The following is a 54,929-nucleotide window of genomic DNA, read 5'->3' on the forward strand; positions in this document are numbered from 1 at the left end:
CCGCGCTTCGATGATCTGGCTCGGAGATCTCCTGCAAGCAGCCGATTGATCACGACGTCACACAGGCCTTAGCGCTGGTGACGGCAGTCCTGGCGGCGACGCTGCTGCGGCACATCCCGGCGATCGGTGCGGCCGCCCCCGCCGAGACGGGGACGGAGTCCGAGACGGCGGCCGGGGAACCGGTTACGGCAGCCCTCAGGCCATGAGCGTCAGTGGGGGGCGCCGAAGCCGTCCACTGTTCCAGACAACAAAGAACCCCCGGGTCCCTGACCTGGGGGTTTCACATGGAGCGGGTGACGAGAATCGAACTCGCGCTCTCAGCTTGGGAAGCGACGGCGCTTGGGCGGGCGTTATGGCTCTGACCTGCACAGATGCTTTCCGTCGGAGCGGTCGTGTGGGGCCGGATTGCACCGCTGTTGACCGTGGTGGTCCGCCCTTGCGGGCACGCTACGGGCATGGCTCCGGAGTGACGGCTCGGCCGGTCCTCGGCAAAGGGACATGGGGAAGTGCGCGGATACATCAATCCGGTACATGGACTACTCTTGGTACATGTCCATGAAGCGCACCAACGTCTACGCCGACCCCGAGGACCTGGCCATCATCAAGGAGGCCGCCAAGCGCCGGGGTATAAGCGAGGCCGAGATCATCCGCCAGGGCATCCACCTCGCGGCCATGGCGAATCGGGTCTGGGACGAGCCGCTGTTCTCCCGCACCTTCGAGGGGCCGGGGCGCACGCTGTCCAAGCCGGAGGTCCGCGACACGGTCGCCGAGGCCGTCCGGCGTGAGAACGGCCCGGGATCCGGATCCGCCGCGTGATCATTGTCATCGCCGATACGTCCGGCCTTCTGGCAGCCCTGGACTCGGCCCATCCGGAACACCGGGCGGCGAACGAGGCGATCATGGCGGCGGGCCTGCTGATCATGTCCCCGCTCCTGCTGGCCGAACTGGATCACGTGGCGACGCGTGAGCTCGGCAGGGAGGCTGCCCTCAGCGCGGTCGACGACCTGCGGCGCTGGATGAGCCGGGGTCGTGTCGTCATGCCGGAGATCACGGAGGACCACCTGGGAGCCGCCCAGTCTGTCCGTGTCCGCTACCGCGCGCTGGACCTCGACCTAGCCGACGCGGTGAACGTGGCGCTTGCCGCCGACTACGACACGGACGCGATTCTCACCCTCGACCGACGAGACTTCCGGGCCGTACGCCCGTTGGGCCGCTACAAGGCGTTCCGGGTACTCCCCGACGACCTCCCGCTCTGACGCAGGACCCTCGGCCGTCAAGTGCCCGCTCCCGCAAGGGGCTTGTGCGCCGCCCACGACGAAGCACGTGCAGGACAGGCATCCGCCATCGCCCAGGAACAGCGGGCTGAGGGCTCGTCTCCGGCTCATCTACGTGAAAGTGCGGTACAGGAGTACTCGCAAAACGCAGCAACGGCTCCAAATGAAACAAACCCCAGGCCACTGACCTGGGGTTTCATCGTGGAGCGGGTGACGAGGATCGAACTCGCGCTCTCAGCTTGGGAAGCGACGGCGCTTGGGCGAGGGCACGGCCTTTGACCTGCGCGTACGTAACTGCCGAAGTGGGTCGTGGGAGGGCGGGCTCGTGCCGCTGTTGACCGCGGTTGTCCGTACTGAAGGGCACGTCTTCGTCACGCAGCTTCGGACCGGAGAGGGAGTCCTGCGGGGGGTGGCAGGTGCAGCCCGCGTCGGCGTACTCCGGCATCTCGTCGGCAGATCCGTTGCGAGTGCCCCCGTCGGTGGTGCCGCACGCTGCGCACCTCATGGGGTTCGTCGGTCCGTGTGCTGGGCCCTGGGGAGCCTGATGGTGAACACACAACCCTTGCCGGGCTCACTGCCGACGGTGACGGTTCCCTCGTGTGCCTCGACGAACTGGCGGACGATGGACAGGCCCAGGCCACTGCCGCCGGTCCGTCTGCTGCGGGACTTCTCGGCCCGCCAGAAGCGCTCGAACACGTGGGGGAGGTCATCGGCGGCGATGCCGCTGCCCGTGTCGACCACGGTGAGGACGGCCAGGTCGCCGACTTGACGGGCGGTGAGTGTGACGGTGCCGCCCGCCGGGGTGTGCCGGAGCGCGTTGGAGGTCAGGTTGCCCAGGACCTGCCGCATCCTCACCGGGTCGGCGTCCAGGACGAGGCCGGGGTCGGTGTGGGTGCACAGGCGGATGTCCGAGGACTCCGCCAGGGCGCGGTGGGACGACACCGTCTGGGCGACGAGGTCGTCCGCGCGTACGGGTTCGCGGTGCAGTGCCAGGGTGCCGGCGTCGGCGGCGGCGAGGTCCTGCAGATCGTCGATGATGTGCTGCAGGAGCAGTGCCTCGTCGTGCAGGGAGGCGATGAGATCCGGGTCCGGCTCGATCAGCCCGTCGCGGGTGACCTCCAGCCAGCCGCGGATGTTGGTCAGCGGGGTCCGCAGTTCGTGGGCGATGTCGCTGACCATGGCCTTGCGCTGTGTCTCCAGCTGCTGGCGGCGTGCGGTGAGGTCGTTGAAGGCGGCGGCCAGGTAGCCGGTCTCGTCCTTGGTGGTGACCGCGACGCGTGTGTGCCGCTGCGGCGGCTGCTGGGCCGCGGCCGTCAGGGCTCGCAGGGGACGGACGAGGCGGATGGCGACCACGGTGGTCATGGCGACGGTGACCACGAGGACCAGCCCCGCGACGCCGACGATCTTGGCCTTGTTGGCGGGGGAGAGGTCGAAGCCCACGGGCTTTTGACCGAGGGCGCCCAGATAGAGCCGCGCTCTGGGGGAGACGTACGGGTCGAGCTGGCTGCGGCGTGCGTCGTCGAAACAGTTCCGCGTCTGCCGGCCGTCGAGCCGGCGTCCGGAGTCCTGGGCCGCGGCGGCGAGGCCGGGTATGACATCGACTCCGATTCCGGCCAGGGGGTTGGCCGCCTGCCCCTTCCCGCCGTCGGGGCCGAGGCAGGGAGCGGCCAGTGCGAAGAGTTCGTCCAATGCCTTCTGCTCGGTGCGGGTGGGAGTGTTGAGCGCCCCGTCCGCGCACTGCGAGGGCACGGCCGCCTCTCCGCCGTCGGCGACGACCACGGTGCGGCCGCTGGGAAGCTCCCGGACGCCGCCGTCGCCCAGGTGCGTGCGCACGCACGCCAGGCGCTTCTCGGCGAGCGCCTTCACCCGTGCCCGTTCCGCCGCCGGAAGCCGGTACGGTCCCACCGCCCGCGGGTCGATACCGGCGAGCTGGGCCCCCGGCTCGGTGGAGGTGTCGGTGTTCAGCGGGTCGACGGTGGCCGAGGCGCGGGCGGGCAGAGCGGTGCCGGGAGCGGCGGAGTCGGCGATGATGCGTCCGGCTTCCGTCGTCAGGGCGATACGCCGTCCCGTGGTGCGGGAGAGATCGCGCACCGACGACTGCACGCCGTCCCAGTCGGCGTGGGTCGCGGCGAAGCCGCTGAGCCGCCGCAGGATGTCGGTGTCGTCGGAGAGCACCTGACCGCGTTCTTCCTGGATAGCCCGCGTGGTGGTCTGCACGGCCAGCCACGCGGTGGCGCCCACGGAGACCACGGCGATGGCGACGGACGTGAGAAGCAGCCGCACCAGCAGGCTCTTACGCCAGGGGATGCAGGGACCGGGCGTCACGAAGGCTGCCCGGTGAGCTTGTAGCCGACGCCGAAGACGGTCAGCAGCCGGACGGGCCTGCGCGGGTCGGCCTCGATCTTCTTGCGCAGGTTCATGATGTGTACGTCGATGGCGCGCTCGGTGGAGGCGCGGTCGAGTCCCCGGGTGTGCTGCAACAGCTGACGGCGCGAGAAGACCCGCTCGGGTTCCGCGGCCATCGCGTGGAGGATGGCACGTCGGTGACGTGGTCGTGGTGAAGAACTCCGACGACAGGACGATCGCCCCCGACAACGGCCTCAACGGCTGGAACATGCCATGGGGCCGGTGGAAGGCGGGCTCCGCACGCTGAGCCGGGCCTCGCCGCAAACCGTCGTCGTCCGGCAAAACCCGGTCCGACTTCGGGAGTCGGAGCTGATCAGTTCCTCACATGTCTCGTCCAGGCTGACGGTCATGGCTTCCTCAACCCCTCGTCCGTCCCAACGGCGTTCCCCGCGCATGCCGTTCGGGACCCGAGCGACCACTTTCACCCGCCCGGACTCGTACCGTCCGGTGATACCGGCCGCCGTCCTGGCCCTGTCCGTCGTACTCGCCGGATGCGCGGGCACGGCGGGCGGCGTCAGGCCGGCCGACGCCGCCCGGCCGGCGGCGGGCGGTGCGGGCGCCGCATCGGCCGCCGCATCCGCCGCCCCCGGCACGACACAGGCCAGGCCCCCACGGACATCCGCCGATCCCCGGGCGTCCGCCGACCCCGGAGCGTCCACCCCGCCCACCCCCGCGCGGCTACCGGGCCTGGGACCGCGGACGCTGGCGGAGATCCCCGCCGAGGCGCGCCAGGTTGTTCTGGTCACCGGCCGGGACAAGAACTCCTCGGCATCACAGGTGGTGCTGTACCGGCGCACCGGGGCGGGCTGGGAACCGGGGGCCACCTGGTCGGCCCACAACGCCCTCAAGGGCTGGACGGACGACCACCGCGCCGGCGATCTCCGCTCGCCCATCGGCGTGTTCACCCTCACCGACGCCGGCGGACTGCTCGCCGACCCCGGCACGAAACTGCCGTACGACCAGGGGCCGGCCTTCACCATCGGCGGCACCGGCTTCGAGGGCGAGCCCCTCGCGGGCTCCTTCGACTACGTCGTCGCGATCAACTACAACCGCAAGCCCGGCACCTCCCCCCTCGACTGGACCCGCCCGCAGGGCGCGAACAAGGGCGGCGGCATCTGGCTGCACGTCGACCACGGCGGGCCCGCGCAGGGCTGCGTGAGCCTGACGAAGAAGCACATGAGAGAACTCCTGCTCGCACTCGACCCGGCCCGGCACCCGGTGATCGTCATGGGGGACGCCGCATCCCTCAGACGCTGACCGAACGGTGCGGGACGACAGCGCCGAGCCGGTCGGTTGAGCACCGAGGTGACCATACCCACGATCACCGACGGGGTGACCGAGCCGGAGGAGACAGTGCGGATCCAGCTGGTCGGTTTCGAGGAGCCACCGGTCGGCCCGGTCTTCACCGGCAGGATCGAGGACAAGTCCTGAGGGGCGCCGTGCGGGACTTTGGGCGCACGATGCGTCCCCACCCGCCGAAGTGACCGAAGCGGTGGGTGGCGGCCGAGGCGATCGGCCACCACCCACCGTTGCGTCACCATGGGGACATGAAGCACCACAGGGGGCGGCGCGCACGGTCACGGCCGTGTCCCGACCGGTGGCCCGGACCGGCTACCGCCTCGGTCCCGCGAAGGCGTAGACCGTGGTGCCGGTGACCGCGAGGACCAGGGCCGTCCAGGTGCCCGCCGCCGTGCCGGGCGGCAGCAGCATCCAGGTCGCCACCCGCATCGGCGCACTCGTCGGGGGCGGGGCGAAGAACGAGAACGAGAGCCAGGCGAACGGCAGCGTCCACCCGAATTGCCCGCCGGAGAGCGCCGCGCCCAGAGCGGCCAGTCCCATCAGGCCCGCGCTGTCCCGGACGACGAACGCGGCGGTGGTCATGTCCTCGCCCATCGTCTGCACTGCCAGCAGCACCGCGGTGACGACCGCGCCGGCGAACAGCACGTGCGCCGCTCTGCGGGGCGCCCAGCGGATCGCGGCCGTCCGGTCCAGCGCGAGGTCCTGCCCGCCGAGCCCGATCGAGACCGCCATCGCCCCCGTAGCGAGAACGAGCGCGGCCGGCCGCGGATCCCCGGACCCCGCACTGCCGTCCCGGGCGAGTGCCCACACCGCCACCGCGCTGATCACCACCATGGCGAGCGACGCGGGCACCTGACGCGAGCGCGCGTACAGCGCCAGCCACCTCACCGGGACGCACCGCCGGACAGCACATCGAACGGGTCGCCCTCGCAGGAGAGCGCGGCGGCGCGCATCGCGTTGATCCGCGAGAGCTGCCCGGCCCGCTCAAGCGCCTTGAGTTCTTTCCATACCGGGCGGGTCGCGGCGTCGACCTCGCGGCGCACACCTGCTGACTGTGTGCCGGGAAGCGGCCTGAGGTCCCCGAGGACCCAGCCCGCCGCGACGGTCTGCGCGAATTCGTCTCCCCCGAAGCCGCTCCAGCCGACGGGGGTGCACCCCGGCACCATGCCCTTGGCGATCAGGGCCCGGGTCAGCTCCTCGCCCTTCGCAGCGGCGATGACGCCGTCGTCGAAGTCGAAGAGCACGGTCTTGCGGGACCACTGCGGCATGGCGCCGTCCGGCAGCACGGCGGTGTTCTCCCGGACCGACACCGGCGCTTGGCCGCCCAGGGCGCCGTGCAGCAGGCGCAGTGCCTCCCTACCGGGGCCCGCCAGGTCGGCGAGTCGCGCCTGGTGCGTCTTCGTCACGCACACCGGGCCGTCGCACACCAGCTCCGCGGCGGCCTCGTCGACGACGTACATCCGGCGCGGGTCGGAAGGGAGGACGAGCAGGGCGATCACCGCGCCCGCCAGGACGGGCGTCAGGGCGAACAGCCGGGCGCGCCAGGTCGCGGCGACCAGCAGCGCGAAGCCGGTCGTGGCCATGCCGAGCAGCCAGATCGTCTGCCCGACGTGCACGGAGGCGGAGAGCGTGACGAGCACATCGCGCACCTCCTGCACCGCCGGTGACAGCAGGGAGACCCGGTTCGGCTCCGTCCTCGTGATCCCAGTCGCCGTGGTCGTCTCCGTCCGGCCCAACGACATGTGCATGAGGGCCGTGAACACGAAGGCGCTCATGGCCAGCGCGGGAGGGGTGAGCGCGGACGGCAGGGCCCGCCCGGCCCCCATGCCCAGCACGGCACCCGCGACGAGGAAGAGTGCCCCCACCAGCGAGACCGGCAGCCACCCGAGGTGCGTGTACTCGGTGTCGGCGAGCACTTGGACCCCGCCCACGAGGACGAGGAGCGCGAAGGCCGAGGCCAGCGTGATCGCCGTCGTGCCCGCGAGCGTGGCCGCGCGGTGCCAGGCGGGCCGCGGCGTGCTCGTGAGCAGCTCGGACATCTTCGAGCGGTGGTCGCGCAGGCCCTGCAGCGCCCCGAGCCCCACGGCCAGCGGCCACAGGTAGAACAGCAGGGAACGGGTCCACATCGCCAGGGGCGTCCACTGCGCCGTCCACGCCGTGGTGCCCCTCCACCACTCGGCATCCACCAGGTACAGGAACGCCAGCGCGCTCGTCAGGACCACGACGCCGGCCCACGGGGCGACGGAGCGTCTCAGCTCGATGCGCAGGACACGGACGTTCACCACATGCCCCTTTCCCGCGCGGGGTCGAGCAGCAGCGCCGAGTAGCCGCGCTCCAGCGGACTGTCGCCCACGTGCTCGGGGCCGCCCGCCGCGGCCAGAGCGTCCGGGGTGCCCTGGAAGACCAGCCGGCCCTCGGCGAAGAGCACCACGTCGGTGCAGGCGGCGGCGACGTCCTCCACCAGGTGGGTCGAGACGAGCACGCAGGTGTCCGTACCCAACTCCTGAAGCAGCTCACGAAAACGCAGCCGCTGTGCCGGGTCCAGGCCGACCGTCGGCTCGTCCAGCAGCAGGATCGACGGATCGTTGACGATGGCCTGGGCGATGCCGACCCGCCGCACCATGCCGCCCGACAGGGCCTTCATCCGCTCGTCGGCGCGGTCCGCCAGACCGACCCGCTCCACGGCGCGCTGGACCGCCCCGGGGATGTCGGCCTTGGGCACCTCCTTCAGCCACGCCATGTACTCGACGAACTCGCGCACCGTGAAGCGCTTGTAGTAGCCGAACTCCTGCGGCAGATAGCCGATCCGGCGGCGCAGCGCACGGTGCTCGCCCATGCCGCCCGCGGACTCGCCGAGCAGGTCCAGAGTGCCCTCGGTGGGGCGCAGTACGGTGGCCAGCGTCCGGATGAGGGTGGTCTTGCCCGCCCCGTTGGGGCCGAGCAGACCGTGCACGCCGGTGCCCAGCGACAGGTCGAGCCCGTCGACCGCCATCCGTTTCCTGCCGACCCTGACCTTCAGCCCGGTGGCCTTGATCTGCCAGGCGTAGGCCGTCGGCGCGATGTCGGCCGCGCTCACCGCGGTCCTCATGTGATGTTCCTTTCCGATGGTCATTCATGGGCTCCCAGCACCGAGTACGCGCCCCTGCGGGCGATCAGGACTCCGATGCCGAGCGTGAGGACCAGCCCCCACACGGGCAGGCCGCCCGTCTGCAGGGCGAAGGCCGTACGGCTGGTGGCCAGCGTCGGCGCCACGATGACGGCGGCCCACACGGCCACCAGTGCGACGGCGGCACGGGTCACGCCGATGACACCGCCGAGCGCCAGAGTCGTCGAGGTGAAGGCCAGACAGGGCAGCAGCCACTGCGCGGCCGTCACCCCCGTCACCCATCCGCCCACCAGCAGCGCGGGGACGATCAAGGTGAGCACGGACGCGGTCCGCCGCAGCACCAGGTACAGCCCCGCCCTCGGCACGGAGGCCGTCAGCTCGTACGCCGGGTCCAGGCCGCGTGACCAGGACGCCGCGACGCCGAGCACGGGCAGGACCGGGGCGAGCAGCAGCACCAGCGACACGTCACCGGAGCCGGTGCCGGCCAGGTCGAGCAGCAGCGCGAGCAGTGTCACGCTCACGACCATGGCCAGCCACGGCATCATCGTGGGCGTCAGCCACCTCGACAGCCACGCCGACCGGCGCCGTCGGCGCGGCACCGAGGTGGTGGCCGCCAGCCGGGGTTCGAGATCGGACCACACCGTGCCGACCAGATCCGCCACGGCCGGCGCCTGCGCCGTGACGGCGGCCGACAGCCGGTCACGGCACACCCGGCACGCCTCCAGATGGGCCTCCAGGGCCCACACCTCGTCGGCGGCGATGTCCGTGTCGCCGCGTGCGTAACCGTCGATGATCCGCATCGACGCGTGTTCCACGCTCATGCCAGCGCCTTCCGCATCGCGATCCGGGCCCGGCGGGCACGGGTCTTGACCGTCCCCTCGGGCAGCCCGAGCAGGACCGCGGTCTCCCGGACGGACAGTCCGTCGAGCACCATGGCCTGCAGTACCTGTCTGAGCTCCGGCGCGAGGCGCCGCAGTGCGTCCCCGACGTCACCGCCGACGGTCGCCGCGAGCGCCTCCTCCTCGGCGGCGGGCGCCACGGGCTGCGCGGCGGCCGCGGGCGGCGGCTGCGCGTGGTGGGCCCGGCGCCGGAACGCGTCGACGAGACGGCGTGCCGCGATCGTCCACAGCCAGCCGACGGCCGTACCTCCCACCGCGGTTCCGGCGAACGCCCCCGCCGCGCGCCACACCGCCAGATACGTCTCCTGCATGACCTCGGCGACGATCTGCTCGTCCGCGCAGCGGCGGCGCAGCCGCACCGCCATCCACGGCGACGTACGCCGGTACAGCTCCTCGAACGCCGCCCGGTCACCCCTGGCCACCAGCCGGACGAGACCCTCCTCGTCCATGTCCCCCGGTGCCTTCCTGCCTGATCTCACACCCACTAGACGCCCGGCCCGTACGGCAGGTTTTCCCCTCGGTGTGATCCCCGTCATACGCGGCGACTCCGGTTGCCTCGGCACGACGGCGTCCCACCGGAATGTGTTTCGATCACCGCCGAACACGGCAACGAAGTGATCACGGCCTTCCCGGGGAGCTGGAACCGAAGGACAAGATCGCCCGTGCGAACAAGGCCCGGACCACCGACACGGAACGCACGAACGGCCGCCGTGCCTCCCGGCGAGACCGAACCCGAAGCCGCCGGTGCCCCTTCATCGGAATGAACGGAACCGAACCTGCCAGAAGCGTTGACGTGATCGTGCCTCGAACCTACCTTTTGGTCGAAGTGCCGCACGCTGTCCAGCATTTCGAACAATCCGTGGCTTCCGTCCAGCGAGCCCCGGCCCCGCCGCGAGAAACGAGGAACGGCATGGCACGCGCCCTCTCCAGACGGACCCTCCTCCAGGCCGCGCTGCTCGCCACGGCGGCGCCGGCGATCACGTACGCCGCGGGCGGCCGGACAGTGGCCGCCACGCTGCCGGTGCCCTCCGCCTGGGCCCTGAGGCCGTTCGAGCTCAAGGACGTCAGACTCGGGCAGGGCGTCTTCGCCACCAAGCGCCAGCTGATGCTCGACCACGGCCGCGGCTACGACGTGAACCGGCTGCTCCAGGTCTTCCGCGCCAACGCCGGGCTCTCCACCGGCGGCGCCGTCGCGCCCGGCGGCTGGGAGGGCCTGGACGGCGAGGCCAACGGCAACCTGCGCGGCCACTACACCGGCCACTTCCTGACCATGCTGGCGCAGGCGTACGCGAGCACCGGCGACCAGGCGTACGCCGACAAGATCCGGACCATGGTCGGTGCGCTCACCGAGGTCCGCGCGGCGCTGCGCACCGACCCGCGCATGCTCGCCGTCACCGGCAAGTGGGGCGGCGCGCACGAGAACGTCCGGGGCTCGTACCAGTACATCGACCTGCCGGCCGCCGTGCTCGGCGGTGCCCCGGCGATCACCCTGTCGGTCTGGGTGAAGCCCACGCACGACGCCAACTGGCAGCGGGTCTTCGACTTCGGCAACAACACCAGCCGGTACATGTACCTGGCCTCCCGCAACGGCAGCGGGGTACCGCGCTTCGCCATCACCACCGGCGGGCCGGGCGGGGAACAGGGCCTCAACGGCACCGCCGCCCTGCCGCTCAACCAGCGGAGCCACCTGGCGGTCACGATCAGCGGCACCACCGGCACCCTCTACGTCAACGGCACCGCCGTCGCCCGGAACACCTCGATGACGCTCAACCCGGCGGCCCTGGGCACCCTGACGAACAACTGGCTGGGCCGCTCGAACTTCGACGACCCGGTGTTCGCGGGCGCCTTCGACGAGTTCAACGTCTGGTCACGGGCCCTGACCGCGGCCGAGATCACCTCACTGCAGACCAACGAGGCCAAGACCTCCTCCGCGGGCCTGGGCAACCTCGCGTCGTACTACTTCTCCACCACCACCGGCGGCACCTGGGGCGACGCCTCCGGGCGCGGCCTGACCGCCACCCTGCGCCGCACCTGGGGCGGGCCCAGCCACCCCGGCTTCCTCGCCGCGTACCCGGAGACGCAGTTCATCCAGCTGGAGTCGATGACCAGCGGTGACTACACGAAGGTGTGGGCGCCGTACTACACCGCGCACAAGATCCTCAAGGGCCTGCTGGACGCCTACCTCGCCACCGACGACGCCCGGGCGCTCGACCTCGCGTCCGGCATGTGCGACTGGATGTACTCCCGGCTGTCCAAGCTGCCCGACTCCACGCTGCAGCGGATGTGGGGCATCTTCTCCAGCGGCGAGTTCGGCGGCATCGTCGAGACGATCGTCGACCTGTACTCGATCACCAACAAGGCCGGCCACCTCGCCCTGGCCAAGCTGTTCGACCTGGACAGGCTCATCGACGCCTGTGCCGCGAACACGGACACGCTCGACGGCCTGCACGCCAACCAGCACATCCCGATCATGACCGGCTACGTCCGCCTGTACGACGCGACGGGCGAGACTCGCTACCTCACCGCCGCCAAGAACTTCTGGAACATGGTCGTCCCGAACCGCATGTACGGCATCGGCGGCACCAGCACGGGCGAGTTCTGGAAGGCCCGCGGGGTCATCGCGGGCACGATCAGCGACACCAACGCCGAGACCTGCTGCGCCTACAACCTGCTCAAGCTGGGCCGCATGCTGTTCTTCCACGACCAGGACCCCAAGTACATGGAGTACTACGAGCGGGCCCTGTACAACCAGGTCCTCGGCTCCAAGCAGGACAAGGCCGACGCGGAGAAGCCGCTCGTCACCTACTTCATCGGCCTAAAGCCCGGTCACGTGCGCGACTACACCCCCAAGCAGGGCACGACCTGCTGCGAGGGCACCGGCATGGAGAGCGCCACCAAGTACCAGGACTCGGTGTACTTCAAGAAGGCGGACGGCAGCGCGCTGTACGTCAACCTGTACAGCCCCACCACCCTCACCTGGGCCGAGAAGGGCGTCACCGTCACCCAGACCACGAACTATCCGAGGGAGCAGGGATCGACGCTCACCTTCAGCGGGAGCAGCGCCGCCTTCGAGCTGAAGCTCCGCGTGCCGTCCTGGGCGACCAGCGGCTTCCAGGTGACCGTGAACGGCAGCGCGGTCAGCGGCACTCCGACCGCCGGCAGCTACTTCACCGTGTCCCGTACCTGGCGCAGCGGGGACGTCGTCCGTGTGACGATCCCGTTCCGCCTCCGAGTGGAGAAGACGCTCGACGACCCGTCCCTGCAGACGCTCTTCTACGGTCCGGTCAACCTGGTCGGCCGCAACACGAGCACCAGCTACCTCCAGGTCGGGTTGTACGCCAACACGGCGCTCTCCGGTGACCTGCTGCCGTCTCTGACACCGGTGACGGGTAAGCCGCTCCACTACACGCTGAACGGCACCGAGTTCGCCCCCTTCTACGAGGGGACCGAGGACCCGACCCATGCCTACGTCCGACGTTCCGAGCCCAAGGTCGTCTTCGGGAAGACCGACTCCGGTGTCGCCAACCCGGCGAAGGCCGACGGCACCACGCTCCTGGACGAGATCTGGGCCGGTGCGCCGTTCAGCAGCAAGAGCGCGCTGGTGATGAGGGTGCAGTCGACGGTGAACTCATGGGTGTCCGCGGGCCGACTCACCCAGGCCGACGGACAGAAGGTGGTCACCACGGCGCAGAACGCGACCTACGCGGCCTGACGGCGGCCGGATCCGCCTGCGGACGCACCACTGGAGGCGGCCGGATCCTCGGCGCGGCGCGCTCGGACACGCGAGCGCGCCCAGTCGTCGTACGCCCTGACCGGGTCGCGCGGCCGACACCCCCCGCCCCCGGTGGGCCGACCTGATCCGGAGGGAAGAGCCTCGGCTGTGTAGTGGCGCGCGGCAGGGCACGCGGAGGGCACGAAGAGCTCCCAAGGGTCTGGATCAACCAACAAACGCCTGGCCACTGACCTGGGATTCTCTCTGGAGCGGGTGACGAGAATCGAACTCGCGCTCTCAGCTTGGGAAGCGACGGCGCTTGCGGAGCCGGACACCCTCTGAACTGGTCATATGCCGTCGGATGCGATGCCTCGCAGTGCAGGATCGCACCGCTGTTGACCGTGGTTGTCCGCTCTTACGGGCACGGATTGGGCACGGCCTCGGCATGTGCCCTTCGGGAGCACCGTCGTGCTTGTCGAGAAGCGCGGCGGATGCCGGTTCGTCGTGGGGCGTGCGGGGAACGTTGCATGCGCAATCCGTTGGGCGCAGTCGGCGGCAGGAGTGGGCGAGAGCCGGCGTCGCTGACAGAGGGCCGCCGCGCCAATGGTCACGCATGGGCGTTGTGAGTGGTCGAGAAGGGTTCTCGCGGTTTCAGGGCCGGTGGCTTGTGTGGGTGGATGGCAGAAGCGGGCCATGGGGAGCTCAACTGCGATGCAGCGCGACTACCTGGTCAACAGTGCCCTCCCGGACAGCAGTTGGGCCCAACCCTCAGCGGGTTCCCGCTCTTTACTGTGACGTGAATCACGGGAAGAGTGCTGAGTGTCGGACGGGGGGCGTTTGCGTACCCCCGCATGACGGCGGAGCCAGGGATGCGAGGATGAGCCGCCATGACCGCTGGGTGGTGTTTCCGCACGATACGGGCCGCGGTGTTCGCGGCCGTCTGCGTGCTGCTCGCCGCCCTGGGCCACGTCCTGATGTCAGGCACCGCGGTGCCCGCATGGGCGCTCGCCGCGGCGGTAGCGGTCACCGGCGGTGCGGCCTGGTGCCTGGCCGGCCGGGAGCGCGGACTCCTCCTTGTCTCCTCCGTCGTGGTGGCAGCCCAGACCGCACTGCACGTGTGGTTCTCGTCCGTGCAGGAACGGCCGGCACTGCCCACTCGCTCGATGGCGCCGATGTCCATGGACGGTATGGATACGGGTGGGGAAGGGTCCTCCATGGACCACATGGCCTCGGTGGCTCACATGGGGCACGCCATGGACTCCATGACCCATGGCGCTCACTCCATGAGGTCGATGGACGCGATGGGCGCCATGAGTTCCATGGACTCCATGCCGGCGACGGGGCACACCATGGTCGGGATGTCCTCCACGGGCATGCTCGCCGCCCACCTGCTGGCCGCGCTGCTGTGCGGCCTGTGGCTCGCGCACGGCGAACGCGCCGCCTTCCGCATCCTGCGGGCCGTCGGCGGATGGCTGGCCGCACCGCTGCGGCTGCCGCTCACTCTGCCCGCGCCACCGCACCGCCCGCGTATCCGCGTACGCCGCAGCAGCGCGGCCCGGACACCGCGCCGGCTGCTCCTCGTATACACGATCACTTCTCGGGGCCCGCCCGCGGGAACCGCTGTCCTCTGAGACAGCCGGCTTCCCGACCACCGCCCTGGGTGCCCAGCGCCCGGACGGCTCGGGCAGCGGGTGCACGCCGCCGAGCGCGCGTACGCCCGCCACTCCCACGCCATCACCGGATCCGCCGCGCGCATCGCGGCCCGGTCCGCATGCCGGATTCCAGTACGCCGAATCCCCGCATGCGGATCTCCGGACTCCCGAGAAGGACACCAGGTGATCAGTCCTGCCCTGTCTGTCGCACACGACGAGACGCCACACGCTGCGAGAACACGTGACGAGAAGACGTCCGCGGACGAGTCGATAACGGCCTGGGCGCTCGCCGCCCGCGGTGGCGATCCCGAGGCCGTCGAGAACTTCGTCCGGGCCCTGCACCGAGACATCCGCCACTACGTCACCTACCTCAGTGCCGACCCTCAGGCCGCCGACGACCTGGCCCAGGACACTTTCCTGCGGGCCCTTGGCAGCCTGCACCGTTTCGAGGGCCGCTCCTCGGCCCGCACCTGGCTGTTGTCCATCGCCCGCCGCGCGGTGATCGACAGCTACCGGCACGCGTCGACCCGGCCTCGCCTGGCCGACACCGACGACTGGCAGACCGTCGCCGAGTGCGCCCAGCCCCGCGGCCTGCCCGGCTTCGACGACGGCATCGCCCTCGCCGAACTGCTGGAGGCGCTGCCCGATGAACGCCGGGAGGCGTTCGTCCTTACCCAACTCGTCGGTCTGCCGTACGCGGAAGCAGCCGAGCTCAGCGACTGCCCGGTCGGTACGGTCCGTTCCCGGGTCGCCCGTGCCCGCTCCTCACTGATGCAGTCCCTGCATGACGCCGAGCGAGCCGAACCGGTGAGCGCGGCGGCCTGACGGGCCCCTGAAGCCACCCGGTGAGGGTTTTGACTCAGCTACGGAAGCTCCGGACGGGACATGCTCCGGAGCTTCCGTGGATGACAGGGGAGGCGCGACCCTCGGGTGAGGCGGCCGTCACAGCCTCCAGCAGAGTGCGGCCGGGCCGGTGCCGGGGGTGGCGGGGCGGGCCGAGCGTCCGTTGATCTTGCGTGCCCCGCACAGCGACTCCGCCGTGCGCTGGGATCCGAGACCATCAGCGGCCTGCGGACAGCAGCGGTCAGTTGGAAACGGCATTCGGGTGGCCCAGGTAACCGCGAAGCCGGCTACTTGTCGTTCAGGGAGGGGCGCACAAGGCGTCGGAGAACCTCTTGCAACAGGTCCTACGGGGTCGGCGTTCTGCGGTGCTTGAACCACCACACGCCGCCGCCGAGGGCGAGCAGCACGGCAGCACCGATACCGGCCCACGCGGCCGGAGACATCCCGCCGTCACTCTTGCCGTCGGCCTCATCGTCGGCCTGCTGTGCGGAGGGCGTCCCCGGCGGATCCGACTGCTCGCTCGGTGAAACACTGGACGGCGCCGCGGTGGTGGCTTCCTCTGCAGGGCTCGGGCTGACCGGTTTCGCGCCGGGTTCGGCGGGTCCGAGCTTCAGCGTCGGCGCGGGGTGTCCGTGCCCGTGTCCGTCGTCTCCCGAGTCGTCCAGGTCGATCCAGCGGTCGATGCGGCCGTCGCTGTAGGTCTGGAGCGTCTTGAATACAAGCTCCTTGACGTCCGGCAGCTGACGGACGGTCACGGAGAACTCGGCATCCTCGCCGACGGCGAGCTTGGCGCCCGACACGGTGTAACCGCGGCTGGTGGTGTCGAACTTCCAGCCCTTGGGCCCCTGTTCGTAGGTGACGTCGGCGGGAGTGATGCCCTTGGGGAGGACCACCTCCAGCTTGGTGATGCCGGCGGAGGAGGACTCGGATGCGGCGTGGAAGTCCAGGGTGACGTTCTGCGCGAGGGCGCGCGCGTCGTCCGCCTCGACCTCCGTGTGCGCGTACGCAGGGCCAGCGGTGGCAACGACGCCGGCCACAAGGACCGCGCTGACGGAGGTGAGACGGCGCGAGGTGCACGCCTTGCCGTGACGGGACACAACGGACTCCGGGTGGTCGTCGGTGAATGACGTCTTACGCGGCCGGCGCAGAGATTCTTGGAGCACGCGGGCCATGGGGGGCCGAGCGGTGGATCGTTCAGGGAGTCGGACCGCGGCCCCGGCGAGTTCCATCCAGAGTATGTGCTCTGCGTCACAGGGCCCGCCCGGGGTTCACGCCGTGGGGTGCTGGCAGCAGGCCAGGCCGCCTCGGCATTCCGAGCTCTCGCCGGGCGGACGATGGATCACCGTCCGCCCGGCGGGCGGGTCGGCGGTCGGCGCGGGACCTCTCCGGCTGCCGATCTGTCGTCTGCGATCGTCCTGGATTGGTTGAGGGAAACCGGCTGGGGAGCGGCACCTCGTGGGCGGTCGATTGGTTCCCCGTGGTTCCCCGCAGATCTGGCACGCGTCTGGCACGTCTCTCGTCGACGGCGGCCACTGCCACAACAAGGCCGTTATCAGTGACGGTCGTTGGCATCCGGGGCAGTGATGGGCCAGTTCGATGTTCTCGTCGAGGAACACGGCGGCCAACGGGGGTGGCCGGATCGGGCTCCCGGGTCCGTTGGGACTCCGGGAGCCCGAATGGCTCCGCACTCAGCCCCCTCACGACTTTCGGATCCGTAGCTCTATATGGATCGGTCGCTGGCGGTCATGCCGGTGGCTACGAAACTGTTGGGGGGGACGCTGCTGGTCTGGGACGGTTGGAGGACAGCGCGTCCCAGATCCCCTGCTGCCCTGTAGGCACCGGCGAGGCTGTTGCGGCTAACCTCTCGGCGTCCGGCGTCCGGCGTCCAGGAGGAGATGGTGCTGTCGGCGAGGTGCTCGTCGGGATGGCGGTGGACCGGGGCGCCCGGTGCCGCGCTCTGGGCTGGCGTTGCGCTCGTGCCAGGTGAGGGCAAAGCAGCTCAGCGCCGCAACTTCACCTTGCTGACCGCCGCCACACCGAGGGCGGCGAGGGCGATCTGGAAGAGCCACTCGATCCAGTCGACACCGTCGGTGTCGGCGACACCGAAGCCGGAGGCTATGGCCGTGCCGATGAACGCGGCGACGATGCCGATCAGGATCGTCCAGAGCACGCCGATGCGCTGGCGCCCGGGGACAACGAGTCGGCCGAGGACTCCGATCACGATGCCGATGACGATCGCGCTGATGATGCCTGAGATCTCCATGATCGGTCCGCCACCCCTCAGTCGTTGGTGACATACGAGTGCCCGTTCGAAAGTGAATCAGTCCGTTGTGCACTCGGGCGACGCCCGCCTCGGTCTGCGTTGTGTCCAGGGCCTACGGCCTGCTGTCCTGCGGCGGCGTACCGCCCGTGCGCTCGGTCCGTTCGGGTGCGGGGGCCGACGGCCGTTCCGCGCCGGAGGCGGTCGCGCCGGTGTCCGGTACGGCGGTCTCACTCGGGATGATCCGGGGAGGTGTGTCTGCCGCCGCCTCGTTCTCCTCCTTCTTCATGGCACGGGCCTCGGCCTTGAGGATGCGGGCCGACTTGCCTGCGGAGCGGGCCAGTTCGGGGCCCTTCTTGGCGAGGATCACGGCTATGACGACGATGAGGATGACGGCGAGTTCGCTCAGTCCGAACATGGTGTCCTGCTCTCTCTTCTCCGGGACCCGGGCCTGGACGGCGCGAGCGTAGCGGCGGTGGCGCTCAGAGGTGCGGCGTGATGGCCGGGAGCAGGTCCTGGAACGTACGGCCGGTGGCGGGTGCGCCGATGGCCTTCATCTGCCAGCCGCCGCCGGAGCGGTGGACCTTCGCCATGATCTGGGCGGTGTGGTCGCCACCCCCGGTGAGTGTGTAGCGGGCCAGTTCGGCGCCGGTCGTCTCGTCGACCAGGCGGCAGAAGGCGTTCTGCACCTCGGCGAAGGTCTGGCCGGTGAAGGAGTTGACGGTGAAGACGATCTGGTCGATGTGGCTGGGCACGCGGGCCAGGTCGACCAGGATGGCCTCGTCGTCGCCTCCCGTGCCCGCGCCGCCGGTGAGGTTGTCGCCGGTGTGCCGGACCGAGCCGTCGTCGCTGACCAGGTGCTGGAAGAAGACGACGTCGGCGATCTGCCCGGCGGCGAAGAGGACGGCGGAGGCGTCCAGATCGATCTCCCGCGCCCCGGTGAGCTTGGCGAGGAAGCCCTTGCGGGGTGCGGCCTGCCAGCCGAGGCCCATGCGGACGGACGTCAAGGCGGTGCCGTCGGACTTACTGAGGCTGATCTGCTGGCCCTTGCTCAGGTTGACCGACATGGGAGGGGTGCTCCTTCGGGTTGGTGGCGTTGCGAGAGTCGTGGGGGTCGGCGGTGCGGACGCCCAGGGGTGGGGTGGGACGGAGGACCGGATCCTCGCGCAGGCACCGCCGCAGGTGGGGCAGCAGACCCCGGTCCAGCAGGGCCCGCTGCCAGTTCTGCCGCGCCTGCTGCACGCGCGCCGCGCGTGCGGTCCCGTCACCGCCGCGTATCGCCGTTCTCAGCGTCGCGGCGAAGGCGAGGAGGGCGCTGGTGCCCGCGATCAGCGTCAGCACCCATCCGGCGGTGACCAGTGAGCCTGGGAGCGTGCCTTCGGTGTCGGTCAGTTGGAGTACGTAGCCGAGGACGAGCAGGACGGCAGCGGATGTGGCGGCGATGAGCGGGGTGAGTACCGCCAGGGCGGGCAGCAGGCTGCCGGCGGCGGGGTGTGGCGGCTGGTCGGGCTCTGCCGACGTACGCAGGGCGAGGTACGTGCCGTATTCCGCGCGTGCCGCGGCGGCTGTCTCGTCGGCGTCCCCGAGTGCGCGGAGGCGCAGTCGCGCGGTGGCCCGGCCGGTGGGGTCGGCGCCCAGTGCCGCCTGTATGTCCGTGGAGGTGAGCGCCAGGTGCAGCACCGCTTCGAAGTCCGGCCTGTCCTCCGGGCGAAGGCGCAGTGGGTCGGCCACATGGTCTCCTGACGGGTGGAAGGCTTCGCTGTGCTCTCGGAGCAGCGCGGAAACGGTGCCGGACCAGCCCCGAGGGGAGTCGGCCCGGCGCCGTCTCTGCGGGGTGTCAGACGCCCACGCCGAAGTCGGAGACGATCCCGGCCAGGCCCGAGGCGTATCCCTGGCCCACAGCGCGGAACTTCCACTCGGCGCCGTTGCGGTAGAGCTCTCCGAAGACCATCGCGGTCTCGGTGGAGGCGTCCTCGGACAGGTCGTAGCGGGCGATCTCGGCACCGCCGGCCTGGTTGACGATGCGGATGAAGGCGTTGCGGACCTGGCCGAAGCTCTGGCCTCGGTTCTCGGCGTCGTGGATGGACACCGGGAACACGATCCTGTCGACCTCGGCGGGTACGGCCGCGAGGTCCACCTTGACGACCTCGTCGTCGCCCTCGCCTTCACCGGTGAGGTTGTCACCGGTGTGCTCCACCGAACCGTCGGGACTCTTGAGGTTGTTGTAGAAGACGAAGTGCTGATCCGACAGGACCTTGCCGGACGCGTCCAGGAGCAACGCGGAGGCGTCGAGGTCGAAGTCGGTGCCGGTGGTCGTCCGGATGTCCCAGCCGAGACCGACCAGGACGGCGGTCAGGCCCGGTGCCTCCTTGCTGAGCGAGACGTTGCCGCCCTTGGACAGGGATACTCCCACTGCGTACTCCTTCTCGGCAGGTGCGGTCGAGGTCCGCGGCACGGACCCAGGCTCAAGAATCTACATCACTGTAGAGAAAGTGGGAGGGTGGCACGGCCGTGCCTCGGGCTCAGCGCGGTCGAGTGATGGCCCGTGTCAGTCCCGTGAGTTGCCGAACAGCAGGCGATAGGCGATCAGTAGCGCGAGTGCGCCCGCGATGGCTGAGCCCCGGGTCGCGGCGTCGAAGATCTCCCGCTGGACCGGCCGGTCGAGGAAGTGCGCCGACAGCCAGCCGCCCACGAAGGCGCCGGCGATGCCGATGAACGTCGTGCCGACGCAGCCGCCCGGATCGCGGCCGGGCAGGATGGCCTTGGCGATCGCTTCGGCGAGAAGTCCCAGCATCAGCCACGCGATGACACCCATTTCCCCAGCGCTCCGTTCGAAGGTCCTTTTTGTATGCGGGCATGCCCTGGGGCGGCATAGCTTCTACAATTTCGTAGAGGGTGTGGCAGGTGGCTGTCGAGGCTCGTCGGGCGGTGTGATGGTCTTGGGGGCGTCTATACGATGTCCGCGCGGGAAACGGACGGCGGCGGAAGGGAGACCGGGCGTGGCTGAGCAGCGGCAGCGTCCCCGGCGGCGGGGGCAGGGCGAACTGGAGGCGTTGGTCCTGTCGGCGCTCAGGGAGGCGGACGGACCGGCGACGGCCGGCTGGGTGCAGGAGCGCCTGGGCGGAGACCTGGCCAATACGACCGTCATCACCATCCTGACCCGGCTGTTGGCCAAGGGGGCGGTCACGCGGGAGCGCGCGGGCCGTTCCTTCGCCTGGACGTCCGCGTCGGACCAGGCGGGGCTGGCCGCCCACCGGATGCGCAAGGTGCTGGACTCCGAAAGCGACCGGGAGGCGGTGCTGGCCAGCTTCGTGACGGGCCTGGGTCCGGACGAGGAGCGGCTGTTGCGGGAGCTGCTGGGGCAGTCGAGGAACGAAGGGGAAGACTGAAGCCTCATGGGGGAGTTCGTCTTTCTGCCGCTGGTGCTGCCCTTGACCGCGTGGCCGATCGCGCGCCTGGCCGAGCAGCATCTGCATCCACGGACCGCGACGCGGCTGTTGACCGGGGTGGCCGCGGTGATGGCTGCTTGCAGCACGCTGTGCCTCGGCCTGGTGATGGTGGTCGGCACCGCCCAGCTTCCCGGAAACCCGCTGCCCGACGGCTGGTCGGACCCCGAGGTGCGGGCGGCGGTCCCGTACGACGAGGTCGTCGGCAAGGCGGCGATTCCCGCGCTCGTCGTGGTGCTGGCGGTGTGTGGTCGGACATTGTGGCGGCACGGGCGGGTGCGCCGTAGGGCTCATCGGGCGCTGGCCGGGTTGCGGGAGACGGGGGTGGCCGTGCTTCCGGATGACGTGCCCTACGCGTACGCGCTGCCGGGCGGTCGGAGGGATCGCGTGGTGGTGACCACTGCGATGCTGGACTGCCTCGAACCGGCCGAGCGCCGGGCGCTGTTCGCTCACGAGCGGGCCCATCTGACCGCTCGCCACCACCGCTTCCTCCTCGCGGCTCAGCTGGCCGCGCGGGCCAATCCCTTCCTGCGTCCGCTGCGGACGGCGGTGGCGTACACGGCGGAACGGTGGGCGGACGAGGACGCGGCCGAGGCGGTCGGCAGTCGCCGGGCAGTGGCCTGTGCGATCGGCAAGGCGGCCCTGGTGTCTCGCGGCACTCCGGTGGCGACCCTGGCCGGCTTGGCTGGGGCGGGACCGGTGCCGCGCCGGGTGGCGGCACTGCTCGGACCCGCTCCGGCGGTGCGCAGCTGGCCGCCGCTGTTCACGTCTGTGGGCGTGGCGACATGGGGCGCGGCGGTGGGAGCGGCCGTGTCGGCGATGTCCTCGGCGAACTCCGCCGTGACGATGATCTTCATCCTGCACGCGGCAACGCCTCTTTGACCGGGCGGGGTGGGGCGTCAGGCGTGCTCGGTGAGCACAGCGAGTCCGGCGACGAGCCCCACGAAGGCCAGGAGCGCGAGCAAGCAGACGACCAACACCAGTTAGCCCGTCAGGATGCCGGCCAAGGCCAGCCCGCGGCCTTCCCTGTCTACCCGGCGTCCCCGGAAGCGGCCCACGTGCCCGGCGGGTAGGCGATCAGAGCGCACAGCATGGCCAGGCCGACGAAGATGCCGGGGTTGATCCAGGCGATGCCGGTGGCGAAGTTCGCGAGGAACGCGACTCCGCCCAGCGCGAAGAACGCACTGACCTTCGCCGCCCGGTTCCGTCCCCCGAGCGGCCGCGCCGGCTCGCCGATCGCCGTCCGCGCGTCGTTGGTGCTGCTCATGCCTAGTCCCTCAAGGCTTCCGTGTCCTGCATGCGTGCGGAGCAAGGGTGTTACGTCCACGCAGAGCCCGGTCGAGGTGTGGCCCACCCTTTCCGGTCGTATCTCTACATGGATGTAGAGTTCAGCCGTTCGGCGGACACGGGGCTGGCCGCCCGAGGGTGACGGACGACAAACCCAGGCGGAGGAGTGGGCGTCAGTGAGCGGTACGGGAAAGCGGCGCGATCCAGCCGGATCAGGGAAGGTCCGGCTGACGCGGCGAGGGCGGTTCCTGATGTGGAGCGCGGGCGTGTGCTCGGCGCTCGTCCTCGGCATCGCGGGTGTCGGCGCGTGGCTCTACCAGGATCTGAACGGCAACATCCAGGGCGCCGACCTCGACAACAAGCTCGGCGGCAACCGACCGGTCAACCTAAGCCCCGGCTCCAAGAACATCCTGGTCGTCGGCTCCGACAGTCGCGACGGCGACAACGCGGAGTACGGCAAGGGTCTGACCACCATGCAGTCGGACACGCTGATGGTGCTGCACATCCCGGCGAACCGGGAGTGGGCCACCGTCGTGTCCTTCCCCCGCGACTCGTGGGTGGAGATACCGGCCTGCGACAAGGGTGACGGCACCAAGTCCGCGCCCCACCACTTCAAGATCAACGAGGCGTTCGCGATCGGTGGCACCAGCGGCGAGGTCGCCGAGGCCGCCGCCTGCACCATCAGGACGGTCGAAGCCAACACCGGCCTGCGCATCGACCATTTCATGTCCGTCGACTTTCAGGGCTTCAAGGGCATGGTCAACGCCCTCGGCGGCATATCGGTCTGCCCGGAGCAGGCCATCCACGACGAGAAGGCACACCTGGACCTGGAGGCCGGCTGCCAGACCGTCAGGGACGAGGAGGCGCTCGGCTACGTCCGTGCCCGCTACAGCATCGGCGACGGCTCCGACACCGGGCGCATCGGCCGTCAGCAGGAGTTCATGCAGGCCCTGGCCGAGAAGGCGCAGTCCAAGCTGACCAGCCCGAACGCGCTGTACGGCTTCCTGCAGTCCGCCACCAAGTCCCTGTCCACGGACGAGGACTTGGCGGGCGTCAAGCCGCTGTACGGCCTCGCCTCCGAGCTCAAGGGCATCCCGGGCGACCGCCTGACGTTCCTCACCGTGCCCAACTACCCGCGCGAGGCCGATGTGCCCACCGACAAGGCCAACCTCGTGTGGCAGTATCCGCAAGCCGCCGACCTGTTCACCTCCCTGGCCAAGGACGAGGAGGTCGACAAGAAGCAGCTCCAGGTGGACGCCAAGAATCCCGTTCACGCGTCCTCCGTGCGCGTCCAGGTCCTCAACGGCACCGGCATCTCCGGCCGTGCCGCCGCTGTTGCCGAGAAGCTCCGCGAGGCCGGCTTCGCCGTCGTCGGCACGGGCAACGCCCCGGAGACCACGCGCGCCACCACGGTCAGCCATCCGCAGGGCCTGGACGCCGAGGCCGAGGTGCTCGCCGCCCGGTTGCCCGATGCGCGGGCCGAGCAGGACACGGGTGTTGCAGCTGACGTCGTGACTCTGGTCGCGGGAGCCGACCTCGATCCCGAGGACATCCGGTGAGGCGCGAGTGTGCGACGGTGTTCCTGGCCTGACTGGACGTCGTGGCCTGTTCCTCTGGTTCGCCTGGCAGTGCAGGAATCGCTCAGCCCAGGTGAGCGGGTCGAGATGGAGGTAAAAGCGCACGCCCGCGTCGAGCAGCACCGGCGGTACGGCCTGAGATCCGGTGTGATCGCTCATGGCGGCCGCTCCAGCCAGTCCGGCATCCCAGTTCTGGGCCGTAGGCCCTGCGACGTACCTGGTTGGAGCGAGAGCCGAACGAGGGCCCACTAGGCGTCCGCCGTGTTCCTTTCCGTGGCCGGCCGGGCTATCTCGATGGCGTCCTCGAGTGCTGCGGCATAGGCGTCGGCCGCGCTCTCCGTCAGGTACGGGGACAGGCGCGACAGAACCCGCCCTTTTAGGTAGGCGTGCTCGGCGTGGGCCGGTGAGTGGGACGCGGAGGTCTGCAGGCGCTCGGTGCGGGTGCGGGCGGCTTCCGCGCCGGGGAACGTTTCGATCGCACCGCCAAGGTGGACGCTGCCGGGATCGGGCGCGGTGACCGCGCCGCTGTCGATCCGCCGGTCCTCGAATGTCAGCGTGCTGCGGTAGTTGTTCTGCGCCCCCAGGAGCCCGTCGGGATCCACCTCGCGGTGGGCGTAGAGGACCGCGTTCGCGACGGGGAGTCCCGCCCCCTCCACGAGACGGAAGACGGTTTTGGCCTCATCGGTGACGGTTGCGGTGCTCGTGTGCCGGTCCTGGTGCTAGCCGGCGCTGAACGGCAGCGGGACCTTTTCGTGGGGCAGGGCTGAGAGCACGATGCTGACCAGCATCACGGCACTGGCCAGGACCGCGGCCGTGCGCGGATGCCGCAGGGAGCTCCACCTCGTGGGTCGGCCGACGTCCGGCATTTCCACTCCGGTTGTCGCCGTGTTCGCGGCGGGCCGACACCGAAGGGCCGTCGGCCGGCCGCACGATCAGGGTCGGTCAGAGATCGAACTCGTGGGGCGGCAGCCCAAGGGTGTAGCACGCCTCGCGGACCACGGCCTGCTCGTCCTTGTCGAAGTCGCCGTCGGCGCCGCCGATGACGATGCCGATCTGGATGACGGCCCGTGCTTCGGCGGGCTTCTTCTTCGCCTTGGCGATCTCCTGCATGACGCTCACCTTGCCGAAGTCGAAGTCGGTGGTGAGCTTGTTGAGGTTCTCCTCGAAGCGGCGGCGCAGGTCGTCGGCGTCGAAGTTCTGCAACACCTCGTTGGTGGCGATGAGCTGGGCCACCCGCTGCCGCTCGGACGGGTCGACCGTGCCGTCGGCGGCGGCGACGAGCGCGCACATCGCCATGCTGGCGTCGCGGAAAGCGCCGCTCTTCAGGTCGTTCTTCTTCGCCATGAGTTGGGTCTGCATCGTCGATGCGGACTCCTTGAGGCGGTCCCACAGGGCCATGAATGAGGACTCCATACGCGTCGGGGGATGCCCGGACCGGGGGGCTCCGGACAACGCTTCTTCTACAACGTAGTAGAAGTTATCAGCAGGGGGCGGGGAGGTGCGTCTACCCGCCCTCTGCTTGTGCATCCTTTACCGTCTGCCGGGCCCTGCTATCAGCCCTCGTCCTCCTCGTCGCCTTCGAAGAAGTCCCCGACCTCGTCCACGACTTCGGCCGCGACCATGCCGCCGACGACACCGACCGCGAGCCCGGCGGCACCCGCGGCGACGACGGTGCCCATGCCGGGGCCGGAACGGTGGTGGTGGTCGCCGTGCCCGTGGTGCCCGCCGTGTCCGTGCCCGGCGTACGGGTCACCGTGACCGTAGGTGCCGTGAGAGCCGTGCGACGCCCGATGCTCGACCAACTGCCGGATCCAGCCCTCGACTTCCGAGTTCCAGTCACGGGAGTCGTGGTGGCCGACGGTGAAGCGGGTGAGCGCGTCATGGCCGCCGGAGAAGAAGCCGCCGCGCTTGTCGGCCTCCAGAACGACATCCACGCCGCCCGGGTTGGCCAGGAAGGTCACCTCGATCTCGTTGACCTGGTGCGCGTACTGCGGCGCCGGGGTCAGCTCGATCTCCTGGTAGAAGGGCAGCTGCTGGCCGGTGCCACCGATGCGCCCGTACTCCAGGTCGGCGGACTTGAAGCCGAAGCCGAGCCGGCCGAGGGCTTCGAGGATCGCTTCCTGGGCGGGCAGCGGGCCTACGGTCAGCGGGTCGAGGTCGCCCTTGTCCTTGGCGCCCGCCACCGACAGTTCGGTGCGCACGCCCAGCACGATGCCCAAGGGCTGGCCGTGCAGTTCGGTGATCGGGGTCTCCCACGGCAGCGTCACACTGAAGGGCACACTGCGCTGCTCGCCCTCGGCGAGCCTGAAGCCGCCTCCGACGGTGAACCGGTCGAAGGCGACGGTGCCCTCGCTCTCGCCTTCGGCGTGCTCGGCCTCGACCCGCGCGACGAGTTCGAGGGTGATGTGCTCGATGTCGAAGTCGGCGCTGCCGCCCTTCAGGTGGACCTGTCCGGTGAGCGTGTCGCCGGGCCGGACGGGACCCGGGTCGAGGACCGTGTCGACGGTGGGGCCGCCCACACCGAGTGAGCCGAGCAGTCGTTTGAACACCATGGTGGCGTCCACTCCTTAAACGTGCGTGTCTTCCGCGGGGCCGGTGCCGCCCGAGGGTGCGCGACTCCCTGCCCGCGCGAGCGTTCTACAAGCGAGTAGAAGCATAGGCTGATCGGAGGTGATGAGGAGCACGGTCCACGCAGGCCCGCCGGGAACGGCCGAAATCGGGTTCTGCGCCGGACAGATGATGGCTCTGGGCACCCCCTGGCAGGACCGCAGCCTGCCGATGCTGCGCAGGACCCTGGGCCTGTGAGGGATTTTGCGGCTCCTTTACAGTTGTTGTAGAAGCAGGCCATCCTGCTGCCACACCTTGTTTTCCTACGTGTTCGAGAAGGAGCGACGGTCTCCCGATGGGTGATCCTCCTAGTAGCAGCCGTGCCATTGCCCGCCGTCCGCGCCATGCGGCCACTGAGGGAGCGGGGGTGGCACGGTGACCGAAATACTGCTGCTCCTGCTCGCTCTGCTGCTGACGCTGGCCTGCGCGGTGTTCGTCGCGGCCGAGTTTTCACTGACCACCGTGGAGCGCGGTGAACTGGAGCGGGCCGCCGAGGCGGGCGAGCCTGGCGCCGAGGGTGCGCTGAAGGCCGTACGACGTCTCACGCTCCAGCTGTCCGGCGCACAGCTGGGCATCACCGTCACCTCCCTGGTGATCGGCATGCTCGCCGAGCCGTCCCTCGCGGCGCTGCTCCGTGGCCCGCTGCGTGCGATGGGTCTGGGCGGTGCCGCCTCCTCGGTGGCGACCGTGCTGGGCGTGATGGTGTCCACCGTCGTGCTGATGGTGGTCGGCGAACTGGTGCCGAAGAACTGGGCGATCTCCCGGCCGCTGGCGGTCGCGAAGGTGGTCGCGTGCCCGCAGCGCGCGTTCACGGCCGCGTTCGGCCCGTTCATCGGGCACCTGAACAACACCGCGAACCGCTTCGTACGCCGCTTCGGTCTGGAGCCGGCCGAGGAGCTGGCCTCCGCCCGCACCGCCGACGAGCTGGGCGCGCTGGCCAGGCGCTCGGCTGCCGAGGGCGCTCTGGAGGCGGACTCGGCGGAGCTGTTCGTGCGGACCCTGCATCTGGGCGAGCTGACCGCTGAGAACGTGATGACGCCGCGGGTCGACGTCAAGGCCCTGGAGGTGCACGCGACGGCGGCTGACGCGGCCAATCTCAGCCATGCGACCGGCCTGTCCCGCTTCCCGGTCTACCGCGACAGCCTGGACGAGGTGGTCGGCACGGTCCACATCCGGGACGTGCTCGCCCTGGAGCCGGAGAAGCGGGCCGTCACACAGGTCACCGAGCTGACGACGGAGCCCCTGCTGGTCCCCGACAGCCTCACCGCGGACCGGCTGCTGGAGCGGCTGCGTGAGCACCGCACCATGGCCGTGATCATCGACGAGTACGGCGGTACGGCGGGCGTGGCCACGGTGGAGGACATCGTCGAGGAGGTCGTCGGCGAGGTGCGCGACGAGCACGACCCCGTCGAGGTGCCCGACCTTGTGCCCGCTCCGGCGACGCAGGACGGGCGAGCGGTGTGGGAGGCGGACGGCAGCGTCCGCATCGACCGGCTCACGGACATAGGACTCACCGCGCCGGAGGGCCCGTACGAGACCGTGGCCGGCCTGGTCGCCACCCGCCTGGCCCGCATCCCCGTCAAGGGGGACGTCGTGGACCTCGACGGATGGCACTTCGACGTACTGGAGGTCGATCACCACCGCGCCGACCGCATACGGATCACCGAACCGGCCGCCTCCTTGGCCGTCCAGATCCTGGAGGAGGCCCGATGACCGTGCTGCAACTCGCCATCGGCGTCCTCACCCTGCTGACCAACGCGTTCTTCGTCGGTGCGGAATTCGCCCTGGTCTCCGTGCGCCGCAGCCAGATCGAACCGCGCGCCCAGGCGGGCAACAAGCGCGCCCGGATGACGTTGTGGGCGCTGGAGCACCTGTCCGCGATGATGGCCACCGCTCAACTCGGCATCACCGTCTCCTCCCTGGTGCTCGGCGCGGTCGCCGAGCCCGCCATCGCCCATCTGATGGAGCCCGCCTTCGAGGCGGTGCACATCCCGCACGGTCTCGTGCACCCGGTCGCCTTCGTCATCGCGCTGACGCTCGCCACCTACCTGCACATGCTGATCGGCGAGATGGTCCCGAAGAACATCGCGCTCGCCGCTCCCGTGCCCAGTGCGCTGCTGCTCGGCCCGCCGCTGGTGGCGCTCACCCGGGCGCTCAAGCCGTTCGTGTTCGGCATCAACGCCTTCGCCAACGCCCTGCTGAAGCTGCTGCGCGTCGAGCCGAAGGACGAGGTGGAGTCGGTCTTCACCGATGACCAGCTCGCCCGTATGGTCGTGGACTCAAGCGAGGCCGGGCTGCTCAGCCCGGCCGACGGCGAGCGGCTGCGCGACGCGCTGGAGCTGGGCACCCGGCCGGTGGGCGAGATCCTGGTCCCGGCCCAGCGGATGCGAACCGTCGACCACACGATCACCCCGGCCCGGCTGGAGCGGCTGGCCGCCGAGGCGGGCTTCTCCCGCTTCCCGGTCACCGGCCCCGACGGCACCGTCCTGGGCTACCTGCACATCAAGGACACCCTTGGCGTCACCGACCGCGATGCCCCCTTCCCGCGCACCACGTTGCACAAGGTCACCCGGGTGCGCATCGACACCCCGCTCGATGACACGCTCACCGCCCTGCGCGCCGAGGGCAGCCACCTCGCCGCCGTTGTCGGGGAAGGTGGCAAGGTCATCGGTTTCGTGACCATGGAGGACGTGCTGTCCGAGCTGGTCGGACCGGCGGCTCCGGCCGCAGCTTGACCGCCGGGCCGCCACGAGCGGGCTCCCGCACGGGGCGGCCCGGCTTCGCAGTGCCGGACCCGCGCAGGTTGAGCGGGGACACAGGGGTGTCGCCATCGCCATGCTGGCCACCCTCTCGCCGTCCATCGGCGACGACCTCGATCTGCTGCGTGCGGTGCTCTCATCGGCCGGGAACATGATTTCGGCCAGAATCGTTGTCTGTCCGTACACCTAGAATGAGGAGCCACCCGTTGTCCGCCAGCTCGACGGACCCCTCGGGGCACAGTCCCCGACCATCCCGCCAGGCATCTCCTGAGCACGGCACGAGGCGGGATGCCCCCTCGCAATCGATGCGCCGATGAGTGCCGCGAACGCCCTCCTGGGCCTGCTGGCCGTGTTCGTGCTGACCGCGGGCACCGGCTACTTCGTCGCCCAGGAGTTCGCCTACGTCTCCGTCGACCGCCTTGCCCTCGCGCGTGAGGCTGAGGCCGGGGACAAGAAGGCCGCCCGTGCCCTGCGGGTGCTGGAGCGGCTGTCGTTCATGCTGTCGGGCGCGCAGCTCGGCATCACCGTGACCGGCCTGGTGGTCGGCTTCATCGCCGAGCCCTCGGTGTCCACGTTGCTCAGGCCGGCCCTGTCGGGCGTGGGTATCCCCGACGCGGCCGTGAGCGGGATCTCGGTCGTGCTGGCCTTCGTGCTGGCCACGGTCGTGCAGATGGTGCTGGGCGAGCTGGCGCCGAAGAACCTCGCGATCGCCGTGCCGGAGCGGCTGGCGAAGGCGCTCGCCGCCTCGACGCTGGCGTATCTGAAGGTCGTCGGTCCGGTCGTGCGTATCTTCGACGGGGCGGCGAACAAGTTGCTGCGCAAGGTCGGCATCGAACCAGTGGAGGAACTGCACCACGGCGCCACGCTGGAGGAGCTGGGCCATCTGATCGGCGAGTCCCACGAGCAGGGTGCGCTGCCCAAGGACACCGCCGCGCTGCTGGACCACGCGCTGGAGTTCTCCGAGCGGACGCTGGACGAGGTGATGGTGCCACGCGTGGACGCGGTTTTCGTCCGCAAGGACGCCACCGCCGCCGAAGCGGTCGGCCTGATCGCCAAGCACGGCCACTCGAACTACCCCGTGCTCGGTGACCACCCCGACGACGTCGGCGGCGTCCTCGGCGTGGCCGAGCTGATGCGCCTGGCCGCAGACCGTCTTACGGACACGTTGGCCGGCGCGGTCGCCCGGCGGCCGCTGCTGCTGCCGGACACTCTCCCGCTGCCGGACGCCGTGACGCAGATGAGGGAGCGGGACGACGAGTTCGCGGTCGTCCTCGACGAGCACGGCGGCGTGGCGGGCATCGTCACGTACGAGGACATCGCCGAGGAACTGGTCGGCGACATCGCCGACGAGTCCGACAAGGTCACCGAGGTCGCCGTCGCGGACGGCGAGGGCTGGCTGGTGGACGCCGGCCGTCGTTTGGACGAGGTCGCCGAGGCGACCGGCATCGAGTTGCCCGAGGAGGAGGACTACGACACCGTGGCCGGCCTGATCGTCGACCGGCTCGGCCGCTTCCCGACCATCGGGGACCGGCTCACGGTCGCGCTGCCCGACGGCGGCGACGCCGTGATCGACGTACGCACCCTCGACCGGCACGTGCCCGAACGCGTGCGGATTCAGCGACCGACCCAGGAGACGGAGGAGCAGGCATGAGTTTCCCGATGGCGCTCTTCGTCACCGTGCTGCTGCTGATCGGCAGCGGATTCTTCGTGGCCGCCGAGTTCGCGCTGGTCGCCGCCAAGCGGCACCGCATGGAGAAGGCCGCGGCCGAGGGCCGGGGCGGGGCCAAGGCGGCCCTGGCCGGCATGCGTGAGCTGTCGCTGATGCTGGCCGGCGCCCAGCTGGGCATCACCGTGTGCACGCTGGGCCTGGGCTCGGTGTCCAAGCCCGCGATCTCGCACGAACTCGACCCGCTGCTGCACAAGCTGGGCCTGCCCAGCGCGCTCAGCTACGGCGTCGCCTTCGCGGTCGCCATGATCGTGGTCGTGTTCCTCCACATGGTGCTCGGCGAGATGGCCCCCAAGTCGTGGGCCATCGCCCATCCCGAGCGCTCCGCGATGCTGCTCTCCCCGCCCTTCCGGGCCGTGGTGAAGGCCGTAAGGCCGCTGATCCGGCTGCTCAACGCGATCAGCAACGGACTCGTACGCCTGTGCCGAGTCAGCCCGCGCGACGAACTCGCCTCCGTTCACAACCGCGAGCAGCTCACCCACCTCGTGGCCGAGTCCGAGCGGCTCGGCCTGATCAGCGAGACGGACTCGGAACTGCTGACACGTTCGCTGACGGAGTCCGAGACCCCGGTGCGGGACCTGCAGGTCCCGGTCACCGACATCACCTCGGTCGACGCCGGCGCCGACGTCGACGTGATCCTGGGTGTGGCCGCGGAGCGCGACCGTACCCGGCTCCTGGTCCGCGAGCAGGACGCCGTCCTCGGCTCGGTGCATGCTCGTGACGCCGTGGTGGCCCGTGCCCAGGGGCGGACGACCACCGCTCGTGCGCTGGCCCGCCCGGTACCCGAGTTGACCGAGGACGCCACGGTCACCGACGCGATCGATCTGTTGCGTCGCCGCCGGTCCTCGCTCGCCGTGGTCCGCGACGACTCCGGCCGACTCACCGGCATGGTGAGCCTGGACGATCTGCTGGCGCGTTTCCTGCAGCCACAGGCGGCGTAACGGCAGCCACTGACCCGAGCGCCCCGGCTTCCCGGGGCGCTCGCGCATCGGTAACTACAGTGCTGTAGAAGTCTCTTCTGGAGCTTGATCGCTCGACGAGCAACCCGCGCCCGGCGGAATGGGCCGGGACGGGCCGTCGCAGGCACGGAGGAGAAAAGGCAGCAGGATGCCGCAGCACCAAGACCAAGTGGCTGAGGCCATTGCCCCATCCCGGCGTCACCGACTCGCGCTGTACTGCCGCGGCGTCACCGAGGCCCGCTGGTTCGCCCTCACTGTCTTCGTCGTGATCCTCACCAACGCCGCACTGCTGGGCCTGGAGACGTACTCGGGAGTCGTCGCGGAGTGGCCCCGCTCGTTACGGCTTGCCGAGCACGCCTGCCTGGCCGCGTTCACCGCCGAGATCCTGCTGCGCATGGCCGCCCACGCCGACCGTCCCCGGGACTTCTGGAAAGACCCGTGGAACGCCTTCGACCTGGCCGTGGTCCTGTGCACCTTCCTGCCTGTCGTCCGTGAGAACACCACGGTGCTCCGGCTGCTCAGGCTGGCCAGGGTCCTGCGCACGGCCCGCTTCCTGCCCCAGCTGCGCATCGTGCTCGTCGCGGTCGCCCGCAGCCTGCCCGGCACCCTGAGCTTCCTGCTCGTCGGCGCCCTGCTGCTCTACGTGTACGCCATGGTCGGTTGGGTCTTCTTCGGCCGCCACGACCCCGAGCACTACGGCTCCATCGGCCGCGCCGTCCTCACCCTCTTCCTGCTGATGACCCTGGACGGCATCGGCGACGCCGTTCGCGCCGGCCTGGAGATCTCCCGCTGGAGCCTCCTCTACTACGCCTCCTACGTCCTGCTCGCCTCCTTCGTCCTCGTCAACGTCCTCATCGGCGTCGTCCTCACCTCCCTCGACGAGGCCCGGGACATGGACGAGGAGCGGGAACCGTCGCGAGCACACCGCCCGACGCCAGAGCCCGAGGACCAGCACCTCCTGCTCCGACGCATCGAGGCGGCCCGCCGCGCCCTGGACGATCTCGAGCGCGACCTCGCCCGGGCCACCGGGGCCGCGCCGCTTCGAACCGGGGATGAGAACGGACAGTAGAGGGGCGTCCCGGCAGCCCAGTAACGGGCGTCCATGCTGATCCACGGTAGAAACCGTGTGATTTCGGTCCACCGGGGTTACCCGGGGGGCATGGCGCGGCTACCGAAACTCGGACACAAAGATCACGAGGCCGGCGACGGCCACCGGCCGGATGCGGCACCTGGCCGGACGGAGCAAAGCACGCCGAACGCGACCGGCGGAGCTGAGGAGAATTTCGGGCCGGGACCGGACGTGGAGCGGCGGGCGCCCGATGCGCTGTCGGAGTTGCCCCGCCGATCGTGGGGTGCGGTGCTGAAAGGCAGCCTGCGGGAGTTCAAGGACGATGAGTTGACCGACCGCGCGGCGGCGCTCACGTATTACGGCGTGTTGTCGCTGTTCCCGGCTCTGCTGGTGTTGGTGTCGCTGCTGGGCCTTGTGGGCAAGTCGGCCACGGACAGTGTGCTGGACAACCTCCAGTAGTTCGCTCCCGGGGCGGCCCGGGACGTCATCACCGGGGCTGTGGAGCAGTTGCAGGGCAACGCCGGTGTCGGCTCGGTCATGGCGATCGTCGGCCTGGTGCTGGCGGTGTGGTCGGCCTCGGGCTACGTGGCGGCGTTCATCCGCTCGGCCAACGCGGTGTACGACATGCCCGAGGGCCGGCCGGTGTGGAAAGTGCTGCCGGTGCGGTTGGGCGTGACGGTCGTGCTGATGGTGGTGGCCGTGATCAGCGCGCTGATCGTGGTGTTCACCGGCGGGCTGGCCCGCCAGGCCGGCACCGCCCTCGGTCTGGGCGACACCGCGCTGACGGTGTGGTCGATCGCGAAGTGGCCCGTCCTGGTCCTCCTGGTCACGATCATGATCGCGATCCTGTACTGGGCGACCCCGAACGCCAGGGTGAAGGGGTTCCGCTGGATCACCCCGGGCAGCTTCCTCGCCCTGGTGATCTGGATGATCGCCTCCGCCGGGTTCGCCCGCACGACGAGGTCGAGGACCGTCCCGAGTCGTCGTCGTTCCCGTCCGGGCACACCTCGGCCGCAGTCGCGTTCACGGCGGCCGTGGCCCCCTCATGGCCGCTGGCCGGTGCCCTGTGCGCGGTGCCGGCCGTGATGGTGGCCGTATTGATGTCAGTGCCCCTGCCGGCCAGGCACGACCGGCTTCTCATACGGGTGGTCACAGCTGTGTCCGCACTGGCCCGTTCGGGGTACTCGCGCCCCCACCAGGCGGACGGGCACCGACGTGGCCCGCCCGGCGCGGGCGGAAGGACGGGAGGTGATCGTCGTGTCGAGTGCACAGTCGCACTCCGCCGGACCCAGCCGACAGACGCGGGACTCCGGTGCGGAGCCGGTCAGCGAGCTGGTGCAACGGGCTTCGCAGCAGCTGACGGAGTTGGTGCGCGGCGAACTGAGGCTGGCGCAGGCGGAGATGAAGGAGAAGGGCAAACGGTACGGCAAGGGCGGCGGCCTCTTCGGCGGTGCCGGCATCGCCGGCTTCCTGACCCTGCAGGCTCTCGTGGCCACCGCCATCGCCGCCCTCGCGGTGCCGCTGCCGGTATGGGCCGCGGCACTGATCATCACCGCGGTACTGGGCGCGATCACCGCGCCCATGGCCCTCATGGGCAAGAAGCAGGTCAGTGAGGGTGCGCCACCAGCACCCCAGCAGACGATCGACAGCGTGAAGGCCGACGTGGCCGAGATCAAGGAGAGTGCACAGCGATGACCCAGCCGCCTCACGACGAACAGACCGCTTCCAGCCCCGAGGAACTGCGCGAGCAGATCGAGGGGACCCGTCAGGGGCTCGGGAAGACGATCGAGTCGCTGGCAGCCAGGACCGATGCCAAGACGACCAAGGCACAGGAGAAGGCCGCTGACGTCAAGCAGCAGGCAGCCGTGAAGGCGGGGGAACTGAAGGCCAAGGCAGCTGAGGCCGCACACCAGGTGCAGGACAAGCTGCCGGATCCGGTGAAGGACAAGGCGGCTCACGCCGCCGAGCAGGCACGGTTCCAGGCTGCCCGGGCCGGTCACCTGCTCCAGGAGAAGGCGCCCGAACCCGTGCGGCAGAAAGCAGCCCAGGGAGCGCGGGCAGCGCGGGACAACCGAACAGTGCTGCTGGCGGCGACCGTGGGTGCCGCGATCGTATGGCTGGCCTGCCGCCGCGGGAAAGGGTGAGCAGAGGTAAGCCCTCGAAGATCGCTTACGAGCCAGGCGGTCTCGCCCCGGAGTGATACCTCGAATCACCTGTCAAGCGCAGTCCGAAGCGCCACGCCGCCTCATCAAGCGGCGTGGCGCCGCCGTGCGCCGGTGTGTGGTTCATGCGCCGGAGCATCACGCTCTCCTCGGATCAGCCGCAGGTGACGGCGGGTGCCGGCGTGACGTGGCGCGTCAGAAGGGCGGAACAACCGCTCCTCCCACCAGGCCATACCGGCCAGCAGCCCCGCGAGCACGGGCAGTAACAACACCGCCACAGCGACGATCACATCCGACCACCCCTCCGTGTGAGTCACCGGACGAGTGCCCCGTCACGACATGACCGATGAAGGGCAGGGTGTGAAGGTCGCGTGACCACGCAAATGTGTGCCTTCTTTGGGGCGGTAACAGTTTCTCGCCAGCTCCACTTCTGTTTTCAGGCTCTCTTGACCTGCAAACGCTCAGTTAACCCCGCAAACGGCTTTGCCAAGTTAACGTGTTCTTGACTGGCCTTTGACCGACCATTGGTACACACAAAAGGTAATGGGCTGCCTGGGGGTGTGCATGTTCCGAGGTGCGAAGTCCCGGACCGTGGTTTCGCCCTCACCGCCGTCCTGGTCGCTTTCCAGTACTGCGAATCGACGACGCCCTTCGTATCCCCGTACACAGTCCGTCACGCCAAGGCCAAAGACCGCTTCCCTGCGCACCGGCGACCGGCACCCCGCCGTCGGCTGTGTCTCCGAAGCGCCGGACCGCCGGCTGATGAAGGCATGCACCTCGGCCGCGTCCAAGCAGGCCATGCTCCGCCTCGCGTACCACGGCATGTCGAGATGGACGACAGCCCACTCGCCGGCCGCTCTGCAGGTCTTCCGCTGCTGAGCCGTAGAGCAGCACCCCACACCCCCGTGCCCGGTAAGTCCGACGCGCACCCCACGGCGCGCCAGGAGGTCCCACGCCATGCAGCCCCGCATCGACAACGCCCGCTTATTCGGACAGCGCCCCAAGGAGTTCACTCGCCTCGTCGGAGGCCACACCCTCCCGCCGTATGCCACCGCCACTTTCGCTGGCGAGAAGGCCACGATCGAGTACGCCGCGCAGGAACTCGGCGTCAAAAACGTCGTGGTGCGTGGTCACTCCCACCGCGGCCCCGACGGCGCGGTGGTGCGGCGCAACGACCTGGCCGCCGAACCGGCCGTGTGCGACCGGCTGTTGCGGGAGCACCACGCAGAGTCCGGCACCTTCGAGATGCGGTAAGGGAGTTGGTGACCATGCTGTCGAAGTTCCCTTACCTGCGGCAGGACTTCCTCGCCTCCGTCGTCGTCTTCCTGGTCGCCGTACCGCTGTGTGTCGGTGTCGCGGTCGCCTCCGGCGTTCCGGCCGAACTCGGCCTGGTCACCGGCATCGTGGGTGGCATCGTCACCGGACTCCTGCCCGGCAGCAGCCTTCAGGTTTCCGGGCCCGCCGCGGGCATGACCGTGCTGGTCTTCGAGGCCGTCAGCGAGTTCGGCGTGGCCGCGCTCGGTGTGATCGTGCTGTTCGCCGGTCTGCTCCAGCTCGCCATGGGCTTTTTGAAGATTGGCCGCTGGTTCCGGGCGATTTCCGTCTCCGTCGTCGAGGGCATGCTCTGCGGTATCGGTCTGGTGATCATCGCCGGGCAGATCTACGCGGCGGCGGGCCTGAAGGCCCCGGAGACCGGCATCGGCAAGATCGTGGGGCTGCCGGGGGCGTTCGCCGACGCCCTGGGCAGCACCGAGGCTCTGGCCTCGTTCGCGATCGGCGCGGGCACCATCGCCGTCATCGTGCTGTGGAAGAAGCTGCCGCAGGCCGTGCGGTCCGTGCCGGGCGCCCTCGCGGCGGTGGTCCTGGCCACGGTCGCCGCCATGGCCCTCGACCTCCCGGTCGCGACCGTCCAGGTGGATGGTCTGCTCGGCGTCATCCAGCCGCCCGGAGCCGAAGCTTTCAGTGAGCTGGCCGGCCCGGCCGTCTGGGGCACGATCATCGCGTTCGCGTTGATCGCCTCGGCGGAGAGCCTGTTCAGCGCGGCGGCCGTGGACCGGCTGCACGACGGTCCGCGCACCGAGTACAACAAGGAGATGATCGCCCAGGGCGCGGGCAACACCGTGTGCGGTGTGCTCGGCGCGCTGCCGATGACCGCGGTGATCGTGCGCAGCTCCGCCAATGTCGCCGCGGGTGCGAAGACCAAGGCGTCCCGTGTGTTGCACGGCGTGTGGCTGCTGCTGTTCGCCGCCGCGATGCCGTGGGCCCTGGCCCTGATCCCGCTGCCCGCCCTCGCCGGCATCCTGGTGCACGCGGGCTGGAAGCTGATCCCGTTCCGCCAGGTCGTGGCGCTGTGGCGCAGCCACAAGGGCGAGGCGCTGATCCTCGTGGTCACGGCCGTGTCGATCGTCGCGGTGAACATGTTCGAGGGCGTCCTGATCGGTCTGGCCCTGGCCGTCGTCAAAGCCGCCTGGGAGGCTTCACACGTGAAGCTGGAGGTCATAGACAAGAGCGCCGGTCCCATCCAGGTCTACCTGTCGGGTAACGCCACTTTCCTGCGGCTGCCGAAGATCCTCGACAGCCTGGAGGCGCTGCCGCAGGACCGCCCGGTCGAGCTGGACCTGTCCGGCCTGCACCACCTCGACCACGCCTGCCGCACGGCCCTGGAGTCCTGGGCGGAGCGGCACAGCGCGGTCGGCACGGAACCGGTGAAGGTCACCGAGCCGGTGAAGGCCACATCCGCCGAGAATGCCCCAGCGAACACCTGGCACCGCTGAGCAGCGGGGGCGGTGCACACGCTGGCCGTGGCGTCCACGAACTCCTCGTGTGCGGCTTCGGCGCTGACCGCGGGCACCTTCGGCAGCAGACGGTGCTCGACGAGCTCGCGGCGACCGCTCCAGTCGTGGCCGTCGATTTGGAAGCGGACCCGCACGCCCGCTACAGCTCGTACAGCACCTTGCCGCCGGCTCACAGGCCCGTGACGGCCTGCCCGGTGAGGGCTTGGGCGATCTGACAGAGCTGGCCGCCGCGCGACGCCCTGACGAGCACAGCGTCACAGGGACGGAGGATGGATTCGAGGTAGGCGGCAGCGGTGGCGTTGTCGCCTACCAGCGCAATGTCCGGCACCCCCGCCGCGCCTGCCGAGAGGGCCAGTTGCTTGGCGAGGTCTCCGCCGACTGCCACGATGAGATTGACGCCGCTCTCGGCCGCGAAGCGGCCGATCTCGCGGTGGGCTTCCACCGCCTCGTCGCCCAGCTCAAGCATCTCTCCGAGGACGGCGATCCGCCGGCCGCCTGCGGCCTCGGTGGTGTCGCCGTCAGCCTCGGTCATCAGCATTCTCCGTTGTGAATCAGGGGCGCGAAGGTGATCGCGCGGCCGGTGTGGGAATGGGACAGACGGCTGAGGGGAACGCGATCGTGCGTCTGGCCCCACGATGACGGGTCTCGGAAGAGGACCACCGGGTCGGGGCCGTCCTCCATCTTCGAGCGTTCAGGAAGCCCGCAAGGCGCTCGGCTGGCGCGGCTCAAGCGCGGAGACGAACCTCGGGTTCGCCGCGTCCGTGCCCGTTTCGGGAAGGCGGCCTGATGGCGGGACGCAAGCCGCAGCGGCGTCGCGAGTTCGGCACGGTACGCAAGCTCGCTTCCGGCCGGTGGCAGGCCCGCTACCTCGGCCCGGACGGACAGCGGTACACCGCACCGGAGACGTTCGACAGCAAGTCGGACGCCCAGGACTGGCTCAACCTCACCCGCGCCGACATCGAACGCACCCACTGGCGTGATCCCGATGCCGGCGCGGTCAACTTCGAGAAGTACGCACTGCGATGGATGGAGGAGCGCGGCCTGGCCCCGCCCACGCTCGACCGCTACGACGGCCTGTTGCGCCTCCACATCCTGCCGACCTTCGGCGGCGAGGACCTGGACGAGATCACCCCGCCCTCCGTCCGCACGTGGCGAGCCGAGCGCCTGAAGGCGACCGGCGCCACCACGGTGGCCAAGTCGTACCGCCTGCTGAAGGCCATCCTGCAGACGGCGGTAGACGACGACCTCCTGCGCAGCAACCCCTGCCGTATCAAGGGCGCTGGCAAGGAGGAGGCCGACGAGCGCCCCACTGCCACCGTCGAGCAGGTCTTCGACCTGGCTGATGCCATGGGCCCGCGCTGGCGGTTGATGGTCCTGCTCGGTGCCTTCGCCTCGCTCCGCCCGGAGGAACTGGCCGAACTGCGCCGTCACAGTGTCGATCTTGGCGAATGCTCGTTGCGGGTCACGCTCGCCTCCCCGGAGCTGACCAATGGCAGGCGCGTCACGGGCGCCCCCAAGACCCGGGCGGGCAAGCGCACCGTCTACCTGCCTGACTTCCTAAAGCCAGAGCTACGCCGCCACCTGCAGTGGTTCGGCGAGAAAGAGCCGGACGGCCTCCTGTTCGTGGGCGAGAAGGGAGCGCCCTTCCGCCGCTCGACCTTCGGACGCAAGTGGCGCAAGGCGAGCCGTGTCCGCATGGCCGAGCCCGAGCGGACGAACGGCAGACGCGCTCCCGGCGAGACCAAGTCCGATGCGGGCGTTCGCACGTCGTCCTCCCCGCCTTCCTGCACAAGGAGGTGAAGCGGCACCTCGCTTGGTACGCCGAGAAGGGTCCCGAGGGCCTGGTCTTCGTCGGCGAGAAGGGCGCGCCCTTCAGGCGTACCTCCTTCGGTCGGAAGTGGCGCCGGGCTCGCGCGGTCGTCGGTCTCCCGGACGGCTTCCGTTTCTACGACCTCCGTCACACCGGGCACACCCTGTCGGCCCGCTCCGGTGCCACCCTCAAGGACACGATGGTCCGTGCCGGGCAGTCCTCCGAGAAGGCCGCGCTGATCTATCAGCACTCCGACGAGGAGCGGCAGCGGGAGGTGGCTGCCGGGCTTGACGACCTGGTGCGCGCCGAGCGTGCGAAGTGGCACACGGACGACCCCGCGCACCACAGCGAGGAGGCTGCCGAGGGCTAATGGTGCGGTTATGGTGCGCGACCGGGCCACCGGTCTAGACAACAAAGAACCCCCGGGTCTCTGACCTGGGGGTTTCACATGGAGCGGGTGACGAGAATCGAACTCGCGCTCTCAGCTTGGGAAGCTGATGTTCTACCATTAAACTACACCCGCGTAAGACGCCGACCGGAGTCGGTGTCCGAATGCTCGCCCACTCTACCTCATGCCAGGCCTCCGGTGTTCAAGCCGCGAGGCCTGAGGGCGTTTCAGGGGGTGGGATCAGGCTGCGGGTGACCGGAGTTGGGGCGTACGGTGGAGGCGTGGGCGAGGGTCCGGGCGGGACCGGGGTGCCGCCTGGAGGGCCGTCCCTTTGATCCCGTACTGTGGCTTTTGTCGTCAGGCAAGCAGCAGCCGGACGCGGCTCTTGGGGAAGGGACTCTTGGACTTGATGGAGCGCACCGTCGTCCGTTGTGCGGATGGGCACGTGTTCACCACCGCTTCGTTCCCGATGCAGCAGGCCGAGCGGCTCGGCCCGGGCCGGCTGCTTCGGTGTCCGCGATGTGCGCGGCTCCGGAGCGTCGTGCCCGTGAGCTACGAGAAGCGGTAGCGGCAGGGCCGCCAGAAGCACGCAGGCAGGCGCGCGGAGTCGTCCGATTGTGGTCGCTCCGCGCGCCTTGCGTATCCTCGGGGCGTGCTTCTCTCAGACAAGGACATCCGGGCCGAGATCGACGCCGGACGAGTACGGATCGATCCGTATGACGACGCAATGGTGCAGCCGTCGAGCATCGACGTGCGGCTGGACCGCTACTTCCGGGTGTTCGAGAATCACCGCTACCCCCACATCGACCCCGCCATCGAGCAGGCCGATCTGACCCGGCTCGTCGAGCCGGAGGGGGACGAGCCGTTCATCCTGCACCCCGGGGAGTTCGTCCTCGCCAGTACCTACGAGGTCATCTCGCTGCCCGACGATCTCGCCTCCCGGCTGGAGGGGAAGAGCTCGCTGGGGCGGCTCGGGCTGGTCACCCATTCCACCGCCGGGTTCATCGATCCCGGGTTCAGCGGGCACGTGACCCTGGAGCTGTCCAACCTCGCCACCCTGCCCATCAAGCTGTGGCCGGGGATGAAGATCGGGCAGCTGTGCATGTTCCGGCTCAGCTCGCCCGCCGACTTCCCGTACGGGAGCGAGCGGTACGGGTCGCGGTACCAGGGACAGCGGGGGCCGACCGCCTCCCGGTCCTTCCTCAACTTCCATCGGACCCAGGTGTGAGCGGCCAGCGCGTGAGTGACGTCCGGGAGAACCTGACCTACGAGCAGTTCGGCGTCGCCGTGCGCGAGCTCGCGCGGACCATCGCCGACGACGGGTACGAGCCCGACATAGTGCTCAGCATCGCCCGCGGCGGTGTCTTCGTGGCCGGCGGGCTCGCCTACGCCCTCGACTGCAAGAACATCCACCTCGTGAACGTGGAGTTCTATACGGGTGTGGGGACCACCCTGGACATGCCCGTCATGCTCGCTCCCGTCCCCAATGTGATCGACTTCTCCGAGAAGAAGGTGCTGATCACCGACGACGTCGCCGACACCGGCAAGACGCTCAAGCTGGTCCGCGACTTCTGCCTCGACACCGTCGCCGAGGTGCGCAGCGCTGTCATCTACGAGAAGTCCCAGTCGCTCGTGAAGTGCGAGTACGTGTGGAAGCGGACCGACGACTGGATCAACTTCCCGTGGAGTGTTCTGCCTCCGGTACATAGGTCCGGCGATGCGCCGAAGGAGAACAAGGAAGCGCTCTGACCTGCGACTCTCCGCCCAGTGGCGTGTCTTGAGATCCCTCGGAGTCACCCGAGGGATTTCGTGCGTGTTGGCCACCTTCGGGGTGTGGTTGCTGACATTGGCTGCTGTACAGCCGAGGTCTGGTGAGGTCTACTCAGGGCGTTGATCCGCACCAGGCGTATGGCCATCCAGGCGGCAGCACATGCCCTCCTGGAATGCGAGCCGCCAGATGGGTGCATTATTAGCCATCCTTCGTGGCGCCTCTCAGGGAGATCTGCATGCCAGCTATGAACAGCACGCTGGGCCGACGCCCCCGAAGAGCGACGACAGCCGTCGCGGGCGCGGCCGTCGCGCTCATTGCACTGGCCGGATGCGGCTCTGGCGCAAGTGACACGAAGGACGCCGAGGAGAGCGGCAAGGCGCGTAGTTCCAAGCCGGCGGCAGCCGGCGCATCGAACAGCGGTGGCGGGTCGCGCGGCGCCGAGGCCGCCGCGCTTGTTCACAAGGCAATCGACGCAACCTTCGATCAGGAGTACCTGAGCTCGACCCGGCGTACGAAGACCGAGGGGACAACCACCCAGCGTATTGCCCTGAGCGGGGACAAGGCGGCATGCGAAGCACACTCCCGAAAGGGGCCCGCCTCCCTCGACTTCATCGTCACCGAGTCCGCGCTGTATTCGCGAGGTAGCAAAGAGGCCCTCGAACTGTCACCCGAAGCCAAAGAAGATCCCGTACGGGTGGAGGTGATGGCTGACCGGTGGGTGAAGCGTGGCGCCGCCACGTACGAGGTCATGGGTGAAATGTGCAAGTCAACGACCCGCCGGACCTGGCTGGAGAAGCGCATTCCTTCCCTGGAGCATCTTGCTGAAGAAAACCCAAGTCAGCAGTCGGTGAAGGTGCAGCAGCGATCCGCCATCAAACTAACGTACGAACGTGCGGGGGGTCCGCTGGAGTTCTACATCGCCGCTGAGGGCAGCCCTCTCCTTCTACGGGTCACTTGCCCGGCCACGGATCTCGATGAATCGTTCAGCGACTTCGGCGAGCCCTTCCGCGTGGTCGCGCCGTCTGGCGCGGTCTCGGAGCTGCAGATGGCACGAGAGGTTCTCGCGGCTCAGTGAGCTTCTCCGCACCCAGCGATCACGCGTCGTAGCGCGTCGGTAACCTTGGCCTGATCCGTGGAGCCGCCCGTGGTGCGCCGGGCCGACCAGGTGCTCGACGCCTGACATCAAGAGGCTGCAAAAGGCTTCAAGAGACACGAGAGACACGAGAGACACCGAGAAAAGGGGCTCCCCCTCCGGGGAGCCCCTTTCTCACGCCGTGCAGAGCCTCAGACCGTGCCCAGCTTCACGATCGACAGCAGCGCGATCAGCTGGATCGCCGACGCGCCCAGCGCCTTCGGCCAGGGCAGGTCGTGGGAGCGGCTGACCATGAGGGTCAGCAGCGCGCCGCCCGCGATCCAGGTGGCCCAGCCCAGCAACTGCACGAACGTCGCGTCGCCGCCGGCGAACATCGCGAAGACCAGGCGGGGTGCGTCCGTGATGGACATGATCAACATGGACAGGCCGACCGTGGGCTGCCAGGCGCCGTCGCCGCCGAGCTGGCGGGCCAGGGTGTGGGTGACCACGCCGAGGATGAACGCGCTGATCACCATCGCGACCGCCGTCGTCAGGACGATGGGGACGGCGTTCGAGAGTGTGGCGTTTATCGCATCCTTGCGGGCGCCGTCGAAGCCGAAGACGGCGAGCAGACCGTAGAGGAACGTGACGATGAGGGCCGGGCCCCACATCGAGTAGTCCCGCATCTGGAGGAACGTCTGCCTGGGGGCGAGGACGATGCCCCTGAGCAGGGCCTTCCAGTGCAGGCGCGGGCCGACCGGGCCGGGCGGCGGGGCGGCCGAGCCGGCGCGGTAGGTGTCGCCCTGGATGTAGGGGTCATCGCCGACCGCGAAGGCCTGGGTGTGGCCCGGGTTGTTCGCCGCGTACGGGTCGGGCGGGCCCTGGGGGCCGGGCGGGTACGCGCCGTCGCCGAAGTACTCCGGCTCGCCCTGGTCGCCGTAGCCGCCGCTGGGCCGCGCGGCGGTCGGCTGCGGCCAGGTGGGGCCGCCGCCGTTGCCGTACGGCGGCTGCTGCGGGTACGGCTGAGGCGGCGCCGGCGGGTAGCCGTACGACGGTCCCTGCGGCGTCTGCTGCCCGTACGGAGGGTTTTGCGGTCGCGTCTGAGGAGCGCCGTTGTTCCGGCCGCGTCCGATCCTGAATCCAGCCACGTCTTCGAACGTACCTGGTCCCGCGCGGTGGTGTGCCGGGCCCGGGCTTCCCGGCCCGGCTTTGCGGCCGAGCTGTGACATCCCTTAGGGGGTAAGGGCCTTGGGCGTCCGTGGGCGGTCAGGGTTCCGCCGTACGGGCAGCACCACGGCCGCTCGCGGCGGCGTCAGCCGAGCATGTCCTGGCCAAGCCTCAGGTAGCCGGTCGTCGACATGCCCAGCGAGCCGGGTCCGAAGCTGACCGTGTTCTTCGTCGTCACGCCCGAGGCCGAGCCGCGCAGGCTGTAGACGGCGCCGGAGGGGTGGTTCTCGCCGTCGGAGCCCACGGACAGGTCCGCCTTGCCGTCGCCGTTGAGGTCGGACAGGCGTACGGACGCGCCGAAGCGGTCGGCGGTCTCGGCGGTGCCGGGGACGCCGGCGGTGTTCTGGGTGAACGCCTGGGCGCCGGTGGCGGTCAGGCCGGCGGCCGAGCCACGCAGGACGGTGACGCTGCCGGCGATCTCGGCGGTGCCGATGGTCTCGTGGAGCGTGCCGACGGCCAGGTCGCCGTAGCCGTCGCCGTTGACGTCGGCGATGGAGAGGGCGTTGCCGAACCAGTCGCCTTCCTCGTCGGCGCCCGGGACCCCGGCGGTGTCCTGGTCGATCGTGGTCTGGGGCTGGGTACGGACGCCGTTCGCGCTGCCGAGGTACGCGCTGACGGAGCCGCCGAGGCTCTTGCCGTCGCCGCCGTACGCCGCCGAGACGACGTCGTCGTAGCCGTCGCCGTTCAGGTCGCCGACGGTCGCCAGCTCCCAGCCGCCGTTCTTGAGGAACGTCTGGTAGGTGAGGCCGGAGGCGGAGCCGAGGTAGATCATGTTGCCGTCGTCGTACGTCGACGCCTCGCTGCCCGTGACGACCAGGTCGTCGGTGCCGTCGCCGTTGAGGTCGCCGGCCGAGAGGTGCTGGGCGCCGTAGATGCTGCTGCCGGTCTGGAGGCCGGTGGCGAGTTCGTGGCGGGACCCGGGGCCGGAGGCCTTGGTGAAGCCCTCGTGGATCCAGATGTCGCTGCCGGTGCTGCCGACGGCGAGGTCGGGGCGGCCGTCCCCGCCGAAGTCGCCGACGGTGAGGGACATGCCGTACTCGTCGTGGGCCGGCACGGCCGGGTCGGGGACGCCGCGACCGCCGGACAGGCCGCTCTTGCCGCCCCAGACGACCGTGACGGAGCCACCGTCGGCGTCGGATCCGACGTCCTTGCCGACGCTGCCGATCACGAGGTCGGCGTACCCGTCGGCGTTGAGGTCGCCGGAGGTGAGGGACTTGCCGAAGCGGTCGCCCTGCTCGGCGGTGCCGGGGATGCCGGCCGTGTCCTGGGTGAGGACGGTGCGGCGGGCGGCGCCGATGCCGCTCGCGGAGCCGTAGGTGACGACGACGGCGCCCGCGTCGGTCTTGCCGCCGACCGGGGTGTAGGGGGCGGCGGTGGCGAGGTCGCGGTAGCCGTCGCCGTTGAAGTCGTCGGCGTACTTGGCGGGGGCCGCGGCGGCCGACGGTACGGCGGTGAGGAGGGCGGCGCCCAGCGCGGCCGCGGTGGTCAGGGCCGCGAGGGTGTGGGGGGTGCGGGGTGGCATGCGGGGTCCTTGCGGTTGAGGCGAGTCGAGTCGGGTGGGGCCGTGCGGGACGGCGCGGTGCGGGGTCGGATCTCGTCGCGCCGGTCTGGGCAGGTGGCCCGGGCGGGATCGGGCCCGGGCCACCTGGCCGGTTGGGCCCGGGCCGGCCCGGTTTCCGGCAGGTCAGTCGGGAAGCGACCCGCCGAGCTCCGGCAGGATGATCGCTCCGGTCTTCGTCGGCACCGTGCCCGTGCCCCGCATCAGCAGCGCGCCGTTCGCCGCGCCCACGGCCAGGTCCGCCTTGCCGTCGGCGGTCAGGTCGCGCAGGCGGACGGTGTAGCCGAAGGCGGCGTGGGAGTCGGCCGGACCCAGGACCGTCTGGGCGATCCAGGAGGAGCGGGCGCCGCTGAGGCCGCCGGAGCCGCCGCGGAAGACGTGGACACCGCCCTGGTCCTGAAGGCCCTCGACGTCCTCGTGCGGCACGCCGACCGCGAGGTCCGCGTAGCCGTCGCCGTTGGCGTCGGCGGCCGAGATCGCGTAGCCGAAGTCGTCGCCCGCCTCCGGGCTGCCGGAGACGCCCGAGGTGGCCTGGGTGACCGTGGTCGACGTGCCCGGGCCTGACGCCGTGCCGCGCCAGATCGTGACCGCCCCCTTGCCGTTGTCCTTGTCGGGCACACCGAGGGCGATGTCGCCGTAGCCGTTCTTGTCGAAGTCGCCGACGACCGGGCTCGGGTAGAGGCCTTCCTGCCGGTCACTGAGGGTCCTGGAGGCGCCCGCGGCGAGGCCGGAGGACGTGCCCTTGAGGAACCAGGCGCGCTCGCGGATGTCGCTGCCGGTGATCTCCGTGCCGATCACCACCAGGTCGGTCCTGCCGTCCCCGTCGACCTTTCCGGCCCCGAGAGCGGTCGAGTACCAGCCGGACTCCTTGTCGATCTCGCTGACCTTTCCGGTCGTGCCGGACTTGGTGAACGGGCCCCGGTACAGCCACGTCTCCCCGCCGCCGATCACGGCCAGGTCGGGCGAGCCGTCGCCGGTGAAGTCGCCCATGGCGAGGTCGCGGCCGAAGTAGCTGCCCGCGCCGCCGACGGGCGTGAGGTTCGTGCCGCCGGACAGGCCGGACTTCGAGCCCCAGACGACGGTGACCGTGCCGCGGTAGTCGTCGCTGCCCACGTGCTCCATGGAGTTGCCGACGACGAGGTCCGCGTAGCCGTCCTTGTTGAGGTCGGCGCTCGCGAGGGACTCGCCGAACTGGTCGTCCTCCTCACCGGCTCCGGGGATGCCGGCGCTGTCCTGGTGGAGGAACTTCGGGTGGGCGGTGTCGAGGCCGGTGGCGGTGCCGTACACGACGGTCACGGTGCCGCCCTTGCGGTCGACGTCGTTGTAGCCGCCGTAGGCGAGGTCCCGGCGGCCGTCGCCGTTGAAGTCGTCGTAGTGCCCCGCCACCGCCGCGGAGGCGGGGCCGGTGAGGAACACGGGGGTGACGCCGGTCGCCAGCAGGGCGGCGACCAGGGCGGTCGTGGTGGATCTGCGCATGAGGTCTCCTGGTGGGTCAGCCGATGAGGCCGGTGCCGAAGGCGCCGTAGGAGCGGGGCTGGCCGAGGCTGCCCGGGCCGAAGGAGCGGGCGCCGTCGGTCACGGGGCCGGTGGCCGAGCCGCGCAGCGTCGTGATCGCGCCGATGCCCTCGTCCTCGAAGCCGGCGGTGATCGTGAACTCGGCGCGGCCGTCCTTGGTGACGTCGGCCAGCAGGACGTCCGAGCCGAAGTAGTCCATGGCCTCGGCGGTGCCCGGGACACCGGCGGTGGCCTGGGTGAGGGTGCGGGCGCCGGTGCGCGAGACGCCCGAGGCCGAGCCGTTCATCAGGACCGTGGAACCGGAGTCCTCAAGGGTGCCGACGTCCTCGAAGATGACGCCGATGGCGAGGTCGCCGTAGCCGTCGCCGTTGGCGTCGCCGATGGAGACCGAGCTGCCGAAGCCGTCGTTCGCCTCGTCGGCGCCGGGGACGCCGGTGGAGGCCTGGGTCAGCTCGGCCATGGGGGCGTCGCCGTTGACCGGGCCGCCCTCGGAGCCGCGGATGACGACGACCCGGCCGCCGAGGGAGCCGCTGTGGTCGTCGTCCTTCGTGAAGACGTTGCCGAGGGCGATCTCGTCGTAGCCGTCGCCGTCGATGTCGCCGAGGGCGAGGGAGGTGCCGCCGTTCAGGGGGCGGGGGAGCGAGGTGTCCGGGCCGGTGGGGGAGCCGAGGTAGGCGACGCCCTTGGACCAGCTGCCCGACTCGGCCGAGTCGAGGCGGACGCGGTAGGTGAGGACCAGGTCCGACCGGCCGTCGCCGTTGGTGTCGCCGGCCTTCATGGCGTCGACGCTGTACGCCGTCTCGGGCGTGTTGATCTTCTTCGCGGCGCCGGTGGTGCCGGTCGTGGTGAAGCCGCCGCGCACGACGTAGACGTGGGAGGAGCCGGTGCCGACGGCCAGGTCCGTCTTGCCGTCGCCGTCGAAGTCGCCCGCGGTCAGCAGCCGGCCCCAGTGGTCGTGCCCGGAGACCGCCGGGTCCTTGACCGAGGTGCCGTTCTTCAGGCCGCTCGCCGATCCCCACAGCACGGTGACGGAGCCGCCGTCGCCGTCGGTGCCGACGTCCTCGCCGGAGGAGCCGACCGCGAGGTCGGTGTAGCCGTCGCCGTTGAGGTCGGCCACGGCGAGCGCGTCACCGAAGGTGTCCTCGGCCTCGGCGGCACCGGGCACCCCGGCGGTGTTCTGGCTGACCACGGTCCGCTTGGCCGGGTCGAGGCCGGTGGCGCCGCCGTAGACCACGGCGACATAGCCGGCCATGCCCTTGCCGTCGACCTTGGCGTACGGGGCGGCGAAGGCGACATCGCCGTAGCCGTCGCCGTTGAAGTCGGCCTTCGGGCCGGCGGCGGGCGCGGCGCTGGCCGCCGTCACGGGCAGGGAGGCGAGCAGGCCGGTGGTGAGGGCCGTGGCCAGGAGGAGGGTGCGCTTGCGCATCTGAGTCCCAGGTGTTGTCGTGATCAGGAGTTGAGTGCGGTGCCGTAGCCCGGCGTGCCGGCCGTGGAGACGCCGGTCGTGCCCGGGCCGAAGCTGACGGAGCCGGTGGCCGTCGGGCCGGTGGCGGTGGAGCGCAGGGACCAGACCGCGCCGTCGCCGGCGTTCTCGCCCGGCGCGGAGACGGACAGGTCGGCGCGGCGGTCGCCGGTGTGGTCGGTGAGGGTCACGCGGGCGCCGAAACGGTCGCCCTTCTCCGAACTCCCGGGCACGCCCGCGGTGTTCTGGGTGTACGACGTCGCGCCCTTGGTGGTCAGGCCGGACGCCGAGCCGTACAGCACGGTGACGGCACCGGCGGCGGCGTTCTCGCCGGCGGCGCCGATCGCCAGGTCGGCGAACCCGTCGCCGTTGACGTCGCCGAGCGAGACGCCGCTGCCGAAGCGGTCGCCCTGCTCGGAGGCGCCGGGCACACCGGCGGTGTCCTGGGTGAGGCCGAGCGGGGCGCGGTTCGCGTCGAGGCCGCCGTCGGGTCCGCCGTAGACGACGGTGACCTTGCCGCCGAGGGCGCCCTCCGGGTCGGCGGACGTCTCCCGGTCGTTGCCCACGGCGATGTCGTCGTGGCCGTCGCCGTCGATGTCCCCGACGGCGGAGACGAACCCGGCGGGCAGTCGCTCCAGCCAGTCGACGTAGTTGCCGATCTTCAGGTCGGCCAGGGCGGTGGTCGCGGCACCGGTGTTCACGGCACGGCCGTGCAGGACCACCCGGGGGCGGCCGTCGCCGGTGACGTCGCCGGAGGAGAGGTGCGTGACGCCGTGCGAGGAGGACCACCAGTCGTTGCGCGAGCCCGAACCGCCGTTGGAGGCGCTCGTCCTGGTGATCGGGCCCGCCACGAGGGAGAGGGTGACCGGGCCGGTGGAGCCGACCGCGACGTCCACGTCCCCGTCGCCGTCGAAGTCACCGGCGGCCAGCGCCTGGCCGTACCGGTCGTAGTCGGTGCTGAAGAAGCTGAACAGCGAACGGGCGCCGGACAGGCCGGACTTCGCGCCCCAGACGATGGTGACCGTGCCGTCGTTGCTGTCGGTGCCGTCCTCGCCGGGCGTGCCGATCAGCAGGTCGGCGTAGCCGTCGGTGTTGAGGTCCGCGGAGGCGAGCGCGGAGCCGAAGGCGTCATCGGCCTCGGCGGCACCGGGCAGTCCGGCCGTGTTCTGGGTCAGGAGCGTGCGCGTGGAGCTCTTCGGCCCGCTGGTGCTGCCGTAGACCACCGACACGGCACCGGCCCTCGCCTGCCCGGCGACGGTGGCGCCCGGCGCGCCGATCGCGAGGTCGGTACGGCCGTCGCCGTTGAAGTCGTAGGGGGCGGCGGGCGTCGCGGCGTGCGCGGCGGGGGCGGAGAGGGTGAGGGCGAGCGGGGTCAGGGCCGCCGCGAGGACGGCGGCGGTGATACGGGTGCGCATGGGTGTACGTGCCTCGCAGGGGAGTTGACGGGGCGTCACGGAGCGACGGGGCGTCACTGTGCGACGACAGAACCGAGGTTGCCGTCCTTGAGGGAGACGGCGGTGGTGGTGATGCCCTGCGCCCCGCTCGTGGTCAGGCCGGAGGCGGAGCCGCGCAGGGTCCACAGGCCACCCGTGGAGTTCTCGCCGTCGACGCCGATCACCAGGTCCGCCTTGCCGTCCTTGGTCACGTCGGTCAGGCCGACCGCGGAACCGAACCGGTCCCAGGACTCGGCGGAGCCCGGCACACCGGCGGTGTCCTGGGTGTACGACTTCACTCCGCTGCTGGTCCTCAGGCCGGAGGCGGAGCCGAACAGCACGGTCACCGAGCCCGCGTCCTTCGCCGAGCCGACGTCCTCGCCCGCGGCGGAGACCACGACGTCGGCGTACCCGTCGCCGTTGATGTCGCCGGTGCTCACCGCCGTGCCGAAACCGTCGTAGGCCTCGCCCGCGCCGGGCACGCCCGCGGTGTCCTGGTGGACGACGGTCGGCTGCTGCGCCGGGTCGGGGCCGTTCGGGCCGCCGTACCAGACGGTGATCTGGCCGCCCTTGTGGCCGCCGGGCTTGAGGTCGTACGGGTCCGTGTGGTCGCCGAGGACGAGGTCGCCGTAGCCGTCGCCGTTGATGTCGCCGATCGAGCCGGGGTAGCCGTCGGCGTCCGGCAGCTCGGCCATCTTGTACGTCGTGCCGGTCCAGCGGAAGTAGTTGATCTGGCCGCCGGTGTCGCCGTCCACGTTGAAGGGGTAGACGCGCTCGGCCGCGCCGTCGCCGGTCATGTCACCCGCGATCACCTCGTACGTCGTGCCCAGCTCGCCGACGACGGAGTGGCTCTGCGGGCCGCCGGTGCGGGTGAAGGGGCCTCGGTAGATGCGGGTGTGGCTCTGGCCGGTGAGCGTGACGTCCGTGTCGCCGTCACCGTCGAAGTCGCCGGTCGCGATGCCCCGGGAGAAGCCGCCGTACTCGGACAGCGTCGACGGCTGCGGCAGGCCCTTGCCGCTGGTCAGGCCCGACGTGCTGCCCCACAGGATCGTGCCGGAGCCGATGCCGTCCCGGTCGCCGATGCTCTCGCCGGTGGCGCCGACGACGAGGTCGGAGTAGCCGTCCCTGTCCAGGTCGCCGGTGGCCAGGGCGGCGCCGAACACGTCGCCCGACTCGGCGGTGCCGGGCACGCTCGCGGAGTTCTGGGTGATGACGGCCTTGCGGGCGGCCGACACACCGGACGCCGAGCCGTACAGCACGACGACCGCGCCGGCGCAGGAGGCCGAGCCGACGTTGGAGCAGGGGGCGCCGGCCGCGACGTCCCGGTACCCGTCGCCGTTGAAGTCCCCGGCGAGGCCCGAGGGCGCGGCGGCGGCCGGGGTGATGGTGAGCAGGCCGGTGGTGAGTGTGGCGGCCAGGAGGAGGGTGCGCTTGCGCAAGGTGGGGCTCCGGGTGGGAAGCGGCGGGCCGGGCCTGAGGGCCGGTCCCGGGTGAGGAGAGCGGGGCGGCTCAGGCGGTGAGGCAGGCCTGTGGGGCGGAGTCCCGGTGTGTCGCCGTGCCGGTCGCGGGCACGGACAGCCCGCCCGTCGGCGTGGCCGGGCCGGTGGCCGTCGCGAGGGCGGGGCGCGGGTGCGGGCGCCCGTGGGGGCGTCGCCGGTGCTGTGGCTGGTGCTGATGCATGCGGGGGTCTCCTGCGGCATGCGGGATGCCTGGCGGGCATCCACAGTCGATGAGGCGCCGGGACCGTCCGTGTTCGCCGGGAGTTGTCCGGGCTCACGGGTGGTCGGCGATCAGGAGACCTGTGTGGGGACGTAAGGGTTGTACGTGAGTTCGGTTAATTCTTGAGGCGGAGGGGGCGGTTGGTGGGGGCGCCTGGGGGAGGGAGGCGCGGAGGCAGGGGATCAGCCGGTCGGCGTGGGCCGGTGGAGGCCCGGGGCACTCGGTCGGCGTGGGACGTGGGGTCCCGCGGGAGCCGGTCGGCGTGGGCCGGTGAGGGCCGGGATCAGCTCACCGGCATAGGCCGGTGGCGGCCCGAGGGCAGCCGGTCGGCAGGGCCGCGGGGCCGCGTGGCCTCGGGGGCCTGGGCGGCTCAGCCGGGCGGCACCGGCCGGTACCGCACGTCGACCGCCGCCTTGCGGTCGTCCCCGACGAGCAGCTCCAGCCCTACGGGCGCACCCCCGGGGTTGTCGAACAGCCGGATGCCGTCGCCGAGCAGCACGGGCACGATGTGCAGGTCGATCTCGTCGATCAGCCCGCGTTCCAGGAGCTGCCGGCCGATGGTCGGCGAGAACACCTCGACGTTCTTCCCGTCGGCGGCCTCCCGCGCGATCCGGAGTGCCTCGGCGACGTCGCAGCTCAGGAAGGTCACGCCCGGGGTGGGCTGCGCGTCGTCCGGATGATGCGTGAGCACGAAAAGGGGTCCCTGCCAGGCGCCGCCGTAGATCCCGGTGGGGTCGGGGTAGGCGTCCCAGCCGGCCCGGCCGCCCAGCACGGCGCCGGTCGTCTCGGCGTACTCCTCGACGAGGCCGGGGCGGAAGGTCGCCCCCGTCATCCAGTCCATCGTGTGATTCGGCCCGGCGACGAACCCGTCCAGGGACATCGAGAAGTGCCAGAGCACCTTGCCGGCGGCGGTCTGCGGTTCCATCTCGTCCATGGCGGTCGACCTCTCCTGGTACGTGGTCACGGCTGCTTGCGGACCCGGTAGCGCAGGTGCAGCACGCGGTCGCCCTGGATCACGGTGTGCGGGTCCTCCAGCAGGTACTGGGCGTCCACCGACCCGAAGTACCGCTTGCCCGAGCCGAACACCACCGGCACGACGTCCATGGCCACCTCGTCGACCAGACCGAGCGCGAACGCCTGTCCGCCGACGTCCCCCGCCGCCACGCCGACGTCCCGGTCCTCCCCGGTCAGCTCCTTGGCCTTGGCGATGGCCTCCTCCACACCGCCGACGAAGTGGAACGGCGCGTCCGGGTGCCAGCCCTGGGGCCGGGGCCGGTGCGACACGACCACCAGGTGCTCACCGGCCGGCGGCACGCCGCCCCACCCGTCGGTCATGTCGAACACATGCCGCCCGACCACCAGCGTCCCGATCCTCGCCATGGTCGGCCGCACGTAGTCGGCGGAGACCTTCGACACCTGGGCGTACTCGCTGAGCTGGACATCGCCGTTGCCGTACCAGTCGAAGAGAGGACCGACCTGATCGTCCGCGCCGGCGATGAAACCGTCCACGGAGACGACGTTGTGCATCACGACGGTGGTCATCGCGGCTCCTATGGGTTCGGGGCCGGGAGCGGCCCTTGTGTATCCATAGACCGCAGGCAGGCCGGAAACTCATCGCACGGGCGGTGCGTGACGGTCAGGCGTTCAGCAGGTCCTTGGAACCGGCACGATGACGACCACCCTTCGGCAGTGCCGTCTTCGCCGTCAGACCGCGCGACTGCCAGGCGTTGTCGCGGAGCTTGAACAGGGCCCAGTACCGCGTCGGGCACAGCAGCACGATGTTCATGAACACGGCCGCCGGAGTGCCGACGAGCCAGGATCGCCAGCGCTGGCGCGTGGTCATGTCCGGCCGCATGAGGACGTACAGGCCGGACTGGCCGTAGCGCACCACCAGGTACACGGCGAGGTAGACCAGGGCGATGCCGGGGTTGTGGTACCGCCCGCCCAGGGTCATGAGCGTCATGACGACGATCCAGGCCAGCATCACCGGTGTGATGACGAGCTGGAGCAGTCCGAAGGTCGGCGAGATGAGCTGCTTCAGCGACAGCCGTGCGTACACGAACGGCAGCATCCACCACCACGACCGGGCCCAGCGCAGCCGCTGTCGGTAGGTCTTCTTCAACGTCGTCGGCATGTCGGTGACGACTCCGGCCTCGTTGACGGCCACGACCTCGCCGCGCATGAGCGCCCGCAGGGCCAGCCAGCGGTCGTCGCCGGTGCCGCACTCCACCTCGTAGGCGTCGAGGTGGTCGTAGAGCAGCTCGGCCCGGTAGAGCGCCAGCGCTCCGGAGGTCGTCTCCAGGGCTCCGAGCATGGAGCGCGAGGAGCGCATCATCACGCAGGAGGTGCCGATGTCGATGTCCGCTGCCCGGGAGACCCAGGTTTCCTCGAAGTTGCGGATGTAGATCATGCCGGTGGTGGCCTGGATCCGCGGGTTGCTCATGGCCCGCAGCTGCTGTTCGAGCGCGTCCGGGAAGGGCTCGCCGTCGGAATCGATGGTGAGCACGTAGTCGAAGTGCTTGTTCTGCTCCTGGAGATGCCGCAGCACGGTGACCTGCGCCCCGCGCTTCCCCTTGTTCTCCTGTCGGTGCCAGAAGACCCGGGGGTGCTCGAAGGGTTCCACGGGGTGCTGCTGAGAGCCGTCGTCGATGACGTGGATCTCGTCGACCGGGTGCGTCTGGGCCAGCAGCGATCGCACCGTGCGGTGCAGGTTCTCCGAGGGCTCCTCGAAGGCCGGGACGATCGCCACCGTCCGGCCCGGAGCGACCGGGAGGTGGGTGAAGGACCGGCCCTTCAGGAACGAGACGAGGCAGAGCACGATCACCGTCATGCCCAGCCACCAGTAGAACGTGAGGACCGGGCTCTTCGACTGGAGGTGCACCACGACGGTGGCAGCGGCCAGAGCCGCCACCACCACGGCGGTCACCACAGTGAGTCTCCCCCGTGACGCGGGGGCCTGCGTGGTGCTCAAGCGGTCACTCGCTTGCCGCGGGTCGCCGTGCGGAACACCGCGACGCCGCCGATCACGAGGAGCATGGCTCCCAGCACGATCCACCCGAGTGCGGTTCCGCCGGTGGCGGCCAGGGCGGCTCCGCCGGTGGCGGTCCCGATCGCGGCGCCCACACCGTTCTGTCCG

General features: G+C 70.4%; 54 protein-coding genes, 1 tRNA gene and 5 pseudogenes (1 of these 60 running past the window's edge). 29 read left to right on the forward strand and 31 right to left on the reverse strand.

Annotation, left to right across the window (positions count from 1 at the left end):
* The first annotated feature begins 77 nt into the window (after positions 1-77).
* From AOQ53_RS47220 to AOQ53_RS00680, 3 genes are all read left to right on the forward strand, one after another.
* Positions 78-206 carry a hypothetical protein gene (locus AOQ53_RS47220; RefSeq protein ID WP_269085426.1) on the forward strand — a complete coding sequence of 43 codons (129 nt, stop codon included), beginning with the start codon at positions 78-80 and terminating at the stop codon, positions 204-206.
* A 343-nt stretch (positions 207-549) separates the two neighbouring features.
* The gene (locus AOQ53_RS00675; RefSeq protein ID WP_059413906.1) at positions 550-816 is read left to right on the forward strand and encodes a ribbon-helix-helix domain-containing protein; all 267 of its coding nucleotides are present in this window, start codon (positions 550-552) and stop codon (positions 814-816) included.
* Positions 813-1,256 (forward strand): PIN domain-containing protein, encoded by a 444-nt coding sequence (locus AOQ53_RS00680; RefSeq protein ID WP_059413910.1) that lies wholly within the window; start codon positions 813-815, stop codon positions 1,254-1,256. The genes AOQ53_RS00675 and AOQ53_RS00680 overlap by 4 nt, the downstream gene beginning before the upstream one ends.
* 519 nt (positions 1,257-1,775) lie before the next feature.
* Here AOQ53_RS00680 and AOQ53_RS00685 read toward each other — a convergent pair.
* Positions 1,776-3,599 (reverse strand): sensor histidine kinase, encoded by a 1,824-nt coding sequence (locus tag AOQ53_RS00685; RefSeq protein ID WP_059413912.1) that lies wholly within the window; start codon positions 3,597-3,599, stop codon positions 1,776-1,778.
* Positions 3,596-3,808: pseudogene (locus AOQ53_RS00690) on the reverse strand (winged helix-turn-helix domain-containing protein); the annotation flags it as partial. The gene AOQ53_RS00685 and the pseudogene AOQ53_RS00690, both read right to left, overlap by 4 nt.
* Here AOQ53_RS00690 and AOQ53_RS47930 point away from each other — a divergent pair.
* From AOQ53_RS47930 to AOQ53_RS47225, 3 genes and pseudogenes are all read left to right on the forward strand, one after another.
* Positions 3,742-3,927 (forward strand): annotated as a pseudogene (locus AOQ53_RS47930) (hypothetical protein); the annotation flags it as partial. The pseudogenes AOQ53_RS00690 and AOQ53_RS47930 sit on opposite strands and share 67 nt — an antisense overlap.
* 146 nt (positions 3,928-4,073) lie before the next feature.
* Entirely contained in the window at positions 4,074-4,937 is an 864-nt protein-coding gene (locus AOQ53_RS00695; protein ID WP_059413916.1) for a hypothetical protein, read from the forward strand.
* A 48-nt stretch (positions 4,938-4,985) separates the two neighbouring features.
* The gene (locus tag AOQ53_RS47225; RefSeq protein ID WP_269085427.1) at positions 4,986-5,111 is read left to right on the forward strand and encodes a hypothetical protein; all 126 of its coding nucleotides are present in this window, start codon (positions 4,986-4,988) and stop codon (positions 5,109-5,111) included.
* 180 nt (positions 5,112-5,291) lie between these two features.
* Here the strand turns inward: AOQ53_RS47225 and AOQ53_RS00700 are convergent, their stop codons facing one another.
* The 5 genes from AOQ53_RS00700 to AOQ53_RS00720 are packed head-to-tail and all read right to left on the reverse strand — an operon-like array spanning position 5,292 to position 9,433.
* Complete coding sequence (locus AOQ53_RS00700) at positions 5,292-5,867, reverse strand: hypothetical protein (RefSeq protein ID WP_059413918.1); 576 nt, start codon at positions 5,865-5,867, stop codon at positions 5,292-5,294.
* On the reverse strand, positions 5,864-7,261 hold the full coding sequence (locus tag AOQ53_RS00705) for a hypothetical protein (RefSeq protein ID WP_059414038.1): 1,398 nt from the start codon (positions 7,259-7,261) through the stop codon (positions 5,864-5,866). The genes AOQ53_RS00700 and AOQ53_RS00705 overlap by 4 nt, the downstream gene beginning before the upstream one ends.
* Positions 7,258-8,091, reverse strand: a complete 834-nt coding sequence (locus AOQ53_RS00710) for an ABC transporter ATP-binding protein (protein ID WP_059413919.1) — start codon at positions 8,089-8,091, stop codon at positions 7,258-7,260. The genes AOQ53_RS00705 and AOQ53_RS00710 overlap by 4 nt, the downstream gene beginning before the upstream one ends.
* Positions 8,088-8,906, reverse strand: a complete 819-nt coding sequence (locus AOQ53_RS00715; RefSeq protein ID WP_059413920.1) for a hypothetical protein — start codon at positions 8,904-8,906, stop codon at positions 8,088-8,090. The genes AOQ53_RS00710 and AOQ53_RS00715 overlap by 4 nt, the downstream gene beginning before the upstream one ends.
* On the reverse strand, positions 8,903-9,433 hold the full coding sequence (locus tag AOQ53_RS00720; protein ID WP_408055123.1) for an RNA polymerase sigma factor: 531 nt from the start codon (positions 9,431-9,433) through the stop codon (positions 8,903-8,905). The genes AOQ53_RS00715 and AOQ53_RS00720 overlap by 4 nt, the downstream gene beginning before the upstream one ends.
* Before the next feature lie 461 nt (positions 9,434-9,894).
* Here AOQ53_RS00720 and AOQ53_RS00725 point away from each other — a divergent pair, with 461 nt between their 5' ends.
* From AOQ53_RS00725 to AOQ53_RS00735, 3 genes are all read left to right on the forward strand, one after another.
* Entirely contained in the window at positions 9,895-12,696 is a 2,802-nt protein-coding gene (locus AOQ53_RS00725; protein WP_059413922.1) for a beta-L-arabinofuranosidase domain-containing protein, read from the forward strand.
* Positions 12,697-13,583: 887 nt separating this feature from the next.
* The gene (locus AOQ53_RS00730) at positions 13,584-14,327 is read left to right on the forward strand and encodes a hypothetical protein (protein ID WP_059413924.1); all 744 of its coding nucleotides are present in this window, start codon (positions 13,584-13,586) and stop codon (positions 14,325-14,327) included.
* A gap of 204 nt (positions 14,328-14,531) precedes the next feature.
* Positions 14,532-15,173 carry a sigma-70 family RNA polymerase sigma factor gene (locus AOQ53_RS00735; protein ID WP_059413926.1) on the forward strand — a complete coding sequence of 214 codons (642 nt, stop codon included), beginning with the start codon at positions 14,532-14,534 and terminating at the stop codon, positions 15,171-15,173.
* Between the two features lie 362 nt (positions 15,174-15,535).
* On the opposite strand, the gene AOQ53_RS00740 is transcribed toward AOQ53_RS00735, so the two are convergent.
* The 7 genes from AOQ53_RS00740 to AOQ53_RS00770 all read right to left on the reverse strand — a co-directional run bounded on the left by AOQ53_RS00740 (position 15,536) and on the right by AOQ53_RS00770 (position 20,266).
* Entirely contained in the window at positions 15,536-16,288 is a 753-nt protein-coding gene (locus AOQ53_RS00740; RefSeq protein WP_059413928.1) for a DUF1775 domain-containing protein, read from the reverse strand.
* A gap of 902 nt (positions 16,289-17,190) precedes the next feature.
* Positions 17,191-17,454, reverse strand: coding sequence for a GlsB/YeaQ/YmgE family stress response membrane protein (locus AOQ53_RS00745; protein ID WP_059413930.1), 264 nt, complete (start codon positions 17,452-17,454; stop codon positions 17,191-17,193).
* Positions 17,455-17,566: 112 nt separating this feature from the next.
* On the reverse strand, positions 17,567-17,869 hold the full coding sequence (locus tag AOQ53_RS40100) for a twin-arginine translocase TatA/TatE family subunit (protein WP_078945078.1): 303 nt from the start codon (positions 17,867-17,869) through the stop codon (positions 17,567-17,569).
* Between the two features lie 64 nt (positions 17,870-17,933).
* Complete coding sequence (locus AOQ53_RS00755; RefSeq protein ID WP_059413932.1) at positions 17,934-18,518, reverse strand: TerD family protein; 585 nt, start codon at positions 18,516-18,518, stop codon at positions 17,934-17,936.
* Positions 18,475-19,182 (reverse strand): hypothetical protein, encoded by a 708-nt coding sequence (locus AOQ53_RS00760; protein WP_063888853.1) that lies wholly within the window; start codon positions 19,180-19,182, stop codon positions 18,475-18,477. Before AOQ53_RS00760 ends, AOQ53_RS00755 begins: the two co-directional genes overlap by 44 nt.
* A gap of 106 nt (positions 19,183-19,288) precedes the next feature.
* A complete protein-coding gene (locus AOQ53_RS00765; protein ID WP_059413934.1) occupies positions 19,289-19,864 on the reverse strand; it encodes a TerD family protein in 576 nt (191 codons plus the stop codon).
* A 135-nt stretch (positions 19,865-19,999) separates the two neighbouring features.
* On the reverse strand, positions 20,000-20,266 hold the full coding sequence (locus AOQ53_RS00770) for a GlsB/YeaQ/YmgE family stress response membrane protein (RefSeq protein ID WP_059413935.1): 267 nt from the start codon (positions 20,264-20,266) through the stop codon (positions 20,000-20,002).
* Between the two features lie 184 nt (positions 20,267-20,450).
* Between AOQ53_RS00770 and AOQ53_RS00775 the strand changes: the two genes are divergently transcribed.
* Positions 20,451-20,840, forward strand: a complete 390-nt coding sequence (locus AOQ53_RS00775) for a BlaI/MecI/CopY family transcriptional regulator (RefSeq protein WP_059413938.1) — start codon at positions 20,451-20,453, stop codon at positions 20,838-20,840.
* Between the two features lie 6 nt (positions 20,841-20,846).
* On the forward strand, positions 20,847-21,779 hold the full coding sequence (locus AOQ53_RS00780) for a M56 family metallopeptidase (RefSeq protein ID WP_059413940.1): 933 nt from the start codon (positions 20,847-20,849) through the stop codon (positions 21,777-21,779).
* A gap of 148 nt (positions 21,780-21,927) precedes the next feature.
* Here AOQ53_RS00780 and AOQ53_RS00785 read toward each other — a convergent pair whose 3' ends face one another.
* Positions 21,928-22,164 (reverse strand): hypothetical protein, encoded by a 237-nt coding sequence (locus AOQ53_RS00785; protein WP_059413942.1) that lies wholly within the window; start codon positions 22,162-22,164, stop codon positions 21,928-21,930.
* Positions 22,165-22,360: 196 nt separating this feature from the next.
* On the opposite strand from AOQ53_RS00785, the gene AOQ53_RS00790 reads away from it, so the two are divergent.
* On the forward strand, positions 22,361-23,743 hold the full coding sequence (locus AOQ53_RS00790) for an LCP family protein (protein ID WP_408055124.1): 1,383 nt from the start codon (positions 22,361-22,363) through the stop codon (positions 23,741-23,743).
* A 266-nt stretch (positions 23,744-24,009) separates the two neighbouring features.
* On the opposite strand, the gene AOQ53_RS00795 is transcribed toward AOQ53_RS00790, so the two are convergent.
* The 3 genes from AOQ53_RS00795 to AOQ53_RS00805 all read right to left on the reverse strand — a co-directional run bounded on the left by AOQ53_RS00795 (position 24,010) and on the right by AOQ53_RS00805 (position 26,313).
* Entirely contained in the window at positions 24,010-24,417 is a 408-nt protein-coding gene (locus AOQ53_RS00795; protein ID WP_059413944.1) for a hypothetical protein, read from the reverse strand.
* A gap of 286 nt (positions 24,418-24,703) precedes the next feature.
* Positions 24,704-25,159, reverse strand: coding sequence for a tellurite resistance TerB family protein (locus AOQ53_RS00800; protein WP_059413946.1), 456 nt, complete (start codon positions 25,157-25,159; stop codon positions 24,704-24,706).
* Between the two features lie 155 nt (positions 25,160-25,314).
* Positions 25,315-26,313 (reverse strand): sporulation protein, encoded by a 999-nt coding sequence (locus tag AOQ53_RS00805; protein WP_059413948.1) that lies wholly within the window; start codon positions 26,311-26,313, stop codon positions 25,315-25,317.
* Between the two features lie 121 nt (positions 26,314-26,434).
* On the opposite strand from AOQ53_RS00805, the gene AOQ53_RS47230 reads away from it, so the two are divergent.
* The 12 genes and pseudogenes from AOQ53_RS47230 (at position 26,435) to AOQ53_RS00855 (ending at position 37,817) form a co-directional block, all read left to right on the forward strand.
* Complete coding sequence (locus AOQ53_RS47230; protein ID WP_269085428.1) at positions 26,435-26,566, forward strand: hypothetical protein; 132 nt, start codon at positions 26,435-26,437, stop codon at positions 26,564-26,566.
* 177 nt (positions 26,567-26,743) lie between these two features.
* Entirely contained in the window at positions 26,744-28,081 is a 1,338-nt protein-coding gene (locus tag AOQ53_RS00810; RefSeq protein WP_059413951.1) for a hemolysin family protein, read from the forward strand.
* Complete coding sequence (locus tag AOQ53_RS00815) at positions 28,078-29,103, forward strand: hemolysin family protein (RefSeq protein ID WP_059413953.1); 1,026 nt, start codon at positions 28,078-28,080, stop codon at positions 29,101-29,103. Before AOQ53_RS00810 ends, AOQ53_RS00815 begins: the two co-directional genes overlap by 4 nt.
* Before the next feature lie 337 nt (positions 29,104-29,440).
* Positions 29,441-30,778, forward strand: a complete 1,338-nt coding sequence (locus AOQ53_RS00820; RefSeq protein WP_059413955.1) for a hemolysin family protein — start codon at positions 29,441-29,443, stop codon at positions 30,776-30,778.
* On the forward strand, positions 30,775-31,794 hold the full coding sequence (locus AOQ53_RS00825) for a hemolysin family protein (protein ID WP_059413956.1): 1,020 nt from the start codon (positions 30,775-30,777) through the stop codon (positions 31,792-31,794). The genes AOQ53_RS00820 and AOQ53_RS00825 overlap by 4 nt, the downstream gene beginning before the upstream one ends.
* A gap of 166 nt (positions 31,795-31,960) precedes the next feature.
* Positions 31,961-32,881: an ion transporter gene (locus AOQ53_RS00830; protein ID WP_059413958.1), complete on the forward strand. Its 921-nt coding sequence runs from the start codon at positions 31,961-31,963 to the stop codon at positions 32,879-32,881.
* 90 nt (positions 32,882-32,971) lie between these two features.
* Positions 32,972-33,832 (forward strand): annotated as a pseudogene (locus AOQ53_RS00835) (YihY/virulence factor BrkB family protein); the annotation flags it as partial.
* Positions 33,832-33,978, forward strand: a pseudogene (locus tag AOQ53_RS47935) (phosphatase PAP2 family protein); the annotation flags it as partial. The pseudogenes AOQ53_RS00835 and AOQ53_RS47935, both read left to right, overlap by 1 nt.
* Positions 33,979-34,138: 160 nt before the next feature.
* A complete protein-coding gene (locus AOQ53_RS00840; protein ID WP_236711515.1) occupies positions 34,139-34,576 on the forward strand; it encodes a phage holin family protein in 438 nt (145 codons plus the stop codon).
* Entirely contained in the window at positions 34,573-35,025 is a 453-nt protein-coding gene (locus AOQ53_RS00845; RefSeq protein WP_059413960.1) for a DUF3618 domain-containing protein, read from the forward strand. The genes AOQ53_RS00840 and AOQ53_RS00845 overlap by 4 nt, the downstream gene beginning before the upstream one ends.
* Positions 35,026-36,000: 975 nt before the next feature.
* Positions 36,001-36,297, forward strand: coding sequence for a carbonic anhydrase (locus AOQ53_RS00850; protein ID WP_059413963.1), 297 nt, complete (start codon positions 36,001-36,003; stop codon positions 36,295-36,297).
* Between the two features lie 14 nt (positions 36,298-36,311).
* Entirely contained in the window at positions 36,312-37,817 is a 1,506-nt protein-coding gene (locus AOQ53_RS00855) for a SulP family inorganic anion transporter (protein ID WP_059413966.1), read from the forward strand.
* Positions 37,818-38,007: 190 nt separating this feature from the next.
* Here the strand turns inward: AOQ53_RS00855 and AOQ53_RS00860 are convergent, their stop codons facing one another.
* Complete coding sequence (locus AOQ53_RS00860; RefSeq protein ID WP_174523212.1) at positions 38,008-38,370, reverse strand: glutamate ligase domain-containing protein; 363 nt, start codon at positions 38,368-38,370, stop codon at positions 38,008-38,010.
* A 254-nt stretch (positions 38,371-38,624) separates the two neighbouring features.
* Between AOQ53_RS00860 and AOQ53_RS00865 the strand changes: the two are divergent.
* Positions 38,625-39,602 (forward strand): annotated as a pseudogene (locus tag AOQ53_RS00865) (site-specific integrase); the annotation flags it as partial.
* A 32-nt stretch (positions 39,603-39,634) separates the two neighbouring features.
* Complete coding sequence (locus AOQ53_RS00870; protein ID WP_059413968.1) at positions 39,635-40,018, forward strand: site-specific integrase; 384 nt, start codon at positions 39,635-39,637, stop codon at positions 40,016-40,018.
* A gap of 79 nt (positions 40,019-40,097) precedes the next feature.
* Here the strand turns inward: AOQ53_RS00870 and AOQ53_RS00875 are convergent.
* Positions 40,098-40,171, reverse strand: a tRNA-Gly gene (locus tag AOQ53_RS00875).
* A 517-nt stretch (positions 40,172-40,688) separates the two neighbouring features.
* Here AOQ53_RS00875 and dcd point away from each other — a divergent pair.
* From dcd to AOQ53_RS44035, 3 genes are all read left to right on the forward strand, one after another.
* Complete coding sequence (gene dcd / locus AOQ53_RS00885; RefSeq protein ID WP_059413972.1) at positions 40,689-41,264, forward strand: dCTP deaminase; 576 nt, start codon at positions 40,689-40,691, stop codon at positions 41,262-41,264.
* 11 nt (positions 41,265-41,275) lie between these two features.
* Positions 41,276-41,785, forward strand: a complete 510-nt coding sequence (locus AOQ53_RS00890; RefSeq protein ID WP_059414046.1) for a phosphoribosyltransferase — start codon at positions 41,276-41,278, stop codon at positions 41,783-41,785.
* A gap of 266 nt (positions 41,786-42,051) precedes the next feature.
* Complete coding sequence (locus AOQ53_RS44035; protein WP_148640271.1) at positions 42,052-42,882, forward strand: hypothetical protein; 831 nt, start codon at positions 42,052-42,054, stop codon at positions 42,880-42,882.
* A gap of 209 nt (positions 42,883-43,091) precedes the next feature.
* Here AOQ53_RS44035 and AOQ53_RS00900 read toward each other — a convergent pair whose 3' ends face one another.
* The 11 genes from AOQ53_RS00900 to AOQ53_RS43400 all read right to left on the reverse strand — a co-directional run.
* Positions 43,092-44,108, reverse strand: a complete 1,017-nt coding sequence (locus AOQ53_RS00900) for a Yip1 family protein (RefSeq protein WP_059413977.1) — start codon at positions 44,106-44,108, stop codon at positions 43,092-43,094.
* 83 nt (positions 44,109-44,191) lie between these two features.
* Positions 44,192-45,628 (reverse strand): VCBS repeat-containing protein, encoded by a 1,437-nt coding sequence (locus AOQ53_RS00905; protein ID WP_063888854.1) that lies wholly within the window; start codon positions 45,626-45,628, stop codon positions 44,192-44,194.
* A 162-nt stretch (positions 45,629-45,790) separates the two neighbouring features.
* Positions 45,791-47,140: an FG-GAP and VCBS repeat-containing protein gene (locus AOQ53_RS00910; RefSeq protein ID WP_059413979.1), complete on the reverse strand. Its 1,350-nt coding sequence runs from the start codon at positions 47,138-47,140 to the stop codon at positions 45,791-45,793.
* Positions 47,141-47,156: 16 nt separating this feature from the next.
* A complete protein-coding gene (locus tag AOQ53_RS47235; RefSeq protein ID WP_059413981.1) occupies positions 47,157-48,605 on the reverse strand; it encodes an FG-GAP repeat domain-containing protein in 1,449 nt (482 codons plus the stop codon).
* Between the two features lie 23 nt (positions 48,606-48,628).
* The gene (locus tag AOQ53_RS00920; RefSeq protein ID WP_059413983.1) at positions 48,629-50,056 is read right to left on the reverse strand and encodes an FG-GAP-like repeat-containing protein; all 1,428 of its coding nucleotides are present in this window, start codon (positions 50,054-50,056) and stop codon (positions 48,629-48,631) included.
* Positions 50,057-50,109: 53 nt separating this feature from the next.
* Positions 50,110-51,513 carry an FG-GAP-like repeat-containing protein gene (locus tag AOQ53_RS00925; RefSeq protein ID WP_059413985.1) on the reverse strand — a complete coding sequence of 468 codons (1,404 nt, stop codon included), beginning with the start codon at positions 51,511-51,513 and terminating at the stop codon, positions 50,110-50,112.
* 70 nt (positions 51,514-51,583) lie between these two features.
* Complete coding sequence (locus AOQ53_RS44365; protein WP_167745660.1) at positions 51,584-51,754, reverse strand: hypothetical protein; 171 nt, start codon at positions 51,752-51,754, stop codon at positions 51,584-51,586.
* Between the two features lie 409 nt (positions 51,755-52,163).
* Complete coding sequence (locus AOQ53_RS00930) at positions 52,164-52,757, reverse strand: dihydrofolate reductase family protein (protein WP_236711517.1); 594 nt, start codon at positions 52,755-52,757, stop codon at positions 52,164-52,166.
* Positions 52,754-53,335: a dihydrofolate reductase family protein gene (locus AOQ53_RS00935; RefSeq protein ID WP_059413989.1), complete on the reverse strand. Its 582-nt coding sequence runs from the start codon at positions 53,333-53,335 to the stop codon at positions 52,754-52,756. The genes AOQ53_RS00930 and AOQ53_RS00935 overlap by 4 nt, the downstream gene beginning before the upstream one ends.
* Positions 53,336-53,429: 94 nt before the next feature.
* The gene (locus tag AOQ53_RS00940) at positions 53,430-54,719 is read right to left on the reverse strand and encodes a glycosyltransferase family 2 protein (RefSeq protein WP_236711518.1); all 1,290 of its coding nucleotides are present in this window, start codon (positions 54,717-54,719) and stop codon (positions 53,430-53,432) included.
* A 41-nt stretch (positions 54,720-54,760) separates the two neighbouring features.
* Positions 54,761-54,929 carry the 3' portion of a hypothetical protein gene (locus AOQ53_RS43400; RefSeq protein WP_020269611.1) on the reverse strand. Its footprint extends 5 nt past the window's final position, so the window shows 169 of its 174 coding nt (coding positions 6-174); the start codon falls outside the window, past its right edge — the gene reads right to left on this strand; the stop codon is at positions 54,761-54,763.

The sequence above is a fragment of the Streptomyces azureus genome (genome assembly GCF_001270025.1).
Lineage (GTDB): Bacteria > Actinomycetota > Actinomycetes > Streptomycetales > Streptomycetaceae > Streptomyces > Streptomyces azureus.

What these genes read in the sequence shown, in the direction of transcription:
- AOQ53_RS47235 (WP_059413981.1), bottom strand. Translation starts at nt 48,605, where the DNA reads ATGCGCAAGCGCACCCTCCTCCTGGCCACGGCCCTCACCACCGGCCTG.
- AOQ53_RS00825 (WP_059413956.1), top strand. Translation starts at nt 30,775, where the DNA reads ATGAGTTTCCCGATGGCGCTCTTCGTCACCGTGCTGCTGCTGATCGGC.
- AOQ53_RS00800 (WP_059413946.1), bottom strand. Translation starts at nt 25,159, where the DNA reads ATGGCCCTGTGGGACCGCCTCAAGGAGTCCGCATCGACGATGCAGACC.
- AOQ53_RS00920 (WP_059413983.1), bottom strand. Translation starts at nt 50,056, where the DNA reads ATGCGCACCCGTATCACCGCCGCCGTCCTCGCGGCGGCCCTGACCCCG.
- AOQ53_RS00675 (WP_059413906.1), top strand. Translation starts at nt 550, where the DNA reads ATGTCCATGAAGCGCACCAACGTCTACGCCGACCCCGAGGACCTGGCC.
- AOQ53_RS00780 (WP_059413940.1), top strand. Translation starts at nt 20,847, where the DNA reads ATGGGGGAGTTCGTCTTTCTGCCGCTGGTGCTGCCCTTGACCGCGTGG.
- AOQ53_RS00860 (WP_174523212.1), bottom strand. Translation starts at nt 38,370, where the DNA reads ATGACCGAGGCTGACGGCGACACCACCGAGGCCGCAGGCGGCCGGCGG.
- AOQ53_RS00910 (WP_059413979.1), bottom strand. Translation starts at nt 47,140, where the DNA reads ATGCGCAGATCCACCACGACCGCCCTGGTCGCCGCCCTGCTGGCGACC.
- AOQ53_RS00710 (WP_059413919.1), bottom strand. Translation starts at nt 8,091, where the DNA reads ATGACCATCGGAAAGGAACATCACATGAGGACCGCGGTGAGCGCGGCC.
- AOQ53_RS00695 (WP_059413916.1), top strand. Translation starts at nt 4,074, where the DNA reads ATGCCGTTCGGGACCCGAGCGACCACTTTCACCCGCCCGGACTCGTAC.
- AOQ53_RS00805 (WP_059413948.1), bottom strand. Translation starts at nt 26,313, where the DNA reads ATGGTGTTCAAACGACTGCTCGGCTCACTCGGTGTGGGCGGCCCCACC.
- AOQ53_RS00820 (WP_059413955.1), top strand. Translation starts at nt 29,441, where the DNA reads ATGAGTGCCGCGAACGCCCTCCTGGGCCTGCTGGCCGTGTTCGTGCTG.
- AOQ53_RS00845 (WP_059413960.1), top strand. Translation starts at nt 34,573, where the DNA reads ATGACCCAGCCGCCTCACGACGAACAGACCGCTTCCAGCCCCGAGGAA.
- AOQ53_RS00725 (WP_059413922.1), top strand. Translation starts at nt 9,895, where the DNA reads ATGGCACGCGCCCTCTCCAGACGGACCCTCCTCCAGGCCGCGCTGCTC.
- AOQ53_RS00850 (WP_059413963.1), top strand. Translation starts at nt 36,001, where the DNA reads ATGCAGCCCCGCATCGACAACGCCCGCTTATTCGGACAGCGCCCCAAG.
- AOQ53_RS00730 (WP_059413924.1), top strand. Translation starts at nt 13,584, where the DNA reads ATGACCGCTGGGTGGTGTTTCCGCACGATACGGGCCGCGGTGTTCGCG.
- AOQ53_RS00935 (WP_059413989.1), bottom strand. Translation starts at nt 53,335, where the DNA reads ATGACCACCGTCGTGATGCACAACGTCGTCTCCGTGGACGGTTTCATC.
- AOQ53_RS00715 (WP_059413920.1), bottom strand. Translation starts at nt 8,906, where the DNA reads ATGAGCGTGGAACACGCGTCGATGCGGATCATCGACGGTTACGCACGC.
- AOQ53_RS44035 (WP_148640271.1), top strand. Translation starts at nt 42,052, where the DNA reads ATGAACAGCACGCTGGGCCGACGCCCCCGAAGAGCGACGACAGCCGTC.
- AOQ53_RS00745 (WP_059413930.1), bottom strand. Translation starts at nt 17,454, where the DNA reads ATGGAGATCTCAGGCATCATCAGCGCGATCGTCATCGGCATCGTGATC.
- AOQ53_RS00855 (WP_059413966.1), top strand. Translation starts at nt 36,312, where the DNA reads ATGCTGTCGAAGTTCCCTTACCTGCGGCAGGACTTCCTCGCCTCCGTC.
- AOQ53_RS47230 (WP_269085428.1), top strand. Translation starts at nt 26,435, where the DNA reads ATGAGGAGCACGGTCCACGCAGGCCCGCCGGGAACGGCCGAAATCGGG.
- AOQ53_RS00755 (WP_059413932.1), bottom strand. Translation starts at nt 18,518, where the DNA reads ATGTCGGTCAACCTGAGCAAGGGCCAGCAGATCAGCCTCAGTAAGTCC.
- AOQ53_RS00905 (WP_063888854.1), bottom strand. Translation starts at nt 45,628, where the DNA reads ATGCCACCCCGCACCCCCCACACCCTCGCGGCCCTGACCACCGCGGCC.
- AOQ53_RS40100 (WP_078945078.1), bottom strand. Translation starts at nt 17,869, where the DNA reads ATGTTCGGACTGAGCGAACTCGCCGTCATCCTCATCGTCGTCATAGCC.
- AOQ53_RS00720 (WP_408055123.1), bottom strand. Translation starts at nt 9,433, where the DNA reads ATGGACGAGGAGGGTCTCGTCCGGCTGGTGGCCAGGGGTGACCGGGCG.
- AOQ53_RS00830 (WP_059413958.1), top strand. Translation starts at nt 31,961, where the DNA reads ATGCCGCAGCACCAAGACCAAGTGGCTGAGGCCATTGCCCCATCCCGG.
- AOQ53_RS00900 (WP_059413977.1), bottom strand. Translation starts at nt 44,108, where the DNA reads ATGTCACAGCTCGGCCGCAAAGCCGGGCCGGGAAGCCCGGGCCCGGCA.
- AOQ53_RS00770 (WP_059413935.1), bottom strand. Translation starts at nt 20,266, where the DNA reads ATGGGTGTCATCGCGTGGCTGATGCTGGGACTTCTCGCCGAAGCGATC.
- AOQ53_RS44365 (WP_167745660.1), bottom strand. Translation starts at nt 51,754, where the DNA reads ATGCATCAGCACCAGCCACAGCACCGGCGACGCCCCCACGGGCGCCCG.
- AOQ53_RS00785 (WP_059413942.1), bottom strand. Translation starts at nt 22,164, where the DNA reads ATGAGCAGCACCAACGACGCGCGGACGGCGATCGGCGAGCCGGCGCGG.
- AOQ53_RS00815 (WP_059413953.1), top strand. Translation starts at nt 28,078, where the DNA reads ATGACCGTGCTGCAACTCGCCATCGGCGTCCTCACCCTGCTGACCAAC.